The organism is Ruegeria sp. O4 (genome assembly GCF_056535125.1).
The window spans coordinates 1-53,901 of sequence record NZ_JBQERO010000014.1 but is presented as its reverse complement, the minus strand read 5'-3'; the positions used below and the strand labels follow the sequence as shown (position 1 = coordinate 53,901).

Here is a 53,901-nt window from a genome sequence, read left to right as displayed (position 1 = left end):
TGTAAAAAAACGCTTTGAGAATGGCACAACTTGTGGCACGCTTCTTTTCAACCGCAACAGATAGAAAAGGAGGTGATCCAGTGTCAAGAAAGAGATTGGAGAGAGGTGTCGGAACAACCGGGGGGATCGCCCGTTAGGGCAGCCCTTGGCGGAGCGCTCGCTCCGGCTGGTCGATTGATCTAACCGACCCGACCTCCTGAACTTTCGAAGGGCCGTCCCGCTGGGGCGGCCCTTTTTGATCCCTTCACTTTCTGGGGGTGTTCAAAACTTACCGTGCGCGGAGGCTGGCTGCGTTCGACGCAGCATAAAGCTTGGTCGCGGCAACGGCGTGAATACGTGTCGTCAAAGCTTCGGTGTCTGGCCGCGTGCACTTGATGTCTGGCAAAGCTGCCGCGCGGCCAGACCCGGATATCCTTCTTCCTCGCTTTCATCGAACACGACATAGGCGGCATAAGCGAATCTGGGTGCCATTTCGATCAACTTGAGCCAGCCTTTGCGAAGTTCCGGTTCGACAACACGCTGTGGGAAATATCCGGCCGAGGGAACCGACCGAAGATATTGCAGGCCGAGGGTGCCAATGCCCAGCTGAAGGCGCGGCGCATCAAGTTCCGGAAAGTTCAGCATATGATCGGCGCGAAACTCCGGGCCCCAGTCTATCAGGACATAAGCGTTGCCCAGATCAGCGGGCAGGGCTTCCGGGCCGCTGCTGACAAGGACAAACTCGTCCTCGAAAAGCTGGAGCGCGGACAAGCCCGGCGCGTTTCGCGGCCGGTACATGATGGCAAGATCCAGGCTGCCTTCCTCGATTTCGCGCGCGAGTGTTTCCGACGAGGCCGCTGTCGCCCGGATGGCGACGTCAGGGAGTGCCGCCATCAACTCGGGCAGGGCGTTGATTAGATAGCCGTCCCAAAGGCTTGGTGTTGCGCCGATTTCCAAGGCGGCTGCCATCGAAGCAGGCAGACCGGCATCCAGCTTAGCCTGGGTCCACGTTCGCACCAGAACCTGCGCATGTTTGAGGAAATGCCGCCCGGCAATGGTCAGGGTCGCACCAGACTTGCTGCGTTCAAAAACGGGCTGTCCAAGCTGTTGTTCGAGCGTTCGAATCCGCATGCTGACAGTCGATTGCGTAACATGGACCTTGTCCGCTGCGTCAAGAAAAGTACCGGTTTCAACGACCGCAAGGAAAGTTCGGGCGAGCTCAATGTCCATCGTTCACCTATTTGAATATTCGATATTATGGGTGATATAAATTCGTTATTCAACGCTATGCGGATGTGCGATATATGCTGCGTAGCGCGAAAGTGCCCCCACCGGATCGGACCGCCAATCAACAGTTTTCATCGTATAGTGGACAACCCGATCTGCGGAACAGGTGTAATCTGTCTGCCGTAGATAAGCCTCCGACACCCAAGCGCTGCACCAACCCCTCAATGGGTAAACTGCCCTTTCCCTGATGGAGAACAAAATGAGTCGAGTTTCTGTTGTTGCTCTGCTCGCGTCATTCCTTGCCCTTCCGGCCGCTGCCTTGCCGGTAGGACTGGACACGGACGGTGATGGTCTGGCTTCGCTGACCGAGCTACAGACAAAGTATCCCGATATTACCAGTGAGAGCTTTGCCGAAATTGACACGGATGCCGACGGTTTCGTCAATGACGAAGAAATGGTCGCTGCGGTCGAGGCAAAGTTGCTTCCTGATCCCAAAGGTGACGAATAAGCCAGGGTTGCCAAGAACATGAGAAACCCCTCTCCACCCTACAGGTGGATGCTTGCCGGAATGGGTATCTGGTTAGTGCTGTCCCCATTTGTACTGTTCAGCCAGAAAACCCTAGCTCACGGTTCGTCTGACCGTGAGTCGCTCGCCTTCATGACGATCGGTATTGGTGTGTTGGTCATGTCAGGCGCTAGCGGCCGGGGCCACCTTCTCGCACGGGTGGCTCCGGTATTGGCGGTCGGGGCATTGCTGATCGCCGCGCCCGAGGTGCTGCATTTTACCGGTCATGGTGTGGCAGTGGCAAATGCTTGGCTCACGGGATCTGCGCTGATCGCGCTCGCCGCTTGGGAGGCGCTGGCGAGCAACAGATTGCGTGCGATCCTGTAGGCTGGCGCGGGGCAGGCAACTGCCCCGCGTTTCTTTTGGCTCCGGCGTCTAAATGATCTCGTCCTCATCGAACATCGGATCGCCGTCAAGCTGGCTGGCAATTGTATCGACCCGCATTTCGACATCCGAGCCGGTCGTTTCCGCAATATGAAACAACGCGTCACCTTCATGAACGACAGGCAGATTAGTGCGCCCCACGATGATACCCGTGGTTTCGCAGATGATATCGGTCCTGAGTTCTCCGAACGGGTCGGAAATGCGTCCAAGCAGGTCACCGGCGGCCACGTATTCTCCGGTCGCTTTGAAAGTCCGCAACAGGCCACCGGCGGGCGCGCGCATCCATGAGCTTGACCGGACATGGACAGGCTTTTCGCGCACAGCGGCGATGCCACGCTTGGCAACCATGCCCTTTGCGTTCATCACCCGAAGGATGCCTGCAACCCCCGCCCGCGCAGACAGTTCGTCGAAACGCAGACCCTCACCGCCCTCGAACAGCAGGATATCCACACCACGCTCTTGCGCGGCCTTGCGCAGTGACCCGTCGCGCAGCTTTGAAATCATCACCACGGGCGCACCGAAGGCATCCGCGTATCTAAGGGTGACATCCGAAGCCGGAGAGACGCGGATCTGCGGCAGATTGGTGCGATGAATCGCGGCAGAATGAAGATCGATCCCCAGGTCCGACCGCTCGACGATCTCGGTCATGAAAAGATGCGCCAGCCGACCGGCCAGCGACCCCCCCTCGCTGCCGGGGAAGGAACGGTTCAGGTCGCGCCGGTCGGGAAGGTATCGGGAATGTGTCATGAAACCAAAGGCATTCACGATCGGGATAACCAGCAAGGTACCCGCAAGCTTGTCAAGTTGTGGCGCCCGAAGCAGTCGCCGCGCGATTTCCACGCCGATCACTTCATCGCCGTGAACGGCGGCACTGACGAACAGGACCGGTCCGGGGCGGCGACCGTGAACCACGTGTACTGACATGCTTACCGGCGTGTGATCCGACAGTACGCTAACCGGCAAATCCAGAGTGGTTCGTGTGCCGGGCGGTACGCGAAAACCTCCGATTTCAAAGGGACCGCGCATCACCTTTACCCACGGCCTCGTGTCTTTGTGTTGCCTTTGGCTGCATTCTTTTCGAGAAACTCGATGATTTTGCCCGCGACATCAATGCCGGTGGCCTTTTCAACACCTTCAAGCCCGGGCGAAGAGTTTACTTCCATCACCACGGCGCCGTGATTGGCGCGCAGCATATCGACACCGCACACATTAAGACCCATGGCCTTGGCCGCACGCACGGCTGTCGAGCGTTCCTCGGGTGAGATTTTGATAGGCTTGGCGCTGCCACCCCGATGCAGGTTTGATCTGAACTCGCCCTCTGCCCCTTTTCGTTGCATCGCCGCGATCACCTTTCCACCGACCACAAGCGCACGAATATCCGTGCCGCCTGCTTCCTTGATGAACTCCTGTACCATGATGTTGACCTTGGCGCCGCGAAACGCCTCGACCACGGATTTTGCCGACCGGTTTGAATCCGCAAGCACCACTCCGATGCCCTGCGTGCCCTCCAGCAGCTTGACCACCAGCGGAGCGTCCCCCGCCAGTTTGAGAACTTCGTCGGTCTGTTTCGGGTCATGCGCGAAGGTGGTGACCGGCAATCCGATCCCGTCACGTGCCATCAGCTGCATGGACCGCAACTTGTCACGGGATCTGCCAATTGCAACCGACTCGTTGAGCGGAAATACACCCATGATTTCGAACTGCCGCAACACGGCCAGCCCATAGAATGTGACCGAAGCGCCGATCCGTGGGATCACCGCGTCATAGCGCCCAAGCTTTTTGCCGTCGTAATAAACCTCGGGTCGGCGCGACGCGATATTCATGTAACAGCGTAGCGTGTTCACGATATCCAACTGGTGCCCGCGTTGTTCAGCAGCCTCTTTCAGACGCTGGTGGGAATACAGGTTTGGATTTCGGGCAAGCATGACAAGCTTCATTGATGTCGTCCTTCTGCGTCCTTGGATCTTGTCTTGCTCTTCATCTTTTTCGGGTCTTTTCGTGCATCCAGAAGATATGAGTGGCCGGGATCGACAAGGATCCCGCGCCGTCGAATGGCGGTACGGCCAAGGATCAGATCAAACTCCATCCTCGCGCGATTGGCCAGCGAAACGTCGATCAGCCAGCGATGCCGTCCAAGCAGAAGTTGCGTTCTGACAATCAACCGGCGTTCCGGAATGCCACCAGTGTTCTTGATTTCCCGCTCGTCTACAACCCGCGTGCGCACCCGACCCGATGAACGGCGGTTATGGACCGGGATCATGAACTCGACCCATCGTTCGCCATCAACCTCGAACACGGTCTGGTCCACGGCATGCAGGGCCGCGGTTCTGGCGCCTGTGTCTATCTTTGCTGGAATATGCTCGATCCCGAACTCGGGCAGGCTGATCCGCTCGCGCCATCCTATGACTTCGGGGTATCCTGTTTGTTTAGCCATGGCGACTAAGCCACGCAGTCATCATTGGCGCGCCGGTAATTCACAAACGAATTCGCGCTCATCACAACGTAAAAACTATCCATATCGATTAACACATACCCAAGTTCAAAAAGTGCGATCGACAGGGCGCGGATATCAGCTTCATACAAACGCCTGCGCCCGGCGATCCGACGCACCAGCTTGTCCGGAATGCGATACCGTCCGCTGGCCTTGCCGCCAAACTCCTGATCGTACAAGACGGCCAGACGTTCGGCTGCGGCGGATATCCAGTCATTTTCCTGCATGCACTTTCTTACAAATCAAAAATTTTTTTGTCTATAGGCAAATAATTTCTGCTATATCGGCGTAAGTTAAGAATCTATACCCCCACAGGTCGGCGGATGAGCGATACGGACTCCTTACCAAAGGAAACAGGGACGCAGCTTCAGCTGGCGTTGGAAAATCGCGACGGGGCGGCGCTGGCAGACCTGCTTGATCCGCTTTCGTTAAGCGATGCACTGCGGGAATTGCTCAACCTGCCCGTTGACCAGCGAAGCGCCGCGCTCTCGTTGCTGCCACCGGAACGTGCGGCCGAACTGGTCGAAGAAGCGCCAAACGCGCTGGCGGTCGATCTTGTCGAACGCTTGGTATCCGATCAGGCCGCCGAGATCATCCTTGAGCTGGATTCCGACATTCAGGCGGATGTGATCGGTGAACTGGAAGACGCCGATGCAGAAGCGATCCTTGCCCGGATGGACCCGGAAGATGCGGCGGATGTCCGGCGGCTGGTTGAATATGACGACGATGTCGCCGGTGGTCTGATGGTGGCCGAAGCCTTTACCTTTTCCGATGGCGATACAGTCGGAAAGGTTTTGCGGCGTTTCGCTCATGAAGAATACGATCTGGAACGTTACCGTGGCCAGCACCCCTACGTCTTGAATTCCGATGGCGTGCCTGTCGGAGTGCTGTCCTTACGCAGCCTGCTGTCCACACGGCGAAGCATCAAACTCACCGATATCATGGTGCCCCCTATCACGGTTCCGGCCAGCATGCCGCTGGAAGAACTGGAGGACCTTTTCGATGAGCACCCTTTTCTTGGGTTGCCGGTTGTCGAAACGGACGGGAATCTTGTGGGTGTCGTTTCCCGCTCTGCCGTGGATGAGGCCCTGCTAGAGCGCGCGGAATCGGCAAGCCTGAAACGTCAGGGTGTCTTTGGGGACGAACTGCGATCGATGCCCTTGCCGCTCAGGGCGCGGCGGCGGCTTCAATGGCTGTCGGCCAACATCGTGCTCAACGTGATCGCGGCCAGCGTGATTGCCGCCTATGAACAGACCCTTGCCGCCGTGATCGCTCTGGCTGTGTTTCTGCCGATGGTCTCGGATATGAGCGGTTGTTCCGGCAATCAGGCCGTTGCTGTCAGCATGCGCGAGCTGTCGCTTGGTCTGGTTCGGCCCATTGATGCTATGCGGGTCTGGTTAAAAGAGGTCTCGGTCGGCATCATCAACGGCTGTGTCCTTGGCCTGCTAATCGGACTCGTTGCTTGGATGTGGAAAGGAAACCCGTTTCTGGGTTTGGTGATTGGCGGCGCGCTGGGCCTGAACACGATCATCGCGGTATCGATCGGTGGCGTTCTGCCATTGTTGTTAAAGCGCATCGGTCAGGACCCGGCGGTCGCCAGTGGCCCTTTGCTGACAACGATCACTGACATGGCGGGTTTTTTTCTGGTCCTGAGCCTTGCAACGGCGATGATGCCGCTCCTGAATTAGTGTTTTTCATGCGCCCTGATCAACACAAGGGTCGGGCGCTCAGCCACGAGGAAGACATGACGATCTCAAGCATTGTCAAAACGCAGAACCTGAAAAAGCCGCCATTTTGCGATACTGACACAACGGTGTTCGATGCGGCCGTCACCATTGCGTTGCTGGACGTGAATGCGCTGGCGGTTCTCAGCGATGGGAAGCTGGTCGGGATTATCACGGATCATGACGTGCTGCTGTGCCTGGCGGATTCCGGCTCGGCTTTTTACAAGCAGACTGTGGGTGACTGGATGACGGAAAAACCCGTCACCTGCGCGCTGGGCTCGAAGTTGTCCAATGGCCTTAATCTGATGGCCAAACACAAGATCCGAAACCTTGTCGTAACTCAGAATGGAAAAGCAATTGCCGTTGTGAGCAGTAAAGAAATCCTGGCACGGGTGCATGAGGAAGACGAGCTGGAGCTGAAGGTGTTGCGCGATATCGCCCGCGGGGCTCAGGGCCAGTCAATAGCCTGACACCGCGGTTCCATGTCTGCTCACTCTCTATTCAGGGCCGCTAAGGAAGGTCACTGTTGAAGATGGAAATGCTGACTTTCCAGGTGCCGTCCGTCTGGCGTTTCAGGACGTTCACAAACTTCCCTTTTTCCGGCGGATCAGAGTCAGCAAATGCAAAGGATCCGACCTGATAGGCGGTATCACTATCGACACCGAAATCGATCAACTCATTTGTATGTGTTCCGCCGATGTTTTCCTTCATTCTTTCCTTATAGGCTTCGATGAACGCTTCGCGCCCGCGCAGCAGGGGCTCGCCGGGCGCCAACAACATGACGTCTTCGGTAAAGAACGCAGCTGACGCGAACAAACGTCCCGGCCACCGCCAGGATTCTGAATTGCGCGACCTGCCAAAGCAGGCTTGATCGCACATATGCACTGCGTTAGGCACCGAGGATGAGGAGACTTGCTGAAATGCTGTGCCGCAATGGCTTACGCCCGCCCGCATGTTGCGGGTATCCGACGGCACGGGTCGGGATCGCGACTCTTCTTTTTCATTCGCCCAAGTCACCAAGCTGACACTGCCATGCTGCACATCACCGATGATATCGCGCTGCAAGACTGGGAAATGACCGAAAGCTTTGTACGGTCGTCCGGTCCCGGAGGGCAGAATGTCAACAAGGTGTCGACCGCAGTCGAGCTGCGCTTCGAAGCTGCACGCTCGCCGTCCTTGCCCGATCCGGTCAAGGCCCGGTTAAAGCGACTGGCCGGGCGACGCTGGACCAAAGACGGCGCAATCATCATTCAATGTGAGGAAACACGCTCGCAGGCCCGCAACCGTGAAATCGCGCGCGCAAGGCTGGCAGAACTGATCTCCCGCGCGCTGGTCAAACCTAAACGGCGGATCGCAACGAAACCGACCTATGGCTCGGTCAAGCGTCGGCTTGCCGCGAAAAAGGCGCGTGGCGACGTCAAGGCGCTGCGGGGCAAGGTGTCTGAAGATTGATCTGGCATCTTGCCGGGGCGTTGATAGTCTGGCCCGCAAAGGCTGCAAAAGGGTAACGTCATGAGGCTGGAGGGAAAAACCGCAATCGTCACCGGCGGCGCATCCGGGTTCGGTGCGGGGATCGTGCAGAAATTCCAAGCCGAAGGCGCACGCGTCATGATTGCGGATATCAACGGTGACGCAGCCGCTGAGATGGCGGCGCAACTTGGGGCCGGGGCATTGGCGCATCAGGTCGACGTCGGCGACGGGGCTTCGGTTCAAGTGATGGCGGACACGGCACTTGCCGCCTTTGGGGCGCTCGATATTCTGGTAAACAATGCAGGTGTCACCCACTTGCCAACCCCTCTGGAAAACGTCACCGAGGATGATTTCGACCGGGTCTTCAACGTGAACATGAAGTCCGTCTATCTGACCGCCCGGGCATTTGTTCCCCATATGAAGGTGCGCGGCGCGGGCGCAATTCTGAACGTGGCCTCGACAGCGGGCCTGTCACCGCGCCCGAATCTGAACTGGTACAACGCGTCCAAAGGGTGGATGATCACGGCAACCAAAACTATGGCGGTCGAACTGGCCCCAACCGGCATTCGCGTGAACGCGATCTGTCCAGTCGCGGGTGAAACACCGCTGTTGAAATCTTTCATGGGCGAAGACACGCCCGAGATTCGCGCCAAGTTCCTGGCGACCATCCCATTGGGACGGTTTTCAACACCCGAAGACATGGCCAACGCCGCCTGTTTCCTGTGTTCGGACGAGGCCAGCATGATCACCGGCACCGCGCTCGAGGTTGATGGCGGCCGATGTATCTGATCCGCTCTTCATCTGGCCAAAAATATCCCCGCCGGAGGCAGCGCGCGCCCGCGCGCTTCCCCGCACCAATCCCGAGTTCAAGATGATCCCTGGACCAAGAAACCTGATTACCGATGTCCCCGGCCTGAAGGTTGGAAACGCACAGGACGACGCTCTGAAGTCCGGGACCACGGTTCTCACGGCAGATAAACCGTTTGTAGCGTCGGTCCATGTGATGGGCGGGGCACCGGGTACGCGCGAAACCGATCTGCTTGCGCCTGACAAAACCGTCACAGGGGTGGACGCGCTGGTTCTGTCCGGCGGATCGGCATTTGGACTGGACGCCTGCTCGGGTGTTTCAGATGCGATGCGGGCCGAAGGGCGCGGATTTCCCGTTGGGTCCGCGAAGGTTCCGATCATTCCCGGCGCGATCCTGTTTGATCTGCTCAATGGCGGTGCAAAGGATTGGGCGGAAAACCCCTATCGTGCGCTGGGGCGAGCCGCTTATCTGGCCGCTTCAAAAGATTTTGATTTGGGGTCCGTCGGGGCGGGCACCGGGGCGTTGGCCGCAATGCAGAAGGGCGGGCTTGGCTCTGCTTCGTCCATTCTGCCTGATGGGGTCACGGTCGGGGCCCTCGTTGCGACGAACCCGCTGGGCAGTGTCACAACACCGGGTGACCGGCACTTTTGGGCGGCACCCTTTGAACAAGGTGCAGAATTTGGCGGGCTGGGCCCCGATATGTCGCCGGATCAAAGCCGGATCCGCCCCAGCCGCAAAGCGATGGCCATGAGTCCAGCGCAACCCGAACAGACAAACACGACCATCGCCATCGTTGCCACGGATGCCGCATTGACCAAACCACAATGCCAAAGATTGGCCGTTGCCGCCCACGACGGAATTGCCCGGGCGATCCTTCCCGCACACACACCCGGCGACGGTGATCTGGTTTTTGGCATCAGTACCGGCGCCCGCCCCATCGCATCCGAGGCCGATCTCGCTCTGATCGGGCACGCGGCTTCGCTGTGCCTGTCCCGCGCCATCGCGCGGGCGGTTTATCTGGCGACCCCGGCGGAAGGAGACCTGTTGCCCTGCTGGACCGCTGTACATGACTTAAGTTAAGGACACACCATGTGTCGCAGTGGCACTGTAGATGCGCGCGGCAATCCGCGCGTTGACACTTTTATGCGCCGGGGGTCCATTCGGTGCAGCCAATTTGTATCGGAGCACAAGCTATGAATCGTATCCTCACTATCGCAATCGCTGGCCTGCTGGCGCTGCCCGCCCATGCCGAAGGCGATGCCGAAGCCGGTGAGAAAGCTTTCAACAAATGCAAGTCCTGCCACATGATCGCTGACCCGGCCGGAGAAGTCATTGTCAAAGGCGGAAAAACCGGCCCCAACCTCTTTGGTGTCGCTGGCCGCACTGCCGGAACCTACGAAGACTTCAAATATGGCGACAGCATCGTTGCAGCCGGTGAGAAGGGTTTGGTCTGGGATGAGGCCTCCTTTGCGGAATACACGCAGGACCCTAAGGGCTTCCTGAAATCGTATCTGGACGACACCGCTGCCAAGTCGAAAATGACCTTCAAGTTGAAAAGCGGCGGTGAAGACGTCTACGCCTATATCGTCAGTGTATCAGGCGAATAAACGCTAATATTGTGCACCCATGCACAAGGACCAAAGGCCGCAGCCCCTGCGGCCTTTGGTGCGATTGATACCAGTGTAGAACAGCGCCACTTTGGTATCTGACGGCAAACCGCAGAGTGTGCCGCAACGCCAAGCCGACCCGGCAACAGCTAAACCCAACATCGGCGCCCGTCAGGCGGATTGGCAACAGGAGAGGACAGATGGGCATTATGATCCCGGCTTGGGTCAATGGTGAATTGACTCCGGTAGACAAACTTGAAGCTCACGAAAAGGGCCTCAAGCACAAGGCCGTGTCGGTGTTTGTCGTTAGGGGCACCGAGATTTTGTTGCAGCGTCGGGCGCTGGGCAAGTACCACACGCCCGGCCTGTGGGCGAACACTTGCTGTACACACCCCGACTGGGACGAAAGCTCGTCAACCTGCTCCGTGCGCCGTTTGAACGAAGAACTGGGGATCACAGGTCTTTATCCTGAATACCGTCACCGTTTGGAATACCACGCCGATGTTGGGAACGGCATGGTGGAAAACGAAGTGGTCGACGTTTTTCTGGCCCATGTGCGCGGACCGCTGAAAATCGCGCCTGATCCGGACGAAGTCATGGATATCCGCTGGATCGACTACCATGACCTGTTGGCCGAAGTGGCCCGCCACCCGGATCGGTTTACACCGTGGCTCAAGATCTACCTGCACAACCATGCGGACACGATTTTCGGCCCGGACCTGATCATTTCAGCTAAATCCTGAGGCACTCCGAAAATCCCTGCCTTGCAAGGGCGGCTCAAGCCGCCTAAATCAACGCGTCATGGCCAAGCAGAAGACAGACCCGAATTACAAGGTAATCGCCGAAAACCGGCGCGCCCGCTTCGATTACGCAATCGAAGAGGACATTGAATGTGGCATCATCCTGCAGGGGTCCGAGGTCAAATCCCTGCGCGCGGGCGGCTCGAACATCGCCGAAAGCTATGCCACGGTCGATGACGGAGAACTGTGGCTGGTCAACAGCTATATCGCGCCGTATGAGCAGGCCAAGATGTTCAAGCACGAAGAACGTCGCCGCCGGAAACTGCTTGTATCCCGCAAGCAGATGTCGAACCTGTGGAACGCGACGCAGCGCAAGGGCATGACGCTGGTGCCGCTGGTTCTGTATTTCAACCACAGAGGACTGGCCAAGATCAAAATCGGCATCGCCAAGGGTAAAAAAACCCACGACAAGCGCGAAACTCAGGCCAAGCGCGACTGGTCACGGCAAAAGCAGCGCTTGTTGAAAGATCACAGCTAGAACGCCATCGCCGCCTGAACCGCCCGTTGCCAGCGATCATAGGCCGCGTCGCGTTCGGCTTGCTCTTGCGTTGGTTCGAACCGGCGGTCCAGCGCCCATGTTTCGGCAAAACCGGCCTGATCCGGGTAAATCCCGGCTTTCATACCTGCCAGCCATGCGGCGCCTAGGGCGGTCGTTTCCTGCATAACCGGGCGATCCACCGGGGCACCCAGACAATCTGAAAGACCCTGCATGGTCCAGTCAGATGCACTCATCCCGCCGTCGACGCGCAGGATGACATCCGCCTCTGCCCCCCAGTCGCCCTGCATGGCGTGCCACAGGTCGCGGGTCTGAAAGGCGATGCTTTCCAGCGTGGCGCGGGCAATCTCGGCCCGGCCGGAATTGCGTGTCAGCCCGAACATTGCACCGCGGCAATCCGGCTTCCAGTAAGGCGCCCCAAGGCCCGTGAACGCCGGCACCAGAATCACATGCTGGTTCGGGTCGGCCTGCGCAGCCAGGTCGCCGCTTTGCGGGGCCGAATCGATGATCTGCAACGCGTCGCGCAGCCATTGCACGGCGGCCCCGGCGATAAAGATCGACCCTTCCAGCGCATAGGTGCGCTGACCGTCCAATTGGTAAGCGATTGTTGTCAGCAGGCGGTTTTTCGATTCAACTGGCTGCGCACCCGTGTTCAGCAGCGCGAAACAGCCCGTGCCATAGGTTGATTTCATCATACCGGGCTGGAAACAGGCCTGACCGATGGTGGCTGCCTGCTGATCGCCTGCCACACCCAGAATGGGGATGTTTCCGCCAAGCAAGGTGGTTGCGCCGAAATCCGAGGCGCAATCCTGCACGGTCGGCAACATTTGAACGGGTACATCCAGCAATTCGCAAATCTCAGCGCTCCAGGCGCCTTTGTGAATGTCGAACAGCAGGGTGCGGGCGGCGTTGGTGGCGTCAGTGGCATGGACACGACCTTCGGTCAGACGCCAGATCAGGAAACTGTCGATGGTGCCGAACAGCAACTCCCCGGCCTCTGCCCGCGCGCGTGCGCCTGAAACGGTGTCCAGCAGCCATTTGACCTTGGTGCCTGAGAAATAAGGGTCCAGCAGCAGGCCGGTCTGGGCGGTGACGTCATCTTCACATCCGGCTTGCTTGTATCGGGCGCAGATTTCGGCGGTGCGGCGGTCCTGCCAGACAATCGCGTTATGGATGGCCTTGCCGGTCTGCTTGTCCCAGACCACGGTGGTTTCACGCTGGTTGGTGATGCCGATGCCGGTGATCTGGTCAGCCGAAACACCGGCGCTTTCCATCACCTCGCGACACACATGCATGACGCTGGACCAGATATCCTCGGGGTCGTGTTCAACCCAACCTTCTTGCGGGAAATGCTGGGGGAACTCCTGCTGAGCGGTGCCAACACGGTTCATCTGCCCGTCGAACAGGATCGCGCGCGAGGACGTGGTGCCCTGATCAATTGCCAGAATAAAGGTCATGTCCGCTCTCCCCAGTGTCATTTTGCGCGACTTTAGCGCAAACAACAGCGCCGGGGCCAGAGCAGAAATCAGACCGGATCGACGGGAATATTGTCGATCAGGCGGACGCCATCGGCCCAGGCCGTAACGAACAAGCGCGCGGGTTTGTTGGCATTGGGCAGGCTTTCCAGCGTCTCGGCGCAGCGCAGATCGATATATTCCACTTCGGTAAAACCAGCGTCCAGCAATGCGGCTTTTGCGTCTTGCGCCAGCGCCGCGAAATCCTTGCCAGCGGCAAGCTTATCTGCCACCCGCCGCATGATCTCGTTCATGCGGGACGCGACCTTTACGCCCTCAGGCGACAAAAGCAGATTGCGCGACGACATTGCCAGCCCAGAAGGCTCGCGCACGGTTGGGCAGCCGACAACCTCGATGGGAATGTCCAGATCGCGGGCCATGCGGCGCACCACCAGCAACTGCTGATAGTCTTTTTCCCCGAAATAGGCTCGATCCGCCTGCGTTTGCAGGAACAGCTTGGCCACTACAGTGGCCACGCCTTCGAAATGGCCGGGGCGAAACGGGCCTTCCATCATGTCGGTCAAACCGGTCACGGATACCGTGGTGGAAAAGCCGTCGGGATAGATTCCCTGAGGGTCCGGCACGTAGATCGCATCCACGCCATAAGGGGCCAGCTTTTGCGCGTCTTCATGTTCTGTGCGGGGATAGTTCGCCAGGTCTTCGGGGTTGTTGAACTGCTTGGGGTTCACAAAGATCGTCACGATCACCCGGTCACAGTTCTCCTCGGCGGCCTTCGCCAGCGACAAATGCCCTTCGTGCAATGCGCCCATGGTCGGAACAACGCCGATAACGTCACCTGCGCGGTGCCATTCTGTCGTCTTGGTTCGCAGTTCCGCCAGCGAGCGCAGGATCGGCGCGGTCACGTCTTTGGTCCTTTCGCCGGAGCCTGATCAGCAAACACATGTTCGTCCGCCGGAAATGTTCGCGCACGCACTTCGGCCGCGTAATCTGCGATGGCGGCTTCGGCCAACGGGCCAAGCTCGGCATAGCGTTTGACGAATTTGGGTTTGAAGGCGGTGAAAAAGCCAACCATGTCATCGACGACCAGAATCTGCCCGTCACAACCGGCTGACGCTCCGATTCCGATGGTGGGGATGGAAACCTGTTCGGTGATCCTGTCGGCCAGACCTTGCGGCACTTTCTCAAGCACCACGGAAAACGCACCGGCCTCGGCCACGGCGCGGGCATCTGCCATGACGGTTTCGGCCTGTTCGTCGCGCCCCTGCACCTTGTAGCCGCCCAGCGTGTTGATCGATTGCGGGGTCAGACCGATATGCGCCATCACCGGGATGCCGCGCTTGACCAGAAAGCGGATGGTTTCAGCCATCTCGACACCGCCTTCCAGCTTGACTGCCCCTGCACCGGTTTCCGCCATCAGCCGCGCCGCGTTGCGAAACGCTTGTGCCGGGCTTTCCTCATAGCTGCCAAACGGCATGTCGATGACCATCATCGCCGTGCTCAACCCGCGTGCGACGGCCTGACCGTGCAGGATCATCATCTCCATCGTGACACCAAGGGTGGATTCCAGCCCGTGCAAAACCATCCCGACGCTGTCCCCCACAAGAACAAAGTCACAATGCGTGTCCATCAGGCGCGCCATAGGCGTTGTGTATGCGGTCAGTGAGACCAGAGGCACGCCGCCTTTTCGGGCGCGAATATCTTCGGCGTTCGGGGCCTTTTTGCGGGCGGTGGCGCTCATGGTTGGCTCCTGCAGGGCTTATGTTGCAGTGCGGCATAGCAGATCGGCTGGGGCCAAAGAAACCCCGGTTGCGCGAACATTCCCTTGATTGACCTCAGGTTTAAAGGAACACTGCCGATAAAACGGCCCGAAAAACATGGGCGCAGATTTTCAGTTGGGAGAGTTCACATGACAAAACACGTGCTTCGGACATTCGCGTCGACCGTGGCGATCGGCGCCAGCCTGTTGGCGACGCAGGTTTTGGCCAAATCCGACATCACCATCGCCATGCAGCTGGAACCCCCGCATCTGGATCCGACCAGCGCCGCTGCTCAGGCCATCGATTCGGTTGTCTACACCAACATCTTCGAAGGTCTGACCCGTTTCATGGGCGACGGCTCGGTCGTGCCCGGCCTTGCGGAAAGCTGGGAGATTTCCGAAGACGGCAAAACTTATACCTTCAAACTGCGCGACGGCGTGACCTTCCATGACGGCACGACCATGGATGCCGAGGATGTTAAATTCACCCTTGACCGGGCCACGGCCGAGGACAGCGCCAACGCGCAGAAAGCTCTGTTTGCAGGGATCGAAAGCGTCGAGGCCGTGGATCCGCTGACAGTCAGGATCACCCTGGCCGATCCGAACGGCAATTTCCTGTTCAACCTTGCCTGGGGTGACGCGGTGATCGTCGCGCCTGAAAGCATCGAGAACATCAAGACAAACCCGGTTGGCACCGGCGCTTTTACCTTTGGCGACTGGGTTCAGGGCGACAGCATAACACTGAACCGCAACCCCAATTATTGGAGCGACCAACCGGCGTTAGAGACTGCGACGTTCAAATTCATCTCGGACCCGACCGCCGCATTTGCGGCCATGATGGCCGAAGATGTGGACGTGTTCGACAACTTCCCGGCACCGGAGAACCTGCCTCAGTTCGAGGCTGACCCGCGCTTTCAGGTTCTGGTTGGATCGACCGAGGGTGAAACGATCCTGTCCACCAACAACAAACAGCCGCCATTCGATGACATTCGTGTCCGGCAGGCGTTGGCCCATGCGATTGACCGACAGGCCATCATCGACGGCGCCATGTTCGGATACGGCACCCCAATCGGTACGCATTTTGCGCCACACAACCCCGCTTATGTCGATCTGACGGGCCAGTCCGCGTATGATCCCGAAAAGGCCAAGGCCTTGCTGGCAGAGGCCGGGTTTGAAAACGGGTTCGAGACAACTCTGCACTTGCCACCGCCATCTTATGCGCGCCGGGGCGGTGAAATCATCGCCGCACAGCTGGCCGAGGTCGGCATCACGGCCGAGATCATCAACGTCGAATGGGCCCAGTGGCTGGAATCGGTGTTCAAGGGCAAGGAATTTGGTCTGACCATCGTCAGCCATACCGAACCGATGGATATCGGCATCTATGCGCGGCCCGACTATTACTTCCAGTATGACAGCATCGACTTTCAGACGCTGATGGAGACGCTGAACACCACCACCGACCCCGAGGAACGGACCCGTCTTCTGGGTGAGGCGCAGCGCCTCATCTCGAACGATTATGTCAACGGGTACCTGTTCCAGCTGGCCAAGCTGGGCGTCGCCAAGGCCGGTGTTCAGGGCCTTTGGGAAAACGCACCAACTGCGGCAATCGACCTGACCGCCATTTCCTGGTCTGAATGACATCAGTTGACTGGGCCTGCTTAACGGGCCCAGTCTCACCATCGCGAAATGCGTTTCTAACGATCATGAAAAGCTTGTTTGCAGGTTTCGTTCTTTTGCTTTTCGCGTCTGTCCTTCCAGGCGCTGTTTTTGCGCAGGGCTTGTTCCAAGGGCAGCAGGATACGCTGGTGGGAACCCCGGACAACCCGCTGCAGGTCGGGGTTGGTATCAAGATCGACCAGATTACCGGCGTCGATCAGCAATCCGAAAACTATGGTGCCGTGGTTGTACTGCGGTTCGAATGGACAGACCCGGAACTGGCGTTTGATGCAGCAAGCCTTGGTCGTGATTTTCGGGTTTTTGAACCGCCCGCTTTCGTGCAATACGCCGCTGAGCTGGATGTGGTAACCCCGGCTTTTGTTATCCACAACCAACAGTCCAATCGATGGATTCATGAATCCGCAGTTGCCGTGCGTCATGACGGTCACGTGACTTTTGTCGAAAAATCCTCGCTGACCTTGCAGGCTCCGCATTTCAACTTTCGCAAATACCCGTTCGATACGCAGGAATTTCACTTTGAGGTCGTATCGGTGTTTCCTTCGCAATTCGTTCACTATCACGCGCTTGATGAATACTCCGGCCTGGGTGACATGCTGGGCGAAGAGGAATGGATACTTGGCAATGCCAGGGCTCTGACGTCAACGACGACCGGTTTGTCGGGAAACGAAAGCGACCGGGTCGAACTTGTCTTCGAAGGCACCCGGCACCTGACATATTACACCATCCGCATATTCCTGCCGATGCTAGTGCTGATCACGGTAGGATGGGCGCTTTTCTTTCTGGATGAATACCGAAAACGGATCGAGATCGCAGGCGGCAACCTGTTGGTCTTTGTGGCCTTCAACTGGGCCATTTCCGCCGACTTGCCCAAGCTTGGCTATCTGACGTTTCTGGATTTCATTCTGCAATGCATGTTCCTGATGACAGGAACGATTATCGTCTTCAGCGTGATGTTGCGTAAACTGAAAGTTTCCGGTCGGGAAGAGACGGCCAGAAAGCTCGACAATTACGCGATCAAATGGATTTACCCGTTGGGATATGCCGCCATCATCGGCTATGCCGTCGTTGTCTTTCTGATGACGTCTTAGGCGCTGAATCCCACATCTATGTGGTTCTGAAATCGCGTGTATAGCTTTGGCTACCGGCTGTTCTGACCCTTGTCGGCGCAGCAGGACGGCGTGGCGGACACCGCGCGCTGCCAGCAACAGTAAAAATCGCAAGATTAAGCATACCCTGCTGATTGTTGTGGTGTCTGATTCAACACAGCAGATGTCGGATTCAAGAGTATCCAAAACCCGCTTTTTCGCGGACTCTGAAAAAAAAGGTCCGATTCATGCGATACTCTGGTTTCAAGGTCATCAAAGAGGCTCTTACCGGGCACAAAGGGTGGACACCGGCCTGGCGCGAGCCGGAGCCCAAGCCACATTACGACATTGTCATCATCGGCGGTGGCGGTCATGGCCTTTCAACGGCGCATTACCTGTCAAAGGTATTTGGCCTCCGCAATGTGGCGGTGATTGAAAAAGGCTGGATCGGTGGCGGCAATGTCGGGCGCAATACAACCATTATCCGCTCGAATTATTTGCTGGACGGCAACGAACCTTTCTACGAGTTCTCGCTGAAACTGTGGGAAGGTCTTGAGCAGGACGTAAACTATAACGCGATGGTCAGCCAGCGCGGGATCATCAACCTGATCCATACAGACGCCCAGCGCGACGCCTTTACGCGACGTGGCAACGCCATGATCCTGAACGGCGCGGATGCCGAGCTGCTGGATGCCGAACAGGTGCGCAAGGAATACCCGTTCCTGAACTTCAACGATGCCCGGTTCCCGATCAAGGGTGGGCTGGCCCAGCGGCGCGGCGGCACAGTTCGGCACGACGCGGTGGCCTGGGGATATGCCCGTTCAGCAGACAGCCACGGTGTCGATATCATCCAAAACTGCGAAGTGACCGGTTTCCGGATCGAAAACGGAAAATGTCTGGGGGTTGAGACGTCGAAAGGGTTCATTGGCGCAGGCAAGGTTGGCTGTGCCGTGGCCGGAAATTCGGGGCGTGTCATGGGCATGGCGGGTATGCGGTTGCCAGTTGAAAGCCATGTCCTGCAAGCCTTCGTGTCAGAAGGTCTGAAGCCGGTTCTGCCCGGGGTGATCACTTTTGGCGCGGGGCATTTCTATGTCAGCCAGTCCGACAAGGGCGGGCTGGTCTTTGGTGGCGATATCGACGGGTACAATTCGTACGCACAACGCGGCAACCTGCCCGTGGTCGAAGATGTCTGCGAGGGCGGCATGGCCCTGATGCCGATGATTGGTCGCGCGCGCCTGCTGCGGATGTGGGGCGGGATCATGGATATGTCCATGGATGGATCGCCCATCATCGACCGGACCGGCATAGATGGCCTCTATTTCAATGGCGGCTGGTGCTACGGCGGGTTCAAGGCAACTCCGGCGTCGGGGTTTTGCTTTGCGCATCTACTGGCAAAGGATGAACCGCACCCGACCGCAACCGCCTACCGGTTCGACCGGTTCCGCAAAGGTCGCATGATCGACGAAAAAGGCATGGGCAATCAGCCCAACCTGCACTGAGGGGAGCAGCACCATGATCATCCATCATCCCTTGCTGGGCCCGCGTGACAGTTCCGAATTCGTCTATCTGGGAGACGCTTCGCTGATCAACAGGCCCGACTGGCAGGCCGAAAACGCGGCCGAAGCGTTTTTTGACTACGCCTATCTGCGCGACAATCCAGCTGGCGAACACCGCGAGTTGTGGTTCCACGAGGGGGGCGACCGATCCTGGCTGGTCGTGACCCGCAATACCGCGACACATGAGATTTCCAAAGTGGAACTGGCCCGTGACGTGGCCCGGGCACAGGGGCGCTCCAAATGACTCAAGACAACAGGCTGAGCGGCGGTCAGATCGACCGCACCAAAACCCTGAACTTCAAATTCGACAACCGCAGTTACACTGCGCATCCGGGCGATACGCTGGCCTCGGCCCTTCTGGCCAATGGCGTGCGCCTGATGGGCCGGTCGTTCAAATACCATCGCCCGCGTGGCGTGCTGACTGCCGGTTCGGAAGAACCCAATGCCCTTGTCGAGCTGCGCACCGGCAACCGTCAGGAACCCAACACCCGTGCCACGACCGTTGAGATGTTCGAGGGGCTTGAGGCCCATTCCCAAAACCGCTGGCCCAGCCTGAAATTCGATGCTCTGGCGATCAACGACAGATTCTCGACCTTTCTGACGGCGGGGTTCTACTACAAAACCTTCATGTGGCCTGCTGCGTTCTGGGAAAAGCTGTATGAGCCGATGATCCGCCGCGCTGCGGGACTTGGGTCGTTGTCGATGCAGGAAGACCCCGATGAGTATGACAAAGGGTTCCGGCATTGCGATCTGCTGATAATCGGCGCGGGTCCAGCCGGATTGATGGCGGCACTGACTGCGGGCCGGGCCGGTTCCGAGGTCATTCTTGCGGATGAGGATTTCGCACTTGGTGGGCGGCTCAACAGTGAAACCTTTTCGCTGAACGACGGCGATGCGACCGATTGGATTAAGCAGAGTGTCGCTGAACTGTCAGCAATGCCCAACGTCCGCCTGATGCCGCGCACGACCGTGATCGGTGCCTTTGATCACGGCATCTATGGTGCAGTTGAGCGGACGGGCGATCATCTTGCTTCTCTGCCTTCCGGTAAACCGCGCCAGATATTCTGGCGCATCTACGCCAAACGCGCCCTGTTATGCGCTGGCGCGACCGAGCGGCCCATCGCGTTTGAAAACAACGACAGGCCTGGCATCATGCTGGCAAGTGCTCTGCGCACCTATGCCAATCGGTTTGCAACCACGGCGGCGCAACGTGTCGCCATCTTTACGAACAACGATGACGGCCACCGCACAGCTGCGGATCTGCACGCAAAAGGTATCAGGATTGCTGCCGTCGTCGACGTTCGTGACGACGCTCCGACCAGCCATGACTATGAGGTTCTGCGGGGCGCGCAGGTCAGGGACACCAAAGGCCGACTGGGGCTGACCTTTGTCGAGGTTGAGCTGGCAGACGGGTCGTCGCGCACGCTGGACTGCGGGGCGCTTGGCGTTTCGGGTGGCTGGAACCCCAACGTGCATCTGACCTGCCATCAACGGGGGCGTCCCGCGTGGAACGAAGATCTGGCGGCCTTTGTCCCCGGAGCGGACTTGCCGCCTGGGCTGTCCGTCGCGGGGGCGGCAAATGGTGTGATGTCCACCCATGGCGCCCTGCAATCCGGGGCAGAAGGCGCGGCGCAGGCGCTGGGCCTGAAAGGCCCGCTGTCCGATCTGCCTAAGGCCGAGGATAACCCGATCTCGCAGAAACCGTTCTGGTATGTTCAGGGTTGCAGCCGCGCGTGGCTGGATCAGCAGAACGACGTGACCGTCAAGGATGTGAAGCTCAGCCATCAGGAAGGGTTCCGCTCGGTCGAGCATTTGAAACGCTATACCACGTTGGGCATGGCTACAGATCAGGGCAAGACATCGAACATGGGCGGGCTTGCGATCATGGCCGAGCTTGCGGGTAAGTCCATTCCGGAAACCGGCACCACGATCTTCCGCCCGCCCTATACGCCCGTTCCGATTGCAACCTTTGCTGGCCGGATGAAAGGCAAGGAGTTTCATCCCACTCGCCTTACCCCGTCACATTACTGGGCCAAGGAACGCGGCGCGGTGTTTGTCGAGGTCGGCAATTGGCTGCGCGCGCAGTGGTTCCCGCTGCCCGGTGAAACCCATTGGCGGGAATCCGTGGACCGTGAGGTGCGCCAGACCCGTGCCTCGGTCGGGGTGTGCGACTGCACCACGCTTGGAAAGATTGATGTTCAGGGTGCGGATGCGGCGGATTTCCTGAACAGGGTCTATTGCAACGGATTTGCTAAACTGGCCGTCGGCAAAACCCGCTATGGGCTGATGTTGCGCGAAGACGGAATTGCGATGGATGACGGTACCGCCGCGCGTCTGGCCGAGGATCATTTCGTGGTCACCACCACAACTGCCAATGCGGTCAAGGTCTACCAGCATATGGAATTTGTCCGGCAATGCCTGTTCCCGGACATGGATGTACAGCTGATCTCGACCACCGAAGCCTGGGCACAATACGCGGTAGCCGGGCCCAATTCGCGCAAACTTCTGCAAAAGATCGTGGATCCCGAGTTCGACCTCTCGAACGAAGGCTTCCCGTTCATGGCTTGCGGCAACATCACCGTATGCGGCGGGTTGCGCGCGCGGTTGTTCCGTATTTCCTTCTCGGGCGAATTGGCCTTTGAAATCGCGGTGCCATCGCGTTACGGCGACGCGCTGATGCGGCGTTTGATGCAGGAAGGTGAAGAGTTCGATGTCATACCCTACGGCACCGAAGCGCTGGGCGTCATGCGGATCGAAAAGGGTCACGCCGCAGGCAACGAGTTGAACGGAACCACCACCGCCCTGAACCTTGGAATGGGTCGGATGGTATCCAAGAAGAAAGACAGCATCGGCTCAATCCTGTCCGAGCGTGAAGGGCTGAACGAACCAGATGCTTTGATGATGGTTGGCATCAAGCCTGTGAACGCTAGCGACAAGGTAACTGCCGGAGGGCATCTGATGAATGCCACGGGTCCGGTGGATGCTGCCCATGATCAGGGCTATGTCACATCGGCGGCATTTTCGCCGTCGCTGGACAGCCATATCGGCCTTGGCTTTTTGAAAAACGGCGGCACACGTCAGGGTGAAAAGATGCGCCTTGTGTCACCAGTGACCGATCTGACGGTCGAGGTTGAAATCGTCTCGGCCCATTTCGTCGACCCCGAGGGAGAACGGCTCCGTGCATGATCTTGTAGCAATAACCGCGCTGGGTGGAACCGAACCCAAGATCGACAGGGTCGGAAGCGTGACCTGTACCGAAACTCCGGGTGTGGCGCTGGCCTCGGTCGCCGCTCGGCTGGGTCGGGAAGACAAGACCCGGAGCGCCGTATCCCAATTGATCGGCACGGAAACGCCCGCCGTCGGGCAATTTACCGGCGGGCCGATCGTTGCCTTCTGGACCGGGCCTGATCAATGGATGATCGAAGCGCCCTTTGAGACACATGAAGATCTGGCGCATCTGGTGAAAGAACGCACTGGGGACAACGCATCGGTTTCCGAACAGACAGACGCATGGGTCAGGTTTGATCTGGACGGAGAGGGCGTGTTGGCAGTGCTGGAATTGCTAAGCAATCTGGATTGCCGAAGAATGGCGGTCGGTACCGCATCCCGCACATCTATCCATCACCTGGGGTGTTTCGTCCTGTGCCGTGCTTCTGGTTCGTTCTGTATTTACGGGCCAAGATCGTCTGCCGGGTCACTGCATCATGCGATTGTGGCCGCAATGAAATCGGCGCTTTGATGGCAAAGTCAGCTTGAGGGTAGCGGAGCGTTATCCTCGACCCGAAACCGGTTGATCCGTCGCCGGTCCTCGCTGGGGCTCAAACCAAAGGCAGATCGGTAGTGCGTCACCAACGGCGTGACCGAACTGTATCCGATGGCCGCGGCAATGTCGGCAATTGGGTCCTTGGTGTAGACAACCATCTGACGGGCCGCCTTCATCCGCATGGAGCGGAAATAATGGCTGGGGCTTTGCCCTGTGGCCTGTTTGAAGGCGCGCTCGATCTGGCGGGGGGTGACGCCCGTTTGATCCGCTATGTCCGCGATCGAGATCGGATTGCCGATACGGCTTGCGAACAGGTCGACACATCGTGCCACAAGCGGCGGCAGCTTTTCACCCGTGGCAGGTTTGCTTGCACTGGGCACCTGTTGCTGAACACCTTCCCCTCGCATCATCGGATGCTGGAACCAGCAGGCCACCTCATGCGCGACTTCGCCGCCCAACCGGTCCTGAATCAGATGCAGGGCGAGATCAAACGCGGCCGCCGCCCCGGCCGCAGTATACCGCGTGGCATCCGACACGATCACTTCGCGCCGTGCATCGATCTGTGGAAACTCGGCCAGAAACGCGGCTTCGTAACACCAGTGCACCGATACCGGATGGCCGGTCATGACCCCCGAGCGCACGAGCGGGAAAACGCCGCCGCTGATACCGCCCAGAATTGTCCCGTGTCGTGACAAAGCCCTCAACGCACCATTCCCCTGGGCAGGGTTTCTGAAGCCCGAGGTCGGACTGCTGAGCAGGAACAGAATATCAATCGGCTTACAGTCTGCGAGGTTGCGTTCAGCCTCAAAACGCACATGAGCGCTGGAGCTGACCTTTCCCCCGTTTTCCGCCACAAGAGACCAGCGAAATGCCTCTTGCCCGGCGATCTCATTTGCAGCGCGCAGCGGTTCGATGACCGAGGTCAGGCAAGCCATCGGAAAGCCATCGAACAGCAGAAACCCGATCTCAATTCTATTTTCTGTCAGCATGAGCGCTACACTATCAGTAAATCCTGGTTTGGCCCGGATTGCTCCTTGGCCGCTCTGGCCTGCGGAAACGGTTCGAACAAGTGTAGCAAAACACGGAACGTGCGAAATCGAAAAAACGCGCAACAAACATGGTGAAAATCGGGGTCAGGTCCTGCATGCGGATTAACAGGCGGAAAGGGACAAAGGTTGCGCAGCGCCATTTGCCGGTCTGCCGGTGCCGTAGATGCTGGACCCGTGACGGCTGAGACCCTAACGTAGCCTCAATGCTTCGCTATACCCTTAGACGACTGATCTCATTGCTTGCCAGCCTTGCCGTCGCCTCGGTGGTCATCTTCGCCGTGATCGAGGTCGCACCGGGGGACCCGGCATCGTTCATGCTGGGTGTCAACGCGCAGGAGGATACGTTGGCCGCGCTGCGGGCTGAACTGGGTCTGGATGGATCCAGGGTGCAGCGGTATTTCAACTGGGTCGGAGGGATGGTAGCCGGAGATTTCGGCACCTCGTACACCTATCGCACACCGGTGTCGCAGATGATTGCGGACCGGCTGTGGGTATCGTTGCCCTTGGCTTTGTATGCGCTCACGCTGTCCACGCTGATCGCCTTTCCTGCCGGGATCTATGCCGCCGCGCGCCGGGGCAAGCCCGGGGATCTGGCGGTGATGGGGGCGACACAGCTTGGTATCGCTGTGCCCAATTTCTGGTTCGCGATGATGCTGGTGCTGATCTTCGCCATAAACCTGCGCTGGTTCAATGCCGGTGGGTTTGTTGGCTGGGGCGAGGGCCTTTGGGCGGGGCTGCGTTCGCTGACTTTGCCCGCCATTGCGTTGGCCCTTCCTCAGGCCGCGATCCTGGCCCGCGTTATGCGATCAGCGCTGCTGGATATTCTGGGTGAGGATTTCATGCGCACCGCGCGGGCCAAGGGATTGTCGCGTCGTCAGGCTCTGTGGCGGCATGGGGTGCGGAACGCGCTGATCCCCGTGCTGACGATCATCGGCTTGCAGTTTTCCTTCCTGCTGGCCGGGTCGATCATCATCGAACAGGTGTTCTACCTGCCGGGCCTCGGGCGGTTGGTGTTTCAGGCCATTTCGGCCCGCGATCTGATCGTGGTTGAATCGGTGGTGATGCTGCTGGTCTTTGCGGTGATCACCGTGAATTTTCTGGTGGATCTGGCCTACGCAGCCGTTGACCCACGGTTGAGGAGCCGGTCATGAGCCGCAACCTGATTCTGGGCGCGGCGCTGTCGTCGCTGGTGGTGCTGGCGGCGCTGATCTCGTTTGTCTGGACACCCTACGACTATGCCGCGCTGGATATCCCCAACAAACTTCAGACGCCCGATGCACAACACTGGTTTGGAACAGATCACTTCGGCCGCGACATGTTCTCGATGATCATGGTCGGTGCACGCACTTCGATTGCGGTGGCTCTGGTGGCCGTGGGGATTGGCATGGCGCTGGGCGTACCCCTTGGCCTGACAGCCGCCGCACGCAAAGGGTCGTGGTTGGATGAGGTGATCATGCGTGGCAACGATCTGGTCTTTGCCTTTCCCTCGCTGGTCATCGCCATCCTGATCACGGCTGTGTTCGGTGCCGGTGCCATCAACGCGATCATTGCGATCGGTATTTTCAACATCCCCGTCTTTGCCCGCATCACCCGAGGGGCCGCATTGTCGCTGTGGGAGCGCGAGTTCATCCTTGCCGCCCGTGTGTCGGGCAAAGGTGCCGCACGGATATCAGCCGAACACATCCTGCCCAATGTCGCCAACTTGCTGATCGTTCAGGGCACCATCCAATTTTCGCTGGGCATACTGGCCGAGGCGGGCCTGTCCTATGTCGGTCTGGGTGCGCAGCCGCCGACGCCCAGTTGGGGCCGGATGCTGGCGGACGCGCAGACAATGGTCAGTTTTGCCCCGCATTTGGCTCTGATTCCGGGCCTGGCCATCATTGTCACCGTGCTGGGTTTGAACCTGCTTGGCGACGGTCTGCGCGACTGGCTGGACCCAAGGATCAGGGTGGCGCGGGCATGACGTTGCTGCAAGTCGAAAACCTGTCCCTGTCGATCCACGGGGTGCCGATCCTGAAACGGGTGAACCTGTCCATCGACCCGGGCCAAATCGTGGCGGTGACAGGTGAAAGTGGGTCGGGCAAATCCATGACAGCACTGGCTGTGATGCAGCTTCTGCCAAACGGGGCAACGGCAGACGGCGCAATCCGACTGGACGGCAAAGACCTGCTGACCCAATCCGAGGCCGAGATGTGCGCCTTGCGTGGCGCGTCCATCGGGATGGTATTTCAGGAACCGATGACCGCGCTCAACCCGGTGAAAACCATCGGCGATCAGGTGATGGAGACCATCCTGATCCACAAGGCGATGCCTCCTGCTCAGGCCCGGACCCGCGCTGCCGAGGTGCTCACGCGGGTTGGACTGCCGCCCGACAGGTTTCCTCTGTCGCGCTATCCGCATGAGCTGTCGGGCGGGCAGCGTCAGCGTGTCGTCATCGCAATGGCCATCGCATTGCGTCCCAGGCTTTTGATCGCGGATGAGCCGACCACGGCGCTGGATGTCACCACGCAGGCGCAGATCCTTGATCTGCTGAAAGGGCTGGTTCGCGAATATGATATGGGCCTGCTGATGATCACCCATGATCTGGCTGTGGTCTCGGACATGGCCGATCAGATTGTCGTCATGCGTCACGGCGAGGTCGTCGAAAGTGGCGCGACGCGAAACCTGTTTCGAGATATGCAGCACCCCTATACCCGTATGTTGTTCGAAGCTTCGGGTCATCAGGTCACTCTGCCTGAACCTACACAGCAACGCCCGCTTCTGGAGGTTTCGCAGGTCGTCCGGGATTACCGCCTTCCCCGCAAAGGTCTGCTGGACGCGCCGGGCCACCACCGCGCGGTGGATGGTGTCAGCTTTACCCTTAACCGAGGGGAGCGTTTGGGGCTGGTGGGCGAGTCAGGTTGCGGAAAATCGACCCTAACACGGGCTATTTTAGGGTTGGAAGAGATCCAATCCGGTCAGATTATGCTGGATGGTCAGCCGGTTTTCACCGGCCACAGGCCCAACCTTGCGGTACGTCGCAAGATGCAGGTCGTGTTTCAGGACCCCTATGGCAGCTTCAATCCCCGCCACCGTGTCGCGCGCCTGATCACTGAACCTTTTCACCTGTTGGAAACGCCACCAAAGGGTTCCGAACGCCAGGACCGGATCACAGAGATGCTGACGGCAGTGGGCCTCGGCCCTGATGATGCGGGCAAGTACATTCACGAGTTTTCGGGCGGGCAACGCCAGCGGATCGCCATTGCCCGCGCCCTGATCATTCGGCCGGAACTGATCCTGTTCGATGAGGCGGTTTCAGCCCTCGACGTATCGGTGCGCGCCCAAATCCTCGATCTGCTTGCCGAACTCTGCGAGGCTTATGATCTGACTTACCTGTTCATCAGCCACGATCTGAGCGTGGTGCGCACCATCACCGATCATGTTCTGGTGATGCAATCCGGACGAATTGTCGAACAAGGCAAGACCGAACAGGTATTCTCGGACCCGCAGCATTCCTACACGCAAACCCTGATCGCCGCCGCGCCCCAATTGCCTGAAATCGGGAAGTTATCGGCGTAAAACCATTTGTTAGAGCCTGAACGGAGGCCAAAATGACCCAACCACTCTGGTTTGATCCCACCCTGTGCCTGATTGGCGGAAACTGGATACCTGCGACATCAAGCGACTCATTGCCTTTGACCAACCCGTCAGACGGGACCGAGATATGCAGGATTGCACGCGGCTCGGGTGTGGATATTGACGCGGCGATCGCCGCCGCCAGATCTGCGCTAAAGGGCGACTGGGGGCGCAAGACGGCCTTGGAGCGCGGCCGCATCCTGACCCGGCTGGGCCAGCTGGTGCTGGAACGGGTGGACGATCTGGCGCGGCTTGAGGCGATGGATGTCGGCAAGCCCCTGACGCAGGCCCGCGCCGATGCCATCGCGCTGGCGCGCTATTGTGAATTCTACGGCGGTGCAGCGGATAAGGTGATGGGTGAGACCATTCCCTATCTCGATGGCTACACCGTCTATACCCTGCGCGAACCCCATGGGGTGACGGGCCACATCGTGCCCTGGAACTATCCAATGCAGATCATTGGGCGCTCGGTCGGGGCCGCGCTAGCCATGGGCAACGCCTGTGTTCTGAAACCTGCGGAAGAGGCCTGCCTGACCGCGCTGGCCTTTGCCCATCTCGCGCAGCAAGCGGGTCTGCCAGCAGGTGCGCTGAATGTTGTGCCCGGTCTGGGGGCCGAGGCCGGTGCCGCATTATCCGGGCATCCGGGGGTCAACCATATCTCGTTTACTGGTTCGGTGGCCACGGGTGCATTGGTGCAGCAGGCCGCAGGGCGAAACGTTGTGCCTGTGACACTGGAACTGGGCGGAAAATCCCCGCAGCTGGTGTTTGACGATGCCGATCTGGATGCCGCCCTGCCGTTTCTGGTGAATGCGGGCATTCAGAACGCAGGACAGACCTGCTCGGCCTCCTCCCGCATTCTGGTACAGCGCGGTGTCTATGATCAGGTCAAATCTCGCATGGCCGAGGCCTATGAACAGCTCAGCGTTGGACCCGCGATGCAGGATCTTCGCGTTGGACCGCTGATTTCCGAGCGGCAAAAACAGATCGTAAACAGTTTTCTGGACAAAGGCGCCGATCTGACCATTGCGGCAGAAGGGACGATCATAATGGATGCGCCGGAAACCGGGGCTTATGTCCGGCCCACCTTGTTTGCGAACGTGCCACCGGATCACCCGCTCGCCCGTGATGAAATCTTCGGCCCGGTCCAGGTTCTGATCCCGTTTGACACCGAAGAACAGGCTCTAAATATAGCCAATAGCACTGATTACGGTCTTGTCGCCAGCGTCTGGACACGTGACGGTGCGCGGCAGATGCGGTTGGCAAAAGGGCTGCACGCGGGTCAGGTGTTCCTCAACAACTATGGGGCAGGTGGCGGCGTTGAACTGCCATTTGGCGGCGTGGGCAAATCCGGCCATGGCCGCGAGAAAGGCTTTGAGGCGCTTTATGGCTTTTCGCAACTCAAGACAGTGGCTGCCTATCACGGGTAACAGCGCCCCGGTCTGTCAGATCAACGTTTCTTTCGCGCATATGCGCCCCAGAACAATCTCCTTGATCTCTTTAAGGGAATGGGCAACGGACAATCCAAAGGGCGGTTGGTATCAGTGATTTGTCGTCTCAAGTCACTTTTGAAGCAAAGACCGTTCGGGTCAGGACCAGAAAATCGCAATGAAGGACCCGGGTGGCGCTTGGCATTCCCGCTCTGTTCTGGATTGTCGGCCTCCTGCTTGTAAAAGCGTCGAAACCAAAAGCGGGCGTCTCAACGCCGCTATTACGCGCGCTTTTCACCGATCGAGGTTACGCCCAGAACATCCAGCACCCTGGCTTCGATCTGCTCGGCATTCATACCCGCAACGGCATACATGTCCGCGGGGCTGGCCTGATCGATGAAGCTGTCAGGCAAGACCATCGAGCGGTATTTCAAGCCCCGGTCAAAAACACCCTCATCCGCCAGAAGCTGTGCCACATGGCTGCCAAACCCGCCAACTGCGCCTTCTTCGATGGTGATCAACGCCTCATGATCCGCAGCCAGGTCCAGGATCAGTTCCCGATCCAGCGGCTTGGCAAATCGGGCGTCGGCGATGGTTGGGCTAATGCCTTTGGCGGTCAGAGACTCGGCTGCTTTCTGAACTTCCGCCAGCCGCGTGCCAAAAGACAAAAGCGCGACGCGCGCGCCTTTTCGGATCATGCGGCCTTTGCCGATCTCCAGTACCTCACCGCGTTCGGGCAGGTCCACTCCGACACCTTCGCCGCGCGGATAGCGAAAGGCAATCGGCCCTTCATCATGCGCGACAGCGGTTGCCACCATGTGCATTAATTCCGCCTCATCCGCGGCGGCCATGACGACCATGCCCGGCAGATTGGCCAAATAGGCAATATCGAACGACCCGGCATGGGTGGCACCGTCAGCACCCACCAGACCCGCGCGGTCAATGGCAAACCGAACGGGCAAGCGCTGGATTGCGACGTCATGCACAACTTGGTCGTACCCCCGCTGCAGAAAGGTCGAATACATGGCGCAGAATGGTTTCATCCCCCCTGCCGCGAGCGCAGCCGAGAAGGTCACGCCGTGCTGCTCGGCAATCGCCACATCGAAACAGCGCGACGGGTACCGTTCGGCAAACAGGCCCAACCCGGTGCCATCTGGCATCGCGGCAGTCACCGCAACGATCTTGTCATCGCGCGCGGCGGCATCCACCAGAGCCCTGCCAAAGACAGACGTGTAAGAAGGGGCGTTTGAAGGGGCCTTTTTCTGCTCGCCCGTAACCACATCGAATTTGGCTGTCGCGTGGCCTTTGTCGCGGGCCTGTTCGGCTGGTGCGTACCCTTTGCCCTTCTTGGTCAAGACGTGGATCAGGATCGGCCCGGTTGCCCGCGCCTTGACGGTGCGCAGAACCGGCAACAGCTGATCCAGGTCATGCCCATCAATAGGCCCGAGATAGGAAAACCCGAGCTCTTCGAACAGGGTCCCGCCCACGGCCATACCTTTCAGCATTTCCTTAGCGCGTTTGGCCCCTTCGCGGAACGGTTCGGGCAAAAGTGAAACAGCGCCCTTTGCGGCGGCTTTCAGATCGTGGAATGGCGCCTCGGCGTAGATTCGGGACAGATAGCTGGACAGGGCACCAACAGGGGGGGCGATGCTCATTTCATTGTCATTCAGAATGACGATCAGGCGTTTCTTCAGGTGACCTGCGTTATTCATCGCCTCAAAGGCCATGCCTGCGGACATCGATCCATCACCGATCACGGCAATCGCGTCACCCAACCCTTCAGGGGTTACACCGCCCAGATCACGCGCGACGGCAAAACCCAGTGCCGCACTGATCGAAGTGCTAGAATGCGCGGCGCCAAACGGGTCATAGGGGCTTTCGCTGCGCTTGGTAAAACCGCTCAGGCCATCTTTCATGCGCAGCGTGCGAATGCGGTCGCGCCGTTCGGTCAGGATTTTGTGCGGATAGCACTGATGGCCCACATCCCAGATGATCTTGTCGCGCGGCGTGTCGAAAACAGCGTGCAGCGCGGTTGTCAGTTCCACAACACCCAGACCCGCGCCCAGATGCCCGCCGGTCACAGAAACCGCCGAAATCGTCTCGGCCCGCAATTCCTGCGCAACCTGATGCAGCTGCGCGTCCGAGAACCGCTTGAGATCAGCGGGGCGGTTCACAAGATCCAGCAGGGGCGTTTTGGGGCGGTCAGACATTTGGCGCGTTCCTGGCTTAGCTGTCCCGGGCAATAACGAAGCGAGCGGCTTCCTTCAAGGTTTCTGCCGTCGGGCCATACCCGTCCAGTGCGGTGCAGGCCTGATCAACAAGTTCACTGGCGCGGGTTCTGGCAGCATCCAAACCCAGAAGCGATACGAAAGTGGCCTTTCCCGCATCCGCATCTTTCTGAAGGCGTTTGCCTGCCTTTGTCGCATCACCTTCAACATCAAGGATGTCGTCTGCAATCTGAAAAGCAAGACCAAGGGCTCGGGCATATTGGCGCAAGGGCTCTGGATCCGCTTTCGCCAGACGCGCACCCGCACAGGTGGACCATTCGATCAAAGCGCCCGTTTTGCCGCCCTGAAGCCGTGTTATCGCATTCAGCGTCAGAGGTTCAGAAGCGGTTTCCGCCGCGATATCAAGCGCCTGCCCCAAAACCATACCTTGCGCACCGCTTGCCCTGGCCAGTGTCAGTGCCAGATCAGCGCGAACGTCTGCATCTCCAACCTCGGGCCGGGTACACAGCTCAAAGGCCAGTGTTTGCAGCGCGTCCCCGGCAAGTACAGCCGTGCCTTCATCCCATTTCACATGCACCGTGGGGCGTCCGCGCCGCAGATCGTCGTCATCCATGCAGGGCAGATCGTCGTGAACCAGCGAATAGGCGTGCAGGGCCTCTATCGCGGTCGCGGGCCAGATCGCGCGGGACTCGTCGATTTGGTGCAGGCGCGCACTTTCCAGAACCAGAAACCCGCGCAGCCGCTTACCGCCCCGGGTGGCGTAGGCCATTGCCCGTGTCACATCCAGATCGTCCAGCGCGCCCATTATCAGGTCAAAATGATCCTGAAGGCGCGCCGCGTCCTGCGCCAGTCTTTCCTGAAACATTTACTGACCTTCGACAGGTGTGGTCCCGGTCGGTTGGCCATTCGCGTCCAGAGTGATCGCGGCCACTTTTTCCTCGGCCCGCTTCAACTCGTCCTCGCAACGCTTTTTCAAAGCGGCCCCGCGTTCATAAAGCGCAATCGACTGATCCAGCGCCACGTCGCCGCGCTCAAGCTGACCAACCACGGTCTCAAGCTCTTTCATGGCCTGCTCGAATGTCATCTGCTCAACTGGGGTATCGGTCATCGTGCTGCCTTCATCAGTTCTTCCACATGGGCGCGTGTCGCCTCGGCCAGTGCGTTCAGATCATACCCGCCCTCCAGAGTCGAGACGATACGGCCCTGACACACCTCATCGGCTATCCCGCACAGCTCTGCCGTGATCCAGGCGAAATCGCCAGTCGACCAGTTGAGATTGGCCAGAGGGTCGTCCTGATGCGCATCGAACCCGGCCGAGATGATGATCAGCTCCGGCCGGAATGCCCGCAGGCGCGGAAAGGCCTGCGTTTCATAGGCGGATCGCATCTCAGCCCCGCCGGTGCCCGGGGCCAGCGGGATATTCAGAACGTTATCGTAAGCGCCTGCCTCGTCCGGGCGGCCTGATCCGGGCCATAACGGCATTTGCTGGCTGGTGATCACAAGGGCCCGATCTTCATCCCACAGCAGGTCCTGCGTGCCGTTGCCATGATGAACGTCGAAATCGACCACAGCGACCCGCTTCAGCCCGTGGTAATCCAGCGCGTGTTTCGCAGCCAGCGCCGCGTTGCCAAACAGGCAGAACCCCATGGCTTTCTCGGCTTCGGCATGGTGCCCAGGCGGGCGAATGGCACAAAAGGCGTTCGGCGCCTCACCGCCCAAAACCAGATCAATGGCGCGCACTGCCGCACCCGCCGCGCGATAGGCCGCATCCACGGAACCCGGCGACATGAAGGTGTCCCCGTCGATCTGCGCAAACCCGTCAGTGGGGCGCGACGATCTGATGTCGCGGATATGGCTTTCGGGATGAACACGCAGCAAATCATCGTCTGCCGCCAGCGGAGCGGTCACGCGCTTCAGATCCAGCCCCTCCAGCGCGTGCAGGATATGCTCCAGCCGCGCCACCTGTTCCGGATGACCCTGGGGTGTGACATGTCCAAGGCAATCGGCATGTGTCAAAAGGGCGGTTTTCATCGGGATCCCATCTTCATCTGGCTAAAAAATATCCTCGCCGAAGGCATTAATCGCCGCGCAGCGGCCCATTCAATCGGGCGCCAGCATATAGCCCGCGCCCCGGACTGTCTGCAGATACCGGGGCTGTTTCGGGTCCTGTTCGATCTTCCGGCGCAGGCGGGTGATCTGCACGTCCACGGCACGTTCTTGCGCCTGTCCTTTATCCCGGCCCAGATCTTCCACCAGTTTTGCACGGCTGATCGGCTCGCCCGGTTGGGCCGAGAAAATTTTCATCAGCTGGCTTTCGGTTGCGGTCAGGCGGACCGGCATTTCACCCTGCCACATCTCACCGCGTTCAATGTCATACCGGATGGGACCAAGATGCAGGATCTTCGCCGCTGTTTCCTCGGCCGGGGTTTCCGGCATTCGGCGCAGGATCGCATTGATCCGCAGCAACAGCTCTTTCGGCTCGAAAGGTTTGGCGAGATAATCATCTGCCCCGGCTTCAAGCCCTGCAATCCTATGCTCGGTCTCGCCCTTGGCGGTCAACAACAGGATCGGTGTCGTATGGGTGTCACGCAGCGATCTGGTCAGGCTGACGCCATCTTCGCCCGGCATCATCACATCCATGACGATCATGTCGAAATCCAATCCCGACAGAACCCGCCGCGCATGGGCCGCATCCCGTGCCGCTGTCACCAGAAACCCGTTTCGCATCAGGAATTTCTTGAGCAGATCGCGAATGCGTTCGTCATCATCAACAATCAGCAGATGGGCATCCATTTCGCTCATGAACTCGTTTCCCGCAATTTCGTATAGGCATGACGCATATCAGCATCCATCATTGCTTCAAGTACTTTGCGAAACCCGGCCACGGCCTCGGGACCGGCATCCTTGAAGGCTGCGCGCATTCTTGTTCGTTGCGCATCTGACAACGTGGCCTCCAACGTTTCGCCCTTTTCCGTCAGAAATAGGTGCCGTTCGCGTTTATCCACGGTTCCGACCCGGCTTTCCACCAGACCATCCTCGATCAATGTCCGAAGAACCCTGTTCAGAGACTGTTTTGTAACCCCGAGGATCGCCAGCAAATTGTTCACCGTGGTGCCCGGAGCACGGTTGATAAAATGGATCGCGCGGTGATGGGCGCGGCCATAGGCCATCTCGGACAGGATACGATCAGGATCCGCGGTAAAGCCGCGATAGGCAAAGAACATGGCCTCGATCCCCTGGCGCAACTGTTCATCCGTCAAAAACAACAGGCTCTCGCCCCCATATCGCGGGGCTGGGCGGATTTCGGACATATCATGCCTCATTCGTTACTCGGGTTTGACTTTATGTCAGCGTTATTGACATTCCAAGGGCGGAGCGGTATCGAATCGCAGTTTTTGCGCAACATTGTGTCCGCATCGGACCTAAGTAGCGCAACAATCGGAAATTTAACCCGGTTCAGGAGGTTTCGCATGGCGGGGTATGATGATCGTGACGGTGTCATCTGGATGGATGGTAAGCTGGTGCCCTGGCGCGATGCCAATGTGCATATTCTGACCCACGCGATGCACTATGCCTCATCCGTGTTCGAGGGCGAACGGGCTTATAACGGCAAGATTTTCAAAAGCCGCGAACATTCCGAACGTCTTATCGCCAGCGCCGAGGCGCTGGACATGCCGATGCCTTACACCGTCGATCAGATTGAAGCGGCCAAGGAAGAGACCCTGAAAGCCAGTGGCCTTCAGGATGCCTATGTCCGCGCATTGGTGTGGCGCGGGTCTGGCGAAGACATGGGCGTGGCGTCGGCCCGCAACCCGGTACGGATGGCCATCGCGGTCTGGCCCTGGGGCGCCTATTACGGCGACGCCAAGATGCAGGGCGCAAAACTGGACATCGCCGAATGGAAACGCCCCAGCCCGGAAACCATCCCGGTTCATGCCAAGGCGGCGGGCCTCTACATGATCTGCACCATTTCCAAACACAAGGCCGAAGCCAAGGGATGCTCGGACGCGCTGTTCATGGACTGGCGTGGTTACGTGGCCGAAGCAACAGGTGCCAACGTGTTCTTCGTCAAGGATGGAGAGGTTCACACCCCGCTGGCGGATTGCTTCCTGAATGGCATCACCCGTCAGACCATCATTCAGATGCTGAAGGATAAAGGCATCACTGTGCATGAGCGGCGCATCAAGCCCGAAGAAATGGCTGATTTCGAACAGTGCTGGCTGACCGGAACCGCGGCCGAGGTCACTCCGGTCGGGCAAATCGGAGATTACACTTTCGAAGTTGGCGACCTGACCCGCGAAATCGCAGAAGATTACGAAAAGCTGGTCCGCTCGTAATAACTTGCAAAACCCCGCTTCGGCGGGGTTTTTGTTGCAGATCGTGCAAATTGTCGTGCAAAGCGTTCCGTGATCTGGACGATCGGATCAGTTTCCGTATCTTCACCGCATGTTGGACCTTCTCAGCGATATTCTCACCCGTCTGTCCCTGCGTGGCACGTTCTACTTCCGCACCTCGTTCACACCACCTTTTGGTATTCAGGTGCCGGAATTCGAAAACGTCGCGCGGTTTCATTTTGTTCAACGGGGTGAGCTCAAGGTCCATGTCTCATCCACCGGAGAAACGTTGAGGCTGCGGCAGGGGGATCTGATCCTGATCCCTCATGGGGCGCCACATGCGTTGTTGTGTGCCGAGGTCAGGCCACCGGATGCGCTCCCTCTGGAGCAGGTTCTTGAGATTGCCGGCTACAATGGCGATGGCGTCCTTGTCTATGGCGGTGCAGACGAGGACCGGGACACGCAACTGATCTGCGGTCATTTTTCTTTTACCGGCCCGGCAGGGCGAAAAGGCACCGGGCATATGCTGATCGACCGCCTGCCACCCTACATCCTGATCGAGAATTATGGTGAAGAGGCCGGATCGTGGATGGAATCGACCCTGCGCATGATCGGATCCGAAGTGTCCGGGGCCCGTATTGGCGGCGATCTGATTGCGCTCAAGCTGTCCGAAGTTCTGTTTGCGCAGGCGATCCGAACCTATCTGGAACGGCAAAGCCCGCAGGACACCGCCCTTGCGGGCTTTGCGGATACGCGCATCTCACGCGCTTTGACGGCGTTCCACCAAGCGCCAGCGCAAGACTGGAGCGTTGCAACACTGGCACGCGAATCCGGCATGTCGCGCACAGCCTTTTCTCAGTTATTTGCCCAGAAGATGGGCACGACGCCGATGCAATACCTCACCGACTGGCGCATGCAGATTGCGTGCCATGGCCTAACAGAGGCACGATGGAACGTCGCAGATGCAGCAGCCGAAGTTGGATATGCCTCTGAGGCCGCGTTCTCCCGTGTTTTCAAGAAGCAGGTCGGCTTGTCACCAGCCGCATACAGGTCCATGCACTAAAGCGCCAAGAATTCTGTACGATCTGCAGGATTTTTGAAACGATCGAGAATTCAGCGTTCGGGTCAGGCTTTCTATCTTTCTTTCATCACTGATTGAAAAGAGGAAAATCTTATGTCCCTGCGTTTCGTTACCCGCTCTGTCCACGCGTATCTGGACTACCCGGTTGCCATTGCCCTGATGACACTGCCATTTCTGCTGGGATTGGGTCAGTCCAACCCGCTGGCGCTGTGGCTTTCCGTTGTCACCGGCGTCGCCGCCTTTGTCCTGACGGTTCTGACCGACCATCATTTGGGAATTTGGCGCGTTCTACCCTATAAATTTCACCTTGCCGTGGACCTGATTGTCGGCATCACTTTTCTGTTTGCACCCAGTGTACTGGGGTTTTCAGGATTGGATGCGGCGTTCTACTGGCTGAACGGTGCGGCTGTGGTTCTCGTCATCTCGCTCAGCGCGCCCGAGCAGGAAGTCGCTGCCTGAGCGCTGTTCCTCAGCACTGGCAAATTTGTCCAAATACTACCGAAATAGCTGAGCCGCCCGTTTTGCAAATCGGCGGCTCAGAGCAGAGAAGCGTGTTGACCGGTCGGGCGAATTTACTTGAAAAAGCCGACTGAATTCACCAGATTTATCCCTGCGCGGGGTGAGGTCACAGATGACAGACACGCTTGACGAAATCATGGCCCGACATGATGCGCTGGTTGCGTGCGGGTGCAATTGTTGCGAAGGCGACTATTGCGCCTATGCCGACCGCCAGAACCGGGTCACAGCAACCGCTGAAGAAGCCCGCACACAAGGCACCGCCCATCAACGCAAGTCGTTGCGATATATTTTTGAAACTGTGCGAAGCGGCAGAGGATAGCAGCGCAGCAGTTTAGGCTGCGCTGTTGCAAGGTTCAGAAATCCACCCCGCGCTGGGCTTTGATTCCCGCCTGGAACGGGTGTTTTTCTTCGGTCATCTCGGTGACCAGATCTGCATAATCACGCAGCGCCTGCGGTGCGTCACGGCCTGTCAGGAACACACTCGTCTTGTCCGAACGCGCGTTCAGCCCGTCTATCACCTGCTCGACCGAGAGATATTCATAGCGAAGCGCGATGTTGATCTCGTCCAGAACCACCAGATCGTATTCGCCACTTGCCATAAGGGCGCAAGCCTTGTCGAAGGCGGCGTTGGCGGCTGCAATGTCGCGCTCGCGGTCTTGTGTGTCCCAGGTAAACCCCTCACCCATCGTGTGCCAGGTGACCAGATCACGTTCTTCGAAGAAACGGCGCTCGCCGGTTTTCCACTTGCCCTTGATGAACTGCACCACGGCGACCTTCTGACCCCAACCAAGCGCGCGGATGACCACGCCAAAGGCCGCAGATGACTTGCCTTTGCCCTTGCCGGTATTGATCAGAACAAGGCCGCGTTCGGGGTCGACGGCCTCGGACACTTTCTTGCGGTGCTGGGCCTGCACCTTTTGCATCTTTTCCTTGTGATCCTGCGCGTCGCTCATTGGGGAACCTCTTTGATTGTCCGGCCCAACCTAGGGAAAGAATGCAAAAGGTAAAGTCACGCTTTGGGGTCCGTGACAGAACGCGCCTTGCCACGCTCAAGCCCCAGCTGGTGTTCGCGCCAGATCACAACAACATTGCCTGCGATCACCAATGCGGCCCCGATCAGGATCGCAACGGTGGGCAATTCATCAAACGCGAAATAACCGATCACAATCGCAAAAAGCATTGTTGCATAGTCATAAGGTGCCAGCATCGATGCTTGTCCAAACCGATACGAGGACGTGACCAAGATCTGTGCAACTCCGCCAATTAGCCCCATGGTGATCAGTATTAGAGCCTGATTCAGGGTAGGCATTGTCCATCCCCAGATCGCCGTCAGGGCCGAAAGCAGCGTCGCTGTCAGCGAGAAATAGAACACGATTGCAGCAGGGTGATCGACCTTGACCAGTTGGCGGATGTGGATCTGCACGAAGGCCCGGGCAAAGGTCGCGCCCAGTACGCATAGCGCTCCGATGGTTGCAGCCGTTTCCATCTGAGTGCTGCCAAGCCGGGGCCAGATCATGATCATCACGCCAAGCAACCCAAGTGCCACGGCACCGATGCGAATCATGCGGATGCGCTCGCCCAGCATCACAGCGGCCAAAATCAGGGTGAAGATCGGTGTGGCGTAACCGATTGCGGTGACTTCGGGCAGCGGCAACAGGCTAAGGCCGGTGAATGTCAGCCCCATGGCGCTGGTGCCCAGAACACCGCGCCAGAAATGACCCATGGGTTTCTTGACGACAAAGCCTTGCGCCAGCTCTCGGCGCGCGATCAGCCACAGAATGATGACCGGAATAGCAAACAGGGACCGGAAGAACACCAATTGGCCCGGCGGGAATTCGTCAGATAAGGCTTTGACCAGGGCCGACATCGACGTGAAAAGGAACAGCGCGCCAAGCTTCAGCGCCACAGCCAGCAAAGGTCGATGCGATGTTAAGGGTTTTGTCATCGGCGCGACCCTGCGCCTTTGCAGAATAAAGATCAACGGGGTGGATCAGGTGATGGTCCACGACTTCGGTATCGATGCGCCGATTTCCGCTGCAAAATCCTCAAGGAACTGAAACATTCGGCCCGCCCTTACCTGCGCAATCTGCTTGCCTGCATCCGTCAGCATGTCGTCCGGCAGGGTCAGCAGCTTAACCTTCCAGTGATCAATCGAATACCGCAGATCGTCCAGCGGGCGCGCTTCTGCGAATGGATCAGCCGGATCATAGAGAACACGCCCCAAAGCACCTGATACAGAAAATGTGCGCGCAATCCCAATGGCCCCCAAGGCGTCAAGGCGATCTGCATCCCTCAGAATCCGGGCCTCGAGCGTTTCGGGTGGGATGTTGGCCGAGAAGCTATGGGCCTCTATCGCATGTTGCGCGGCCTGAACCTGATCGTCGGAAAAGCCCAGTTTTGCCAGAATAGGCCCTGATTCAGCAGCTGACCGGCGTGAGGCAAACAGTCGGTTCGGGTCATTCTTGGGTAGGTTGACCAGATCATGAAGATAACAGGCTGCCAACAGGACGGGGATGTCCGCCTGAGCGCCTGCAATGGCCTGAGCATTGGTCCAAACACGATCCAGATGGGCCAGGTCATGGGCCGGATCAGTTTCCATGCGTTGCGCGACAATGGCACGCAAACGCGCGCGCAGATCAGCCGATCCGTCCACGGTTTTCTCCGATCTGACCACGGTGCAGCAGTAGGTGGTCCAGGATGACACAGGCCATCATCGCCTCACCGACGGGAACGGCGCGGATGCCAACACAGGGGTCATGACGGCCCTTTGTGATGATCTCGGTCTCTTCACCGGATTTTGTAATGGTTTTGCGGGTGGTCAGGATCGAAGAGGTCGGTTTGACCGCAAAGCGCACGACAATGTCCTGCCCGGTCGAGATGCCGCCCAGAATGCCGCCTGCGTGGTTTGAACTGTATTGCGGACCATTCTGACCCATGAAGATTTCGTCGGCATTGGCTTCACCAGTCAGTTCGGCGGCAGCCATGCCTTCGCCGATCTCGACACCTTTGACAGCGTTGATCGACATCATCGCGGCCGCGAGATCGGTGTCTAACTTGGCGTAGATCGGCGCCCCAAGCCCTGCCGGGACTCCACGTGCCACAACCTCGACCACGGCCCCGACCGAGTTGCCGGATTTGCGCAGGTCATCCAGATAGGTCGCCCAATCCCCGGCCGCCTGTTCATCAGGCGCCCAGAACGGGTTCTGTTCAATCTGCGCCCAGTCGAATTTGACGCGGTCGATCTTGTGCGGACCGATCTGGGTCATGTATCCGGTGATCTGCACATTCGGCGCGATCTGCCGGATGGCCTCGCGCGCCAGTCCACCCGCGGCCACGCGCGACGCGGTTTCCCGGGCTGAACTGCGCCCACCCCCGCGATAATCGCGGATGCCGTATTTCTGCCAGTAGGTGATATCGGCATGGCCCGGACGGAACTTGTCCATGATGTCGCCGTAATCTTTCGAGCGCTGATCGGTGTTTTCGATCATCAGTTGCACGGGCGTGCCTGTAGTTTGGCCTTCGAACACGCCAGAAAGGATCTTGACCTGATCTGGTTCGCGCCGCTGCGTTGTGAACTTGTTTTGCCCGGGTTTGCGCTTGTCCAGCCAGTGCTGGATCATCGCCTCGTCAATCGCAACGCCCGGCGGGCAACCGTCGACAGTGGCGCCCAAGGCGGGCCCATGGCTTTCACCCCAAGTGGTGACGCGGAAAAGATGGCCAAAGCTGTTCATCGACATGGGGCGTGCTCCTTTGCGGATCGTGATTAGCGGGCAAGGCCCCCGGCCTCAAGCGGATTTGGCCGTTGACGGTTTGAACGCCGCCCGTCGGGCGGCGCATTTTTGAGTATTTTCGAAAAGATGAAGATCAGGCGGCCTGCGCGACTTTCGCACGGGTTTCTGAGATCATCAGCGCGGCCTGAGCCGCTTCGCGCCCTTTTTGTACGAAATGGTCGCGGTAGATCGCATTGTGATGATCGGTTTCCTGATATTGGTGCGGGGTCAGCGAGACCGAAAGGACAGGAACCCCTGTATCAAGCCCGGCGCGCATCAGACCATCGACCACGGCCTGCGCAACGAAATCGTGCCTGTAGATGCCACCATCAACGACAAAGGCAGCGCAGGCGACGGCGGCATAGCGCCCGGTCCGGGCCAGATCACGGGCCAGCAGGGGCATCTCGAACGCGCCGGGAACGTCGTAGACATCGACTTGTTCCGAGGGGACGAGTTCGAGGAAGCCGTCGAGCGCGCGGTCAACAATATCGGAATGCCAGTTGGCTTTTACAAAAGCATAGCGGGTGTGTGTCATCATGATCTCCTTTCAGTTTGGTGGCCTGCTGGCAGTCGCGAGAACCGGTTCCCACTTTTCGCTGCCAGCCCGGCATGACACGTCACCCAAGGCGATCACGAGCAGGCGCGCCGTGTTACCGGCGCGGCTTGCACGTTCTCTTTCATCCGGACTTTGACCGTCGGCTCTGGCGTCTCACCAGATCTGCTGACACCCCGAAAGCCGGGGCCGCTCGCGGGCTTACGGGCCGTGGCCCGCACACCGCCGGTGGGGAATTCCACCCCGCCCTGAGAACGAGGCGGACCTTGCCAAGAACTGTCCGACGCTGCAAGAGATTTGACAGGAGGACACTCATGCACCCTAACCCCGTTTTTCGCGCCGAGGATCGTGCGCGTCATGTTGAACTCGCCCGCGACCGGGCGTTTGGCGTTCTGGCACTCTCTGCGGAAGAGGGCCCGTTATTAAGTCATGTCCCGTTTTTGTTGTCCGAAGACGGATCAATGGCTGACCTGCATCTTGTGCGCTCGAACCCTGTCGTGCGTGCGCTGCACGAACCGCAGCGCGCAAAGATCGCGGTGCAGGGGCCGGATGCATATATTTCGCCCGATTGGTACGGTGTCGAAGATCAGGTTCCGACATGGAATTATGTCGCCGTACACCTGATCGGAAAGCTTGAGCTACGCCCGCAGGACGAGTTGCGTGACGTACTTGACCGCCAATCTGCATTCTACGAAAAGCGGCTGCTGCCCAAGGCCCCATGGGTCACGGCAAAAATGTCCTCGGACGCGCTGAACAAGATGATGCGCATGATCGTTCCGTGCCGCATGCAGGTTGAAGATATTCAGGGCACGTGGAAGCTTGGTCAAAACAAACCCGAAGGTGCGCGAAATGCTGCCGCTGATCAGGTGTCCTCTGGCTTTGGCAGTGAAATCGCCCAGCTGGCCGCCTTGATGCACAAGGCTTAACCAGCATCAGGCGCCGGGTTTACTGGGGGCTGAAGGTAGCCAGATAAGCGGCAATGTCGTCTGCACCGGTCTTGAGTTTGACGCTCATGTTCGGACGGGCAGTTTCGTCATCCAGAAATTCCTTGATGAAGCCGATCGGATCCTGCGCATAAGCAACGATGTTTTCCTCGGTCCAGACCAGACCCGCTTCGCCGGCACGGATCATGTCATCCGTGAACATGCCGATCGGCAGGCGCTCGCTGCCATAGCGATAATCGTTTTCGGACCCGGCCACGCGACCGACGACGCCATACAGATTCGGGCCGGTGATTCCACCTTTGACCAGAACTTCTCCATCCTTGATGATCGCATGACACGAAGAACAACGGTTATATATTGCCTCACCGTTCGCGGGGTCGCCCGCGGCAAGGGTCTGAGAGGGCAGGGCCAATGTGCACAAGGCAGCGGCCAGAATGATCTTTGACATTGGGGTCTCCTTGCAGGAGTTCGCACGCCTTTTGCGCTGTCCTTTATTCGCGCGGAAAGTGCAACAGGTGAGGCGCGTGCAATTTGTAATTTAAATCATCTATTTAGCGAGTATGTTTTTGCTGAAAACAATCTCCGTTTCGAAGTCTTGATTATGTACCTTTTGGGCGCAAATCAGCGGCACCCAGGACAGGCTTCAAATACCCAACCCGGGTGGCGGAAGGCGGGGTGCGAAAGCGAATCAATGACGCATGAATCGAAGTTGCCGACAAAGTCGCACGCGAGATTCACCAAAAAACACTCTCCGCAGCTGCTGGAAACGACACATGCGGCGTATTGCGCGTTTATGAACGCTGGACGAACACTATTCTCCCCGATAGTAAGCGCGGTTAAGACACCGCATTCGTGCGGTGCGCGAGCTATTTGCCCGTCCGCGGGCGCCAGACAATCGGAGATAACCTCGTGTCCCACGCAGAAGACCACGAAGGCACCCGCAGAGATTTCCTGTACTACGTCGCTGGCGGCGCAGGTGTCGTTGCAACGGGTGCAGCCGTATGGCCCCTGATCAACCAAATGAACCCATCGGCAGACGTTCAGGCGCTGTCCTCGATCCGTGTGGATGTGAGCGGTGTTGAGCCGGGTACGCAGCTGACCGTCAAATGGTTGGGAAAACCCGTCTTTGTCCGTCACCGCACCGGTGCCGAGATTCAGGAAGCTCAGAAACAGGACGCCGAAGGTGTTGATGCGCTGCCGGATCCGCTGGCCCGCAACTTTAACCTGAGCGCCGATGCCCCTGCGACCGACGCAAACCGTGTGATGCCGTCGCCGGAAGGCGAAGCGCCGGGTGCATGGGTCGTCCAGATGGGTGTTTGTACCCACCTCGGCTGTGTGCCTCTGGGTGATGCAGGCGACTTTGGTGGCTGGTTCTGCCCCTGCCACGGTTCACACTACGACCTTGCTGGTCGTATCCGCAAAGGCCCCGCGCCTGAGAACCTGCCCATTCCGCCCGCAGAGTGGGTGGACAACGGCACAATCAAACTCGGCTAAGGGAGACCCAAACTTATGTCCGGAATTCCCCACGATCATTACGAGCCGAAGACAAACGGCGAGAAATGGCTGAACAGCCGCCTGCCGATTGTTGGCCTGCTGTATGACACCCTCATGATCCCGACCCCCAAGAACCTGAACTGGTGGTGGATCTGGGGCATCGTTCTGGCGTTCTGCCTGGCGCTGCAAATTGTCACCGGTATCATTCTGGTGATGCACTATACGCCGCATGTCGACATGGCATTTGCCAGCATCGAACACATCATGCGCAACGTAAATGGCGGTTACTTCATCCGCTACCTGCACATGAATGGCGCATCGCTGTTCTTTGTTGCGGTCTACATCCACATCTTCCGCGGCTTGTTCTATGGCTCATACAAAGCCCCGCGCGAGATCACGTGGATCGTCGGCATGCTGATCTACCTGATGATGATGGGCACAGCCTTCATGGGCTATGTTCTGCCATGGGGTCAGATGTCCTTCTGGGGTGCGACTGTGATCACCGGTCTGTTTGGTGCCATTCCGTTTGTGGGTGACGCGATCCAGACCTGGCTGCTGGGCGGACCCGCGGTGGATAACGCCACGCTGAACCGCTTCTTCTCGCTGCATTACCTGCTGCCGTTCATCATCGCGGCTTTGGTCGTGGTACACATCTGGGCCTTCCACACCACGGGCAACAACAACCCCACAGGTGTTGAAGTGCGTCGCGGCTCGAAGGACGAGGCGAAGAAAGACACGCTGCCGTTCTGGCCGTATTTCGTGATCAAGGACCTGTTCGCGCTGGCCGTGATCCTGGTCGTGTTCTGGGCCGTTGTCGGTTTCATGCCGAACTATCTGGGCCACCCGGACAACTATATCGAAGCCAACCCGCTGGCGACACCCGCACATATCGTGCCTGAATGGTACTTCCTGCCGTTCTACGCGATCCTGCGTGCCTTTACCGGTGAAGTCTGGGTTGTTCAGTTCGCCAGCTTCATCACCGGTGGTATCGTTGACGCCAAGTTCTTCGGTGTTCTGGCGATGTTTGGTGCGATCCTGGCCATGGCGCTGGCGCCCTGGCTGGACACGTCGAGCGTGCGTTCGGGCAAGTACCGTCCGATGTTGAAATGGTGGTTCTACCTGCTGATCATCGACTTCTTCGCCCTGATGTGGCTGGGTGCGATGCCTGCGGAAGAACCCTATGCGACCTTCTCGCTGATCGCATCGGCCTACTGGTTCGCCTATTTCTTCGTGATCCTGCCGATCCTTGGTGTGATCGAGAAACCTCTGGCCCAGCCCGAGACCATCGAAGAAGACTTCAACGCGCATTATGGCAAGGCTGACGCCGACGCCACGCCGGCCGAGTAAGAAGAGGGACCGGAAACATGTTCAAGAAACTTGCAATCGGCGCCGCGTTTGCTCTGGCCCTGACCCCTGCTGCTTCCATTGCAGCAGGTGGTGGTGAGCAGCATATCGAAGATTTCGCCTTCTCGTTCGAAGGCCCGTTCGGCACCTGGGATCAGCATCAGCTGCAACGCGGCCTGCAGATCTATACCGAGGTCTGCGCGGCTTGCCACGGTCTGCAATACGTGCCGCTGCGCGATCTGGAAGCGCTGGGTTACTCGGAAGAAGAAGTCATCGCATACGCTGCTGGCAACTTCGAAGTCTTCGACCCCGAGCTGGACGATTTCCGCCCGGCGATCCCCACCGATCACTTCCCGGCCAATACCGGCGTCGGCGCTCCGGACCTGAGCTTGATGGCAAAGGCGCGGGCTGGCTTCCACGGGCCTTATGGTCTGGGCATCAACCAGCTGGTCAAAGGCATGGGTGGCCCGGAATACATCGCCTCGCTGCTACACGGCTACACTGGCCACGAAAAAGAAGAAGCGGGTGCAGTGCTCTACGAAAACACCGCCTTCCCCGGCGGCTGGATTTCGATGGCGCCTCCGCTGGCTGACGAGCAGGTCGAGTTCGCGGACGGGCACTCGAACACGGTTGAGCATATGGCCGAGGACGTTGCCGCATTCCTGATGTGGGCGGCCGAGCCAAAGCTGACAGACCGCAAGAACGCAGGCTTTGTCGGTGTCATCTTCCTGACCGTTCTGTCGGTGCTGCTGTACCTGGTCAACAAGCGCCTCTGGGCACCGCACAAGGGCAAACTCCGCAAGGAAGATTGATCCGATCCGTCCTACCGGATTTTACTAATTCAGCCCCCGCGCCGTCAGGTTGCGGGGGTTTTCTTTTTCCAAGCCTCCATCAGCGCGCGCTTATTTGACCGAAATAAGCGCCGGGTCAATGGATTGGACAGCTTCACAGGCGCACATCAGCCACAACGGCTGATCAACTGCCGTTTGTCTGAAACACGGAGTCACGACAATGAAACTTCCTATTCTTTTTGCCTCAATTCTATTTGCAACGCCGGTATTGGCACTGGATCTCGCACCCGATGCCGAGCTTGGAAAATCCGAAGCCGAAATTCGGCAAACTCTGACAGGCATGGGATTCGATGTCCGCAAAATCGAGACGGAAGACGGCAAGATCGAAGCCTATGTCGTCAAGGATGGTAAACTGGCCGAGGTTTACGTTGATCCCGCAAGCGGTAAAGTCGTCAAGATTGAGGATCAGTAACCAGAATGTCTGAAACAGAATTGATGCATCGTGGGCGCACAGGCGCCCACGACGTTCAGGTCTGGGATCCTTTGGTCCGGCTGGTTCACTGGGTCGTAGTCTTGTGCGTTCTGATCAATGCGGGGATATCAAATCCCGAGGGCGCGTTCCACGAATATGTGGGCTATGTCGTGCTGGCTTTGGTCTTGTTGCGGTTGCTTTGGGGGTTAACGGGTCCGGCTTTTGCCAGGTTTGCAGCCTTCCCTTTCAGCCCCCGTTCGGCACTCAACCACCTGCGCGACATGGGGCGTGGTGACCAAAGCGTGCACCTTTCACACAACCCTCTGGGGGCCTTAATGGTCTATAACCTCTGGGCGACACTGCTGGCTTTGTGTGTGACAGGGTTCATGATGGGGACAGTTCGGTTCTTTGGCATCGAATGGGTCGAAGATCTGCACGAACTGGCCTTCAACTGGCTGATGCTGTCTGTTCTGCTGCATGTTGCCGGGGTTGTCATTGATCAGAGGCGAACAGGTGTCGCTTTGGCAAAAGCTATGATAACAGGGCGGAAGAATATACCTGAGGATTGGTCAACCAAATGATCAAATGGATCAGCAGCCATTGGCGGCCCGGCGATGCAGACGCTCACCGGGCTGTACTTATGTCGATAATGATCGTTGTTCAGGTACTTTGCGTGGTGTTTTACCTTGGCGACGTTGCTCTGGATTTGAAGGAAGGCGAGGGGCCTTCTCATGTAAGTCTTGAGGCTTTTGTCGCATTTGTTTTGCTTGCCGGAGTTGTTTTTTTCATGATTGAACTTCGACGCCTGCTGGCAAGGGTAGAACAGACCAAGCTTGGCCTACAGGCCGCGCAGGGTGAAATGAGCGTCGTCATCAACACGTTCTTCGACCGTTGGGGACTTACCACCGCCGAGCGTGATGTGGGTCTATTGGTTCTGAAAGGGCTGGATAACGAAAACATCGCGCGCATCCGGGGGCGGGCCGTAGGAACCGTGCGCGCGCAGACCGCCTCGATCTATGCCAAAGCCGGGGTTGACGGGCGTGCGCAGCTGATAAGCGTATTCATGGAAGAATTGCTTGTCGCAGATGGCGAGGCTGCGGACCTTCAGACAACCAAACTGTGATCATTCGCCCCAATGGCTCGGGCGGTTACGATCTGGCCTTCGGGCTGAGGTGCATTGAACGTAACTTCGGTGAATTGTTCCGTCCGCCCCTTATGCGGGTTCTCCATCAGGATCCGGTGGGTTTTGCCGATCTGTTCTGACAGGTGTTTCCTGACCTGAACGTCCCCAGCCGCACGCAGACGGGCGGCGCGATCCTTGATTACATTTCCGTTCACCTGTTGCGGGATGCGAGCCGCTGGAGTGCCTTCGCGTTTCGAATATGGGAAAACATGCAGCCAGGTCAGATCGCAATCGGTAACCAGTTTCAGCGAGTTCTCGAAATGCGCTTCGGTCTCGGTCGGGAAACCTGCGATGATGTCGGCACCAAAGGTCATGTCGGGGCGCAGTTTCCGGGCCTCTTCGGTAAACCGAATGGCATCGTCGCGCAGGTGGCGGCGTTTCATGCGCTTCAGGATCAGATCGTCGCCATGCTGAAGCGACAGGTGCAGATGCGGCATCAGGCGTGGTTCGGTTGCGATGGCCTGCATCAGATTCTCGTCCACTTCGATCGAGTCGATCGAACTGATCCGCAGGCGGGCCAAATCCGGCACTAGTTTCAGGATGCGCATCACCAGATCGCCAAGTTTGGGCTGTGCAGGCAGATCGGCCCCCCATGAGGTCAGGTCGACGCCAGTCAGCACCACCTCATGATAGCCCCGATCCACCAGCCGCTTGATCTGATCCACCACAACGCCGGCAGGCACGCTGCGGGAATTGCCCCGGCCATAGGGAATGATGCAAAAGGTACAGCGGTGATCGCAGCCGTTCTGAACCTGCACATAAGCGCGTGAGCGTGTGCCAAACCCGTCGATCAGGTGCCCGGCCGTTTCGGTGACAGACATGATGTCATCGACCTGAACGGCCTCGGTCTCGCCGATAAAGTCGGCGGCCATGCCTTTCCAGGTTTCTGGCCGCATCTTTTCCGTGTTGCCGATCACCGCATCGACCTCGGCCATCTGCGCGAAGGTGTCGGGTTCTGTCTGGGCGGCGCACCCGGTAACAATCAGCCGGGCGTTCGGATTTTCACGACGCAGTTTCCGAATCTCCTGCCGTGCCTTGCGCACAGCCTCAGCTGTGACGGCGCAGGTGTTTATCACCACGGCATCCGTCAGTCCGGCTTGTTGCGACAGCCCTTTCATCGCCTCGGTTTCATAGGCGTTCAGGCGGCAACCCAATGTGGTGAATTTAGGCGGGTTCATCCCAGCGTCCCTAAGAACTCGGGCGACAACGTGCCCGAGAAGACGTGACAGGTTGACCCGGTCATCCAGACACCATCCTCGCGCCAGTCAACCCACAGGGTTCCCCCATCCAGATCAATCTGCACCTTTCGCCCCGTCAGTCTACGCCGCGCCGCAGCCACCGCGGTTGCACAGGATGACGACCCTGATGCCAGGGTGATGCCCACGCCCCGTTCCCACACCCGCATGCGGATGTGATCCGGACCCACAACCTGAGCCACTTGCACATTGGTGCGCTCGGGATACAAAGGATGGTGTTCATAGCGCGCGCCGAACTCGGCCAAGGGAATCGCCTCGGCGTTTTCAACAAAGAACGTGCAGTGCGGATTGCCCATACCCGTCGCTGTCGGGGTTCCCTCGATGGGCAGTTCCAGCGTGTCCATCTCTTCAGCCAGCGGAATTTCGTGCCATTCCAACTGAGGAAGACCCATATTGACCGAGGTCAGCCCATCACCTGCGTCCTGCGCAAAAAGCGTTCCACGTTCGGTTGTCAACGTCAGCTGGGTTTTGCCCGTCTCATCCATCAACATTCGTGCGATGCATCTTGTGGCGTTGCCACACGCCGCCGAAGTTGATCCATCCGAATTGTAAAACACCAGATGCGCGTCCGCCGCACCGTTTTCGATTACGGCCAGCTGATCGAATCCCACACCAAAATGCCGATGCCCGATTCCTCGGGCCAGAGCCGGGGTAATCGAAACATCCTGTATGCGCGCGTCAACGACGACGAAGTCATTTCCCAGCCCATGCATCTTAACAAAGGGCAATCCGGTATCGAGTTTCTGTTGCATGGCGGCGATATAGCGTCGGTCGGAACATGAATCCACCCTGTCGCGTCGAATCGTGAAAAAAGGGGTTGACCCCCCTGCGCCACCTGCCTAAGTAGGCCGCCTATCGGGTCGCCGGAAACGCAGGTTGTTTCAGCGAAACGAGGCGCAAATTAAGGGCTTGAACCCGGTTGGGAAATTGCCGTAAAGAGCGCCACGGATCGAGAAGATCCAATAAAAGAGTGGGCCGTTAGCTCAGTTGGTAGAGCAACTGACTTTTAATCAGTGGGTCGCAGGTTCGAATCCTGCACGGCTCACCACTTTTTTCAATAACTTACGGAGATGTAACGCTTCATTGTTTCGATAGTAACGGTGGTGGGGTAACATCTAGGGTAACGAACTGCGGAATTCCTTCACTTAATCGGCAGTGCTTCGCCCCCCATACCGTCTTTACGTAATTGTGGCTAGATTGGAGTTCTTCGGCACTTCGAAGTTTTTGCTTGGCCGGCAAAGCAGAGCGCAGTATTTTCTTAGACATCGTTCAAGGTAGACTGAAGCAATTAGCCGATCCGAAAGGTCGGAACCTTGGTATGACTACATGAATGCAGTCCAACTCATACTGTTGCCAATCGTTCGTATGTTGCGTTTTTGGGGTCAACGGCGAACTCGTTACTACCTTCCTTCATTGATTGACCTTGACGAATGACGCGAAAACTCACCTCCGAACAAAAACGTTTTCTGGTTCAGCAAGCCGCCGAGATGACAACTCCTGGAGAGACGGCCGATGAGTTCCACAAGGTGTACGGATTCAAGATCAAGCCGCAGCTAACCGAGTGTTACAACCCAACCAAACAGATGGGTCGAGACCTTTCACAACCGCTACGCGATCTTTTCGCCACGCACCGCGAAACATTCCTTAATGATACCGCTACTGTTCCTATCAGCAACAAACGATTTAGGCTTGAAATCTTGAATGAATTGCTGACCAAAGCAAAAGAAGAAGATGATTGGAAAACTATGTTTCGAGCGCTGGAACTAGCCGCGAAGGAGACCGGCGGATACGTAATCCGGCAAGAAATCGAAACTAGTGACCGTACTCTAACGACCCGCGAAATCACCGCTGACGAACGGAGGGAGGCCGCTGCATTCTTCGAGTTTGTAGAAACTACCGGGAACTACAGTCTGACTTTGGAGCAGTATCGCTTGAATGTCGCCGAGAAAGGAAGGCAATGACCCCCAGGACACTCACTTACTTCGATCAACTGCCTGCCAGTATTTTGCTGTTTCTTCACAATCTACCGCGTAACCAGGATGGAAGCTTAAATCCAAAAATCCTAACAGACTCCGAACTGAAGCGGTTAGTCGCGATTAGTGATGCGTGCGGCGAGATTCGTAAACGTCCGACTCTCTCTTAGGCCTCATATGGGTTATCCTTTCCCGCGGAGGATAATTTGCGAAAACAGCGAGTTGAAGGCACAGGAGTAGAACTAGTACGAAGTCTTAATCAGTCAGTCAGGACACTGAACAATGAGGGTTGGCCCGTTTAAACGACGTGTCGCTGCCGCATTAGCTCAGCTGGTAGAGCAATCGCTTCGTAAGCGATGGGTCGGGGGTTCAATCCCTCATGCGGCACCATTATCAGCAACCAAACTCTCGGAGTTGATCAATCAGCTTGCGACGCACGTCGTTGGCCTCGTCCTTTTTCAGTCTTACGCTACTTGATTGTTTCGGAGCATCGGCTTGGGCATCTTCCGTTCGAGAGTTCGACCTCTTCTGATCAGAAGAAAATACGAACATGAACTCGCGTTGGTTCCTACGTTTGGATTGATCACTGCCCATTTTCTATCCAGCTTGGTCTTCGGTAGGTTGGCCTTCGATGCTCTCTAGACGTCTTATAACGCGTTTTTCGTGAGTTGTGAATCCATCCATTGGGGGTGGAAGGATCGGATGGGCTGTTTCTTTGTCGTTGGTTAACGCCTTTCCACCGCTTTTTCTCTCCACTCCATGATGGAAGAGTTTTAGGATGCTGTCAGGCCCTACGCCTTCATACTGGAGGAACGAACACAAGTCTTCCTCATCTTCGGTGACGGCAATTGAATCTGCATGGAGTTCCAATGCAAGACTCTTGGCGTAGGGTTCAACGTAGTAAACCTTACTGATTCCGGCGGCGACGATATGCCTTGCGCAATTGTGACAAGGAAAAGTCGTTGTATACAGAGTACCCCCAACCATCCCGGATTTCCCCGCACGCGCAGCCGATACAATTGCCTCCATTTCGGCATGTATGGACCGGCTATATTCTATAAGATCTTTCACGGGGGTTTTGACCAGCTGCTTTTTTAGCTGATCTAAGTCGACACCTTTAGCTAACAGGCCTTCCGATTCCAATTGTTGGTAGATTTTCTTTCTTCCGATCATTGTGGCATAGCTTTCCACCCCACTTGAAACAGCGGTGATCGTTGTTTTTGTCGTTCGCCGAGTAAAGGCCACCACCACCTTTTGGAACGTCATTCCAACCTACACTGAGGAGTTCTCCGTTTTCGGAATAAATTGCAGCACCCACTTGCCGAGACAAACATGCAGACTTACTCGCTGCTGAAACTGCGGCATACATACCCGCTTCATCAGTGGTTGGAGTGTGGACAGAGATGTTAAAAATCACCTCAAGAAACCTATCCGTAACAGTCTTTAGGCGCTCATCGTTTTGACCATCGTTCCGAATGAAAAAGTCGGAAAGGTAAGCAGTTTTGCTCACTTTTTGTCCGTGGTCCCCTTCTCGGTCATTTTCGTCGCGAGTAAAAATCCCTGCCAAGTCGTCCTTTTCTATTCCTTGAGATTTTAATCGAGCTTCTCGAACCGCCTCAGGTGCGAACACGGTAAACTGCCAATACATGCCGCCATACACATTCCTAAGAAGTTCCGTTTCTTTAGGATGCTTTAGCGAGTCGATGATTGTTGCTTGTCTAAGACGCTTCGGCTGGGGCACTGCTGTACTTTCGTCGTACCCGCCTCTTGCACTTCGGTGAATTGCGATAGTCTCAACGGCTTTTGCCGATACATACTCCTCGCCAAACTTGTCGCGAAGTTCGGTGCCAACTTTTTGCAAATCCTTAATGCGCTTCGCGCCCGTTGCAGAAGGGTTAGGCGTGGCTGTTTTGTCAGCGTTTTCCCGAATAAGGTCACTTGCCTTTAGTATAGTAACCTCATACCCATATTCTTTGTGTAATTTGTCTGACAAGATTTGGGCAGCAGTCGTAACTCCAGCGCCCACAGCTCCAACCATGCCGATAACCAATTCTTCGGTTGGGCGAGCGACACCACCCTCGACGCTCTCGATATCATCAAATTCTTTTTCGGATTCGTCATGTATTTGGTCTTTTTTTGCTGTGGTCGCAGTTGCCATCGGCGCATAGCTCCGTCGGAATGAAATAATTTGGACAGTGGTAGCTGGAACATTGCGTTCAATCCAGAGGTGATCTCATTCTGGGTAGCCAAAACATCCTAGTGTTGTAAGCGGTTTGCCTATGTCAGGAAACGTGTGATATTCTTGCAAAGAAAATCTCACGACACGAAAAACACTAAAAAAACAAATCGGTTAGCCGTTTCCCCTGATCATTCGTAATTAGCGGGTCCCCGCGAGAATGGCTTGCGAAACCAAAGAGTTCGCGGCAAAGGAGTAGAACTAGTAAGGCCATAGTAGGGTCCGGAAGCCGCTGTAGCTCAGCTGGTAGAGGCCAGTTCTTTGTGGCGCGACTAACTGAAGGAAAACAACTGCTCAAAGGCTATGAATGGCACTTGTGCGGTCTCCCAGCTACCGCTCCGTCTGTTTTCGGGTACATGAGGCCTCATGTCTTCAACACCGATAACGGCAAGTTTCGGTTGTTGTGAAGCAGTGTTCCAAAGGTGAAAGGAATAGCGTTCTGATTTGTCGGCTGTTTCCCACTCATTTCGTGTGAGGTACAAGGTCGCTTCTCTAAGCGGTCTTTCGGAGCACTTGCACTCGACTTTCATCGGTGCGGTGTCGCTAGCAGACGCTATTGAAAGAAGATCGTAACCAAATTCATCGCTATCCAATGCGACCCATCTGGGCTTCTTTCCGGTTCGCTTCGTCTCATATACTAAGCTTAGTCTCTCGCCTACTCTGCCAACTTCAGTCCGGTTCCTGGACCTGTCCCGTTTTTGTGCCGCCCCAAGTGCTCGTTTAAGCCACTTTCCTTTCGAATGCGACGGGGCTTTTCCAGCCCAATGCT

At 57.8% G+C, this 53,901-nt stretch carries 60 protein-coding genes, 2 tRNA genes and 1 riboswitch (1 of these 63 only partly in view); of the genes, 35 read left to right on the top strand and 27 right to left on the bottom strand.

All coding sequences use genetic code 11. From position 1 onward, the window contains the following. Positions 1-5: the 3' end of a queuosine precursor transporter gene (locus ACR0J7_RS15205; RefSeq protein WP_480772988.1), read on the top strand. 640 nt of this gene lie to the left of the window's left edge; the window shows 5 of its 645 coding nt (coding positions 641-645); its start codon lies beyond the left edge, outside the window; the stop codon is at positions 3-5. Positions 6-342: 337 nt separating this feature from the next. Here ACR0J7_RS15205 and ACR0J7_RS15200 read toward each other — a convergent pair whose 3' ends face one another. Next, complete coding sequence (locus tag ACR0J7_RS15200; RefSeq protein WP_480914799.1) at positions 343-1,209, bottom strand: LysR family transcriptional regulator; 867 nt, start codon at positions 1,207-1,209, stop codon at positions 343-345. 256 nt (positions 1,210-1,465) lie between these two features. Here ACR0J7_RS15200 and ACR0J7_RS15195 point away from each other — a divergent pair, with 256 nt between their 5' ends. Further along, positions 1,466-1,714, top strand: a complete 249-nt coding sequence (locus ACR0J7_RS15195) for an EF-hand domain-containing protein (protein ID WP_480487879.1) — start codon at positions 1,466-1,468, stop codon at positions 1,712-1,714. 18 nt (positions 1,715-1,732) lie between these two features. Continuing rightward, entirely contained in the window at positions 1,733-2,098 is a 366-nt protein-coding gene (locus ACR0J7_RS15190; protein ID WP_480546905.1) for an SPW repeat protein, read from the top strand. Between the two features lie 48 nt (positions 2,099-2,146). Here the strand turns inward: ACR0J7_RS15190 and ACR0J7_RS15185 are convergent, their stop codons facing one another. Genes ACR0J7_RS15185 through ACR0J7_RS15170 form a run of 4 tightly spaced genes read right to left on the bottom strand, consistent with a single transcriptional unit; the run spans position 2,147 to position 4,873 of the window. Further along, entirely contained in the window at positions 2,147-3,181 is a 1,035-nt protein-coding gene (locus ACR0J7_RS15185) for a succinylglutamate desuccinylase/aspartoacylase family protein (RefSeq protein ID WP_480487875.1), read from the bottom strand. A gap of 5 nt (positions 3,182-3,186) precedes the next feature. Further along, a complete protein-coding gene (gene rimK / locus ACR0J7_RS15180) occupies positions 3,187-4,092 on the bottom strand; it encodes a 30S ribosomal protein S6--L-glutamate ligase (protein WP_480487873.1) in 906 nt (301 codons plus the stop codon). Further along, positions 4,089-4,589 (bottom strand): ATP-dependent zinc protease family protein, encoded by a 501-nt coding sequence (locus tag ACR0J7_RS15175; RefSeq protein ID WP_480487871.1) that lies wholly within the window; start codon positions 4,587-4,589, stop codon positions 4,089-4,091. Before ACR0J7_RS15175 ends, rimK begins: the two co-directional genes overlap by 4 nt. Positions 4,590-4,594: 5 nt before the next feature. Continuing rightward, entirely contained in the window at positions 4,595-4,873 is a 279-nt protein-coding gene (locus tag ACR0J7_RS15170; RefSeq protein ID WP_480482704.1) for a hypothetical protein, read from the bottom strand. A gap of 96 nt (positions 4,874-4,969) precedes the next feature. On the opposite strand from ACR0J7_RS15170, the gene mgtE reads away from it, so the two are divergent. Together mgtE and ACR0J7_RS15160 are read left to right on the top strand one after the other, a co-directional pair. Next, positions 4,970-6,334 carry a magnesium transporter gene (mgtE, locus tag ACR0J7_RS15165; protein ID WP_480898810.1) on the top strand — a complete coding sequence of 455 codons (1,365 nt, stop codon included), beginning with the start codon at positions 4,970-4,972 and terminating at the stop codon, positions 6,332-6,334. Between the two features lie 8 nt (positions 6,335-6,342). After that, complete coding sequence (locus ACR0J7_RS15160) at positions 6,343-6,840, top strand: CBS domain-containing protein (protein ID WP_480898813.1); 498 nt, start codon at positions 6,343-6,345, stop codon at positions 6,838-6,840. 40 nt (positions 6,841-6,880) lie between these two features. Here ACR0J7_RS15160 and ACR0J7_RS15155 read toward each other — a convergent pair whose 3' ends face one another. Further along, complete coding sequence (locus ACR0J7_RS15155; RefSeq protein WP_480914835.1) at positions 6,881-7,249, bottom strand: YybH family protein; 369 nt, start codon at positions 7,247-7,249, stop codon at positions 6,881-6,883. 153 nt (positions 7,250-7,402) lie between these two features. Between ACR0J7_RS15155 and arfB the strand changes: the two genes are divergently transcribed. The 6 genes from arfB (at position 7,403) to smpB (ending at position 11,533) form a co-directional block, all read left to right on the top strand. After that, a complete protein-coding gene (gene arfB / locus ACR0J7_RS15150) occupies positions 7,403-7,822 on the top strand; it encodes an alternative ribosome rescue aminoacyl-tRNA hydrolase ArfB (RefSeq protein WP_209505170.1) in 420 nt (139 codons plus the stop codon). Between the two features lie 60 nt (positions 7,823-7,882). After that, a complete protein-coding gene (locus ACR0J7_RS15145) occupies positions 7,883-8,629 on the top strand; it encodes an SDR family oxidoreductase (RefSeq protein ID WP_480772980.1) in 747 nt (248 codons plus the stop codon). Positions 8,630-8,711: 82 nt separating this feature from the next. Then, positions 8,712-9,728: a P1 family peptidase gene (locus ACR0J7_RS15140; protein WP_480482714.1), complete on the top strand. Its 1,017-nt coding sequence runs from the start codon at positions 8,712-8,714 to the stop codon at positions 9,726-9,728. A gap of 113 nt (positions 9,729-9,841) precedes the next feature. Beyond that, a complete protein-coding gene (locus ACR0J7_RS15135) occupies positions 9,842-10,255 on the top strand; it encodes a c-type cytochrome (RefSeq protein ID WP_480482716.1) in 414 nt (137 codons plus the stop codon). A 200-nt stretch (positions 10,256-10,455) separates the two neighbouring features. Further along, complete coding sequence (gene idi, locus ACR0J7_RS15130) at positions 10,456-10,998, top strand: isopentenyl-diphosphate Delta-isomerase (protein WP_480914797.1); 543 nt, start codon at positions 10,456-10,458, stop codon at positions 10,996-10,998. Positions 10,999-11,056: 58 nt separating this feature from the next. Next, positions 11,057-11,533 carry an SsrA-binding protein SmpB gene (gene smpB / locus ACR0J7_RS15125; protein WP_209505165.1) on the top strand — a complete coding sequence of 159 codons (477 nt, stop codon included), beginning with the start codon at positions 11,057-11,059 and terminating at the stop codon, positions 11,531-11,533. Here smpB and glpK read toward each other — a convergent pair. From glpK to panB, 3 genes are all read right to left on the bottom strand, one after another. Continuing rightward, positions 11,530-13,008: a glycerol kinase GlpK gene (gene glpK, locus ACR0J7_RS15120; RefSeq protein ID WP_480487857.1), complete on the bottom strand. Its 1,479-nt coding sequence runs from the start codon at positions 13,006-13,008 to the stop codon at positions 11,530-11,532. The two genes, smpB and glpK, sit on opposite strands and share 4 nt — an antisense overlap. A gap of 68 nt (positions 13,009-13,076) precedes the next feature. After that, on the bottom strand, positions 13,077-13,928 hold the full coding sequence (gene panC / locus ACR0J7_RS15115) for a pantoate--beta-alanine ligase (RefSeq protein ID WP_480914795.1): 852 nt from the start codon (positions 13,926-13,928) through the stop codon (positions 13,077-13,079). Further along, on the bottom strand, positions 13,925-14,764 hold the full coding sequence (gene panB / locus ACR0J7_RS15110; protein WP_480898816.1) for a 3-methyl-2-oxobutanoate hydroxymethyltransferase: 840 nt from the start codon (positions 14,762-14,764) through the stop codon (positions 13,925-13,927). Before panB ends, panC begins: the two co-directional genes overlap by 4 nt. A gap of 168 nt (positions 14,765-14,932) precedes the next feature. Here panB and ACR0J7_RS15105 point away from each other — a divergent pair, with 168 nt between their 5' ends. The 6 genes from ACR0J7_RS15105 (at position 14,933) to ACR0J7_RS15080 (ending at position 22,839) form a co-directional block, all read left to right on the top strand. Continuing rightward, positions 14,933-16,420 (top strand): ABC transporter substrate-binding protein, encoded by a 1,488-nt coding sequence (locus ACR0J7_RS15105; RefSeq protein ID WP_480914793.1) that lies wholly within the window; start codon positions 14,933-14,935, stop codon positions 16,418-16,420. Between the two features lie 65 nt (positions 16,421-16,485). Further along, the gene (locus ACR0J7_RS15100; protein ID WP_480898819.1) at positions 16,486-17,547 is read left to right on the top strand and encodes a ligand-gated ion channel; all 1,062 of its coding nucleotides are present in this window, start codon (positions 16,486-16,488) and stop codon (positions 17,545-17,547) included. Between the two features lie 245 nt (positions 17,548-17,792). Beyond that, complete coding sequence (locus ACR0J7_RS15095) at positions 17,793-19,043, top strand: sarcosine oxidase subunit beta family protein (protein WP_480914791.1); 1,251 nt, start codon at positions 17,793-17,795, stop codon at positions 19,041-19,043. 13 nt (positions 19,044-19,056) lie between these two features. Further along, positions 19,057-19,344: a sarcosine oxidase subunit delta gene (locus tag ACR0J7_RS15090; protein ID WP_480506551.1), complete on the top strand. Its 288-nt coding sequence runs from the start codon at positions 19,057-19,059 to the stop codon at positions 19,342-19,344. Continuing rightward, positions 19,341-22,286: a sarcosine oxidase subunit alpha family protein gene (locus tag ACR0J7_RS15085; protein ID WP_480914788.1), complete on the top strand. Its 2,946-nt coding sequence runs from the start codon at positions 19,341-19,343 to the stop codon at positions 22,284-22,286. The genes ACR0J7_RS15090 and ACR0J7_RS15085 overlap by 4 nt, the downstream gene beginning before the upstream one ends. Continuing rightward, positions 22,279-22,839 carry a sarcosine oxidase subunit gamma gene (locus tag ACR0J7_RS15080; protein ID WP_480914787.1) on the top strand — a complete coding sequence of 187 codons (561 nt, stop codon included), beginning with the start codon at positions 22,279-22,281 and terminating at the stop codon, positions 22,837-22,839. Before ACR0J7_RS15085 ends, ACR0J7_RS15080 begins: the two co-directional genes overlap by 8 nt. A gap of 8 nt (positions 22,840-22,847) precedes the next feature. Here ACR0J7_RS15080 and ACR0J7_RS15075 read toward each other — a convergent pair whose 3' ends face one another. Next, on the bottom strand, positions 22,848-23,852 hold the full coding sequence (locus ACR0J7_RS15075) for a GlxA family transcriptional regulator (protein WP_480482737.1): 1,005 nt from the start codon (positions 23,850-23,852) through the stop codon (positions 22,848-22,850). A 263-nt stretch (positions 23,853-24,115) separates the two neighbouring features. Here ACR0J7_RS15075 and ACR0J7_RS15070 point away from each other — a divergent pair, with 263 nt between their 5' ends. From ACR0J7_RS15070 to ACR0J7_RS15055, 4 genes are read left to right on the top strand one after another with little or no spacing between them, the layout of a single operon-like run. Next, positions 24,116-25,063: an ABC transporter permease gene (locus ACR0J7_RS15070; RefSeq protein WP_480482739.1), complete on the top strand. Its 948-nt coding sequence runs from the start codon at positions 24,116-24,118 to the stop codon at positions 25,061-25,063. Continuing rightward, entirely contained in the window at positions 25,060-25,875 is an 816-nt protein-coding gene (locus ACR0J7_RS15065; RefSeq protein WP_480487846.1) for an ABC transporter permease, read from the top strand. Before ACR0J7_RS15070 ends, ACR0J7_RS15065 begins: the two co-directional genes overlap by 4 nt. After that, the gene (locus ACR0J7_RS15060) at positions 25,872-27,470 is read left to right on the top strand and encodes an ABC transporter ATP-binding protein (protein WP_480914785.1); all 1,599 of its coding nucleotides are present in this window, start codon (positions 25,872-25,874) and stop codon (positions 27,468-27,470) included. The genes ACR0J7_RS15065 and ACR0J7_RS15060 overlap by 4 nt, the downstream gene beginning before the upstream one ends. A 32-nt stretch (positions 27,471-27,502) precedes the next feature. Next, the gene (locus ACR0J7_RS15055) at positions 27,503-28,954 is read left to right on the top strand and encodes an aldehyde dehydrogenase family protein (protein ID WP_480914783.1); all 1,452 of its coding nucleotides are present in this window, start codon (positions 27,503-27,505) and stop codon (positions 28,952-28,954) included. A gap of 281 nt (positions 28,955-29,235) precedes the next feature. Here ACR0J7_RS15055 and dxs read toward each other — a convergent pair whose 3' ends face one another. The 6 genes from dxs to ACR0J7_RS15025 all read right to left on the bottom strand — a co-directional run bounded on the left by dxs (position 29,236) and on the right by ACR0J7_RS15025 (position 34,493). Next, positions 29,236-31,164, bottom strand: a complete 1,929-nt coding sequence (gene dxs, locus ACR0J7_RS15050) for a 1-deoxy-D-xylulose-5-phosphate synthase (RefSeq protein WP_480914781.1) — start codon at positions 31,162-31,164, stop codon at positions 29,236-29,238. 16 nt (positions 31,165-31,180) lie between these two features. Continuing rightward, on the bottom strand, positions 31,181-32,047 hold the full coding sequence (locus tag ACR0J7_RS15045; protein ID WP_480914779.1) for a polyprenyl synthetase family protein: 867 nt from the start codon (positions 32,045-32,047) through the stop codon (positions 31,181-31,183). Then, positions 32,048-32,290, bottom strand: coding sequence for an exodeoxyribonuclease VII small subunit (locus tag ACR0J7_RS15040; RefSeq protein WP_267363166.1), 243 nt, complete (start codon positions 32,288-32,290; stop codon positions 32,048-32,050). Beyond that, positions 32,287-33,213 carry a histone deacetylase family protein gene (locus ACR0J7_RS15035; RefSeq protein ID WP_480914777.1) on the bottom strand — a complete coding sequence of 309 codons (927 nt, stop codon included), beginning with the start codon at positions 33,211-33,213 and terminating at the stop codon, positions 32,287-32,289. Before ACR0J7_RS15035 ends, ACR0J7_RS15040 begins: the two co-directional genes overlap by 4 nt. A gap of 69 nt (positions 33,214-33,282) precedes the next feature. After that, entirely contained in the window at positions 33,283-33,984 is a 702-nt protein-coding gene (locus tag ACR0J7_RS15030) for a response regulator (protein WP_209506983.1), read from the bottom strand. Continuing rightward, positions 33,981-34,493, bottom strand: coding sequence for a MarR family winged helix-turn-helix transcriptional regulator (locus ACR0J7_RS15025; RefSeq protein WP_480914775.1), 513 nt, complete (start codon positions 34,491-34,493; stop codon positions 33,981-33,983). Before ACR0J7_RS15025 ends, ACR0J7_RS15030 begins: the two co-directional genes overlap by 4 nt. Positions 34,494-34,652: 159 nt before the next feature. Between ACR0J7_RS15025 and ACR0J7_RS15020 the strand changes: the two genes are divergently transcribed. The 4 genes from ACR0J7_RS15020 (at position 34,653) to ACR0J7_RS15005 (ending at position 37,435) form a co-directional block, all read left to right on the top strand. Further along, positions 34,653-35,519: a branched-chain amino acid aminotransferase gene (locus tag ACR0J7_RS15020; protein ID WP_480914773.1), complete on the top strand. Its 867-nt coding sequence runs from the start codon at positions 34,653-34,655 to the stop codon at positions 35,517-35,519. Positions 35,520-35,628: 109 nt separating this feature from the next. After that, positions 35,629-36,579: an AraC family transcriptional regulator gene (locus ACR0J7_RS15015; RefSeq protein WP_480914771.1), complete on the top strand. Its 951-nt coding sequence runs from the start codon at positions 35,629-35,631 to the stop codon at positions 36,577-36,579. Between the two features lie 111 nt (positions 36,580-36,690). After that, positions 36,691-37,056 (top strand): SPW repeat domain-containing protein, encoded by a 366-nt coding sequence (locus tag ACR0J7_RS15010; RefSeq protein ID WP_050604526.1) that lies wholly within the window; start codon positions 36,691-36,693, stop codon positions 37,054-37,056. Positions 37,057-37,228: 172 nt separating this feature from the next. Next, positions 37,229-37,435 (top strand): hypothetical protein, encoded by a 207-nt coding sequence (locus ACR0J7_RS15005; protein WP_480914769.1) that lies wholly within the window; start codon positions 37,229-37,231, stop codon positions 37,433-37,435. 34 nt (positions 37,436-37,469) lie between these two features. On the opposite strand, the gene cobO is transcribed toward ACR0J7_RS15005, so the two are convergent. The 5 genes from cobO to ACR0J7_RS14980 form a co-directional block, all read right to left on the bottom strand. Continuing rightward, positions 37,470-38,069, bottom strand: a complete 600-nt coding sequence (gene cobO / locus ACR0J7_RS15000; protein ID WP_480474573.1) for a cob(I)yrinic acid a,c-diamide adenosyltransferase — start codon at positions 38,067-38,069, stop codon at positions 37,470-37,472. 56 nt (positions 38,070-38,125) lie between these two features. Continuing rightward, positions 38,126-39,061 carry a DMT family transporter gene (locus ACR0J7_RS14995; protein ID WP_480898840.1) on the bottom strand — a complete coding sequence of 312 codons (936 nt, stop codon included), beginning with the start codon at positions 39,059-39,061 and terminating at the stop codon, positions 38,126-38,128. 45 nt (positions 39,062-39,106) lie between these two features. After that, entirely contained in the window at positions 39,107-39,769 is a 663-nt protein-coding gene (locus ACR0J7_RS14990) for an HD domain-containing protein (RefSeq protein ID WP_480898843.1), read from the bottom strand. After that, positions 39,753-40,853: a chorismate synthase gene (aroC, locus tag ACR0J7_RS14985; protein ID WP_480898846.1), complete on the bottom strand. Its 1,101-nt coding sequence runs from the start codon at positions 40,851-40,853 to the stop codon at positions 39,753-39,755. Before aroC ends, ACR0J7_RS14990 begins: the two co-directional genes overlap by 17 nt. Positions 40,854-40,980: 127 nt before the next feature. Continuing rightward, positions 40,981-41,421 carry a 6,7-dimethyl-8-ribityllumazine synthase gene (locus ACR0J7_RS14980; protein WP_480494934.1) on the bottom strand — a complete coding sequence of 147 codons (441 nt, stop codon included), beginning with the start codon at positions 41,419-41,421 and terminating at the stop codon, positions 40,981-40,983. Between the two features lie 130 nt (positions 41,422-41,551). After that, positions 41,552-41,699, bottom strand: a riboswitch (FMN riboswitch). 54 nt (positions 41,700-41,753) lie between these two features. Here ACR0J7_RS14980 and ACR0J7_RS14975 point away from each other — a divergent pair. Continuing rightward, complete coding sequence (locus ACR0J7_RS14975; RefSeq protein WP_480772963.1) at positions 41,754-42,365, top strand: FMN-binding negative transcriptional regulator; 612 nt, start codon at positions 41,754-41,756, stop codon at positions 42,363-42,365. A gap of 19 nt (positions 42,366-42,384) precedes the next feature. On the opposite strand, the gene ACR0J7_RS14970 is transcribed toward ACR0J7_RS14975, so the two are convergent. After that, the gene (locus ACR0J7_RS14970; protein ID WP_480898850.1) at positions 42,385-42,831 is read right to left on the bottom strand and encodes a c-type cytochrome; all 447 of its coding nucleotides are present in this window, start codon (positions 42,829-42,831) and stop codon (positions 42,385-42,387) included. Positions 42,832-43,292: 461 nt separating this feature from the next. Between ACR0J7_RS14970 and petA the strand changes: the two genes are divergently transcribed. The 6 genes from petA (at position 43,293) to ACR0J7_RS14940 (ending at position 47,607) form a co-directional block, all read left to right on the top strand. Further along, complete coding sequence (petA, locus tag ACR0J7_RS14965; protein ID WP_267363183.1) at positions 43,293-43,877, top strand: ubiquinol-cytochrome c reductase iron-sulfur subunit; 585 nt, start codon at positions 43,293-43,295, stop codon at positions 43,875-43,877. Between the two features lie 15 nt (positions 43,878-43,892). Then, positions 43,893-45,224, top strand: a complete 1,332-nt coding sequence (gene petB, locus ACR0J7_RS14960; protein WP_267363184.1) for a cytochrome b — start codon at positions 43,893-43,895, stop codon at positions 45,222-45,224. Between the two features lie 17 nt (positions 45,225-45,241). Then, positions 45,242-46,033 (top strand): cytochrome c1, encoded by a 792-nt coding sequence (locus tag ACR0J7_RS14955; protein ID WP_480482771.1) that lies wholly within the window; start codon positions 45,242-45,244, stop codon positions 46,031-46,033. Between the two features lie 199 nt (positions 46,034-46,232). Beyond that, a complete protein-coding gene (locus ACR0J7_RS14950; protein ID WP_480506915.1) occupies positions 46,233-46,484 on the top strand; it encodes a PepSY domain-containing protein in 252 nt (83 codons plus the stop codon). Positions 46,485-46,489: 5 nt separating this feature from the next. Then, a complete protein-coding gene (locus ACR0J7_RS14945; protein WP_480482775.1) occupies positions 46,490-47,065 on the top strand; it encodes a cytochrome b/b6 domain-containing protein in 576 nt (191 codons plus the stop codon). Further along, positions 47,062-47,607: a helix-turn-helix transcriptional regulator gene (locus ACR0J7_RS14940; protein WP_480487822.1), complete on the top strand. Its 546-nt coding sequence runs from the start codon at positions 47,062-47,064 to the stop codon at positions 47,605-47,607. Before ACR0J7_RS14945 ends, ACR0J7_RS14940 begins: the two co-directional genes overlap by 4 nt. Here ACR0J7_RS14940 and mtaB read toward each other — a convergent pair. Together mtaB and dapF are read right to left on the bottom strand one after the other, a co-directional pair. Then, complete coding sequence (gene mtaB / locus ACR0J7_RS14935; protein WP_480914766.1) at positions 47,589-48,845, bottom strand: tRNA (N(6)-L-threonylcarbamoyladenosine(37)-C(2))-methylthiotransferase MtaB; 1,257 nt, start codon at positions 48,843-48,845, stop codon at positions 47,589-47,591. The two genes, ACR0J7_RS14940 and mtaB, sit on opposite strands and share 19 nt — an antisense overlap. Then, positions 48,842-49,675, bottom strand: a complete 834-nt coding sequence (gene dapF, locus ACR0J7_RS14930; RefSeq protein WP_480914764.1) for a diaminopimelate epimerase — start codon at positions 49,673-49,675, stop codon at positions 48,842-48,844. Before dapF ends, mtaB begins: the two co-directional genes overlap by 4 nt. 220 nt (positions 49,676-49,895) lie before the next feature. On the opposite strand from dapF, the gene ACR0J7_RS14925 reads away from it, so the two are divergent. From ACR0J7_RS14925 to ACR0J7_RS14915, 3 genes are all read left to right on the top strand, one after another. Next, positions 49,896-49,971: transfer RNA gene (locus ACR0J7_RS14925), tRNA-Lys, on the top strand. A gap of 382 nt (positions 49,972-50,353) precedes the next feature. After that, entirely contained in the window at positions 50,354-50,884 is a 531-nt protein-coding gene (locus ACR0J7_RS14920) for a DUF2280 domain-containing protein (RefSeq protein ID WP_480898865.1), read from the top strand. Positions 50,885-51,211: 327 nt separating this feature from the next. Beyond that, positions 51,212-51,286 (top strand) — tRNA-Thr (locus ACR0J7_RS14915). Positions 51,287-51,493: 207 nt separating this feature from the next. Here ACR0J7_RS14915 and ACR0J7_RS14910 read toward each other — a convergent pair. The 3 genes from ACR0J7_RS14910 to ACR0J7_RS14900 form a co-directional block, all read right to left on the bottom strand. Next, the gene (locus ACR0J7_RS14910; protein ID WP_480914762.1) at positions 51,494-52,069 is read right to left on the bottom strand and encodes a deaminase; all 576 of its coding nucleotides are present in this window, start codon (positions 52,067-52,069) and stop codon (positions 51,494-51,496) included. Continuing rightward, a complete protein-coding gene (locus ACR0J7_RS14905) occupies positions 52,014-53,054 on the bottom strand; it encodes a hypothetical protein (RefSeq protein ID WP_480914761.1) in 1,041 nt (346 codons plus the stop codon). The genes ACR0J7_RS14910 and ACR0J7_RS14905 overlap by 56 nt, the downstream gene beginning before the upstream one ends. A 350-nt stretch (positions 53,055-53,404) precedes the next feature. Continuing rightward, positions 53,405-53,901, bottom strand: a 497-nt coding sequence (locus ACR0J7_RS14900) for a protein NO VEIN domain-containing protein (protein ID WP_480914759.1), incomplete at its 5' end; no start/stop codon positions are given.

What these genes read in the sequence shown, in the direction of transcription:
- ACR0J7_RS15070 (WP_480482739.1), top strand. Translation starts at nt 24,116, where the DNA reads ATGCTTCGCTATACCCTTAGACGACTGATCTCATTGCTTGCCAGCCTT.
- smpB (WP_209505165.1), top strand. Translation starts at nt 11,057, where the DNA reads ATGGCCAAGCAGAAGACAGACCCGAATTACAAGGTAATCGCCGAAAAC.
- ACR0J7_RS15055 (WP_480914783.1), top strand. Translation starts at nt 27,503, where the DNA reads ATGACCCAACCACTCTGGTTTGATCCCACCCTGTGCCTGATTGGCGGA.
- ACR0J7_RS14950 (WP_480506915.1), top strand. Translation starts at nt 46,233, where the DNA reads ATGAAACTTCCTATTCTTTTTGCCTCAATTCTATTTGCAACGCCGGTA.
- ACR0J7_RS15005 (WP_480914769.1), top strand. Translation starts at nt 37,229, where the DNA reads ATGACAGACACGCTTGACGAAATCATGGCCCGACATGATGCGCTGGTT.
- ACR0J7_RS14975 (WP_480772963.1), top strand. Translation starts at nt 41,754, where the DNA reads ATGCACCCTAACCCCGTTTTTCGCGCCGAGGATCGTGCGCGTCATGTT.
- ACR0J7_RS15195 (WP_480487879.1), top strand. Translation starts at nt 1,466, where the DNA reads ATGAGTCGAGTTTCTGTTGTTGCTCTGCTCGCGTCATTCCTTGCCCTT.
- ACR0J7_RS15140 (WP_480482714.1), top strand. Translation starts at nt 8,712, where the DNA reads ATGATCCCTGGACCAAGAAACCTGATTACCGATGTCCCCGGCCTGAAG.
- ACR0J7_RS15170 (WP_480482704.1), bottom strand. Translation starts at nt 4,873, where the DNA reads ATGCAGGAAAATGACTGGATATCCGCCGCAGCCGAACGTCTGGCCGTC.
- ACR0J7_RS15090 (WP_480506551.1), top strand. Translation starts at nt 19,057, where the DNA reads ATGATCATCCATCATCCCTTGCTGGGCCCGCGTGACAGTTCCGAATTC.
- ACR0J7_RS15085 (WP_480914788.1), top strand. Translation starts at nt 19,341, where the DNA reads ATGACTCAAGACAACAGGCTGAGCGGCGGTCAGATCGACCGCACCAAA.
- ACR0J7_RS15025 (WP_480914775.1), bottom strand. Translation starts at nt 34,493, where the DNA reads ATGTCCGAAATCCGCCCAGCCCCGCGATATGGGGGCGAGAGCCTGTTG.
- ACR0J7_RS15185 (WP_480487875.1), bottom strand. Translation starts at nt 3,181, where the DNA reads ATGCGCGGTCCCTTTGAAATCGGAGGTTTTCGCGTACCGCCCGGCACA.
- ACR0J7_RS15035 (WP_480914777.1), bottom strand. Translation starts at nt 33,213, where the DNA reads ATGAAAACCGCCCTTTTGACACATGCCGATTGCCTTGGACATGTCACA.
- ACR0J7_RS15030 (WP_209506983.1), bottom strand. Translation starts at nt 33,984, where the DNA reads ATGAGCGAAATGGATGCCCATCTGCTGATTGTTGATGATGACGAACGC.
- ACR0J7_RS15060 (WP_480914785.1), top strand. Translation starts at nt 25,872, where the DNA reads ATGACGTTGCTGCAAGTCGAAAACCTGTCCCTGTCGATCCACGGGGTG.
- ACR0J7_RS14970 (WP_480898850.1), bottom strand. Translation starts at nt 42,831, where the DNA reads ATGTCAAAGATCATTCTGGCCGCTGCCTTGTGCACATTGGCCCTGCCC.
- ACR0J7_RS14945 (WP_480482775.1), top strand. Translation starts at nt 46,490, where the DNA reads ATGTCTGAAACAGAATTGATGCATCGTGGGCGCACAGGCGCCCACGAC.
- ACR0J7_RS15190 (WP_480546905.1), top strand. Translation starts at nt 1,733, where the DNA reads ATGAGAAACCCCTCTCCACCCTACAGGTGGATGCTTGCCGGAATGGGT.
- idi (WP_480914797.1), top strand. Translation starts at nt 10,456, where the DNA reads ATGGGCATTATGATCCCGGCTTGGGTCAATGGTGAATTGACTCCGGTA.
- ACR0J7_RS15135 (WP_480482716.1), top strand. Translation starts at nt 9,842, where the DNA reads ATGAATCGTATCCTCACTATCGCAATCGCTGGCCTGCTGGCGCTGCCC.
- petB (WP_267363184.1), top strand. Translation starts at nt 43,893, where the DNA reads ATGTCCGGAATTCCCCACGATCATTACGAGCCGAAGACAAACGGCGAG.
- ACR0J7_RS15020 (WP_480914773.1), top strand. Translation starts at nt 34,653, where the DNA reads ATGGCGGGGTATGATGATCGTGACGGTGTCATCTGGATGGATGGTAAG.
- ACR0J7_RS15145 (WP_480772980.1), top strand. Translation starts at nt 7,883, where the DNA reads ATGAGGCTGGAGGGAAAAACCGCAATCGTCACCGGCGGCGCATCCGGG.
- dxs (WP_480914781.1), bottom strand. Translation starts at nt 31,164, where the DNA reads ATGTCTGACCGCCCCAAAACGCCCCTGCTGGATCTTGTGAACCGCCCC.
- ACR0J7_RS15045 (WP_480914779.1), bottom strand. Translation starts at nt 32,047, where the DNA reads ATGTTTCAGGAAAGACTGGCGCAGGACGCGGCGCGCCTTCAGGATCAT.
- mgtE (WP_480898810.1), top strand. Translation starts at nt 4,970, where the DNA reads ATGAGCGATACGGACTCCTTACCAAAGGAAACAGGGACGCAGCTTCAG.
- ACR0J7_RS14920 (WP_480898865.1), top strand. Translation starts at nt 50,354, where the DNA reads ATGACGCGAAAACTCACCTCCGAACAAAAACGTTTTCTGGTTCAGCAA.
- ACR0J7_RS15200 (WP_480914799.1), bottom strand. Translation starts at nt 1,209, where the DNA reads ATGGACATTGAGCTCGCCCGAACTTTCCTTGCGGTCGTTGAAACCGGT.
- ACR0J7_RS15065 (WP_480487846.1), top strand. Translation starts at nt 25,060, where the DNA reads ATGAGCCGCAACCTGATTCTGGGCGCGGCGCTGTCGTCGCTGGTGGTG.
- ACR0J7_RS15075 (WP_480482737.1), bottom strand. Translation starts at nt 23,852, where the DNA reads ATGCTGACAGAAAATAGAATTGAGATCGGGTTTCTGCTGTTCGATGGC.
- aroC (WP_480898846.1), bottom strand. Translation starts at nt 40,853, where the DNA reads ATGTCGATGAACAGCTTTGGCCATCTTTTCCGCGTCACCACTTGGGGT.
- ACR0J7_RS15095 (WP_480914791.1), top strand. Translation starts at nt 17,793, where the DNA reads ATGCGATACTCTGGTTTCAAGGTCATCAAAGAGGCTCTTACCGGGCAC.
- ACR0J7_RS15015 (WP_480914771.1), top strand. Translation starts at nt 35,629, where the DNA reads ATGTTGGACCTTCTCAGCGATATTCTCACCCGTCTGTCCCTGCGTGGC.
- rimK (WP_480487873.1), bottom strand. Translation starts at nt 4,092, where the DNA reads ATGAAGCTTGTCATGCTTGCCCGAAATCCAAACCTGTATTCCCACCAG.
- ACR0J7_RS15010 (WP_050604526.1), top strand. Translation starts at nt 36,691, where the DNA reads ATGTCCCTGCGTTTCGTTACCCGCTCTGTCCACGCGTATCTGGACTAC.
- arfB (WP_209505170.1), top strand. Translation starts at nt 7,403, where the DNA reads ATGCTGCACATCACCGATGATATCGCGCTGCAAGACTGGGAAATGACC.
- ACR0J7_RS15105 (WP_480914793.1), top strand. Translation starts at nt 14,933, where the DNA reads ATGACAAAACACGTGCTTCGGACATTCGCGTCGACCGTGGCGATCGGC.
- glpK (WP_480487857.1), bottom strand. Translation starts at nt 13,008, where the DNA reads ATGACCTTTATTCTGGCAATTGATCAGGGCACCACGTCCTCGCGCGCG.
- ACR0J7_RS14980 (WP_480494934.1), bottom strand. Translation starts at nt 41,421, where the DNA reads ATGACACACACCCGCTATGCTTTTGTAAAAGCCAACTGGCATTCCGAT.
- ACR0J7_RS15175 (WP_480487871.1), bottom strand. Translation starts at nt 4,589, where the DNA reads ATGGCTAAACAAACAGGATACCCCGAAGTCATAGGATGGCGCGAGCGG.
- ACR0J7_RS14995 (WP_480898840.1), bottom strand. Translation starts at nt 39,061, where the DNA reads ATGACAAAACCCTTAACATCGCATCGACCTTTGCTGGCTGTGGCGCTG.
- ACR0J7_RS14940 (WP_480487822.1), top strand. Translation starts at nt 47,062, where the DNA reads ATGATCAAATGGATCAGCAGCCATTGGCGGCCCGGCGATGCAGACGCT.
- ACR0J7_RS14955 (WP_480482771.1), top strand. Translation starts at nt 45,242, where the DNA reads ATGTTCAAGAAACTTGCAATCGGCGCCGCGTTTGCTCTGGCCCTGACC.
- panB (WP_480898816.1), bottom strand. Translation starts at nt 14,764, where the DNA reads ATGAGCGCCACCGCCCGCAAAAAGGCCCCGAACGCCGAAGATATTCGC.
- ACR0J7_RS15155 (WP_480914835.1), bottom strand. Translation starts at nt 7,249, where the DNA reads ATGTGCGATCAAGCCTGCTTTGGCAGGTCGCGCAATTCAGAATCCTGG.
- ACR0J7_RS14905 (WP_480914761.1), bottom strand. Translation starts at nt 53,054, where the DNA reads ATGGCAACTGCGACCACAGCAAAAAAAGACCAAATACATGACGAATCC.
- ACR0J7_RS14910 (WP_480914762.1), bottom strand. Translation starts at nt 52,069, where the DNA reads ATGATCGGAAGAAAGAAAATCTACCAACAATTGGAATCGGAAGGCCTG.
- dapF (WP_480914764.1), bottom strand. Translation starts at nt 49,675, where the DNA reads ATGCAACAGAAACTCGATACCGGATTGCCCTTTGTTAAGATGCATGGG.
- mtaB (WP_480914766.1), bottom strand. Translation starts at nt 48,845, where the DNA reads ATGAACCCGCCTAAATTCACCACATTGGGTTGCCGCCTGAACGCCTAT.
- ACR0J7_RS15100 (WP_480898819.1), top strand. Translation starts at nt 16,486, where the DNA reads ATGAAAAGCTTGTTTGCAGGTTTCGTTCTTTTGCTTTTCGCGTCTGTC.
- ACR0J7_RS15160 (WP_480898813.1), top strand. Translation starts at nt 6,343, where the DNA reads ATGCGCCCTGATCAACACAAGGGTCGGGCGCTCAGCCACGAGGAAGAC.
- cobO (WP_480474573.1), bottom strand. Translation starts at nt 38,069, where the DNA reads ATGAGCGACGCGCAGGATCACAAGGAAAAGATGCAAAAGGTGCAGGCC.
- ACR0J7_RS15040 (WP_267363166.1), bottom strand. Translation starts at nt 32,290, where the DNA reads ATGACCGATACCCCAGTTGAGCAGATGACATTCGAGCAGGCCATGAAA.